The sequence below is a fragment of the Curtobacterium sp. Curtsp57 genome, from assembly GCF_047324335.1.
Lineage (GTDB): Bacteria > Actinomycetota > Actinomycetes > Actinomycetales > Microbacteriaceae > Curtobacterium.
The window spans coordinates 2,503,396-2,559,158 of sequence record NZ_CP168511.1 but is presented as its reverse complement, the minus strand read 5'-3'; the positions used below and the strand labels follow the sequence as shown (position 1 = coordinate 2,559,158).

The following is a 55,763-nucleotide window of genomic DNA, read 5'->3' as shown; positions in this document are numbered from 1 at the left end:
ACCGTCTACGAAGCCGTGACCGCACCCTTGGAGCCGGCCGTCGTCGACCTCTCGGAGTCCGTCTCCACCTGGACCAGTCAGCTCGCCCTGCTCAAGCGGGTGGCCGAAGCGCAGCCGTGACCGCTCGTCACGCGTTCCGACCGCCGGACGGGAGGCACGGGTCGGGCCCGCACCGAGCCTCCAGTCCGGCAGGTGGCGGTGCGTTCACCGCCGGTCCCGCCGGCGGATCAGGCGCGGCTGGCGCGTCTGCGGTAGCGGGCGACCACGGTGAGTGCGGCGCCGGCGGCGAGCAGCGCTCCCGCGATCCCGAGGGGGACGGTGGGGTCGCTGCCCGTGTAGGCGAGCTCACGGCCCGGTCCGTTGCCGGCGCGGACGGCTGCCGCGGTCGGCGTGGACTGGGCGGGCGTGGGCGCGGCTGCTGACGGCGTGGGGGTCGCGGCGGCGCTCGGTTGCACGGTGATGGTGACCGTCTGCGTGTCGTTCGGCGCCGTCCCGTTGGACGCGGTGATCGTCACCGTCGAGGTTCCCGGCGTCGTCGGTGTCCCACTGATGACGCCGGTCGTGCTGTCGATCGTGAGCCCCGCCGGCAGCCCGGCCGCGGTGTACGTCGGGGTCGGGGTGCCCGTCGCGGTCACGGTGTACGAGTAGGGCGTCCCGGCGGTGGCCGGAGTGGGTGCTCCGGAGGAGATCACCGGCGCGGTCGTCTCCGAGGGAGTTCCCGGGGTGGGGCAGCCGCTCGAGGCGGTGATCGTGTTCGTGTCGAGCGTCACCGCACCGGTGCGGGCGAGCAGGCGTCCGGCGACGGTGGCGCCGGTCGTCGCGGTCACGGACTGCTGGGCGAGGACGGTGCCCTGGAACTGTGCGCCGCTGCCGAGGGTCGCGGAGCTGCCCACCTGCCAGAACACGTTGCACGCGTTCGCGCCGCCCGTGATGGTGATGCGGCTCCCGGATCCGATCGTCAGCGTCGACGCGGCTTGGAAGACCCACACCGAGTTCGCACTGCCGGCCAGGGTGAGTGCGCCGGTGTCCGCGAGCTGCAGCGCTCCACCGGAGTACACGCCGGGGGAGAGCGACAACCCGTCGAGCTCGGTGATGCCGGTCCGGGTCGGGGTGAGCGACGCAGCCACGTCGTACGCCGTCGTCGTGTCCCGCTGTGCCTGCGCAGCGGCCGCGTCGGTCTGGTGAACGGTGCCGTTGACGACGCCGTTCGGTGCGGTGCCGAACCCGGTGATCGACGTGCCGGGGGAGACGCCGAGGTCACCGTTGACGACGGAGGGGCCGGTGTTGGTGACGGCGCTGGCGCCGAGGACGCCGTACGTCGACGCGGTGCCGAGGCCCACCGGACCGTCGATCACCGTGGCTGCCGATGCGGACGACGGTGCGGTCACCGCCAGGCACGCGGCGAGACCGAGGCCCGTGAGGACGAGGAGGACCGGTTGGAAGGAACGGGACGTCGCCATGGGAGGCCTCTGTCTGAGCGGGAGAGGCACAAAGCGAACGTCGACGACGCGAACATGATCTCCGGTCTCCGCAGTATGCGCGTCATCCACCCCGAATGGTGAGGATCGCCCGGATCGCAGGCGAACGGTCAGGAACGTCCGGTCCGGAACGTCGGTTCCGGCTGTGCCAGACGGGAGGTTCGGTACCCGATTCCGTACCTCCCGTCTGTCACTCGCCCGCTCGGCCATCGGCCGCGTGCGCTCCACCAGACCCGAATCCGGTGGAGGTCTCAGTGCCGGTACAGCGTGTCTCGCGTCACGATGGCGAAGTCCCGCAGGAGGTCGGTCTCCACGGTGTCCTCCCGGCGTGGCGCCGAGTCGAACACGCAGACCGCGCCGATGCGCGTTCCGTCGAGGTCCTCGAGCGGGTGGCCCCCGTAGAAGCGGATGGGTCCCCGTCGCACGACCGGCGGGCGATCGGGATCCCACGCGTCACCGACGACCATCGGTCCGGAACGCAGCACCGTCGAGCGGCAGAACGAGTCCTGCAGCGCCGCGGTGCCTCGTGGCAGCCACAGGCTCGCCGCGGACCACTGCCGTCCCGCGGGCAGCAACGTGATGGCGGCTCCTTCCGTCTCGAAGAGCACCGCCATCTGCTGCACGATCCGGTCGAGCGCAGCGTCCGCTGGTGCGTCCACGATGCCGAGGCGACGGATCGCGTCGTAGCGGTGCTCGAACGGCTGCGGCTTCGAACGGAGCCACTGCGGACTGCCGGCACGGGCACGTTGTTGCTCGAGCAGGAGGTGCGTCACCTCCAGGAACAGCGCAGGGGCCGTCGCGTCCGGTGCGGTGTCGAGCACGACCAGGTCGTGCCGTGCCTGCTGCAGCGCGGTCACGAGGCCGGTCTGGTCCCCCTTGTGCGCGAGCGCGACCACGATCTCCGCGGTCGGTGCCAGATGCGGGCGCAGTTGGTCGACCAGGACGAGGGCTTGTCGGGCAGCACCGACCACCGCGGTGTTCGTCGTGCGGTTGTGGACGACGCTGCCCGATAGGCAGACCACCACGACGTCGTAGTTGTCGAGGTGCATCCCGACCCCCGCCGAGAGCAGCGTCTTCCCGGTCCAGCTCGACCAGGGCACCGCGGTGACGTCGGCACCCCGTCCTGTCCGTGCGCCGAGCGCGTTCGCCGTCCTCAGGGCGGCGTCGTGCAGCGAGTCCTCGGCCGCGAGGACCGCATCGCCGAAGACGAGGATCCGGTCGCGGTCCAGGCCGCTCGCGGACGCGGTCACGACACGCGGCGGCTGGGCGTGACTGCGGGGCTGCGGGGTGCCCGTCATCGTCATGGTCGACCTTCCTCTCCGAGTGAGCTGCGCTTCGATGGAAGTCGACGGTAGGCAGCCCGATGACCGCGGACCATCCGTTGCGCGCAGGATCACTGTCATCGAGCGCGGGATCGTGGCCGATCGGCACGAGCGCCGCCGGGCACAACCACTCGGTCGCACTCGCCACCCCGAGAGGCAGCTCCGGGGCGCCGCCCGCTGGGGTTTCCTGCACGTCAGTCGTTTCGCCGCGGAGTACTCCGCACGCTTCGCCGAGCTGTCGTCTGCGACCCTGCGGGGAGCACCGAGAACGGGTCGCTAGTGGACCGGTCGGCGCGCCTGCTGGACTCGGTACGCGCGCGGCGGAACCGTGCGACGCAGATCACCGACGACGGAGTCGAACCGTCGGTCATCGAGGACGATGCTCACGGGCGGGCGTCCACTGCCGTCATCTGCTCGGAGATCGACCAGAGGCGTGCCGCGGTCTCTGGGTCCTGAGCCTGCTTCGACCGGCCGATGACCTCGGCTCCGCCGCGCATGTGCATCATGCGCTGCGGTCCGACGAAGGTCCCGCCGGGCAGGTCGGCGGTCGCGGCCAGGAGGGACGGCAGCGCACCGTCCTCCGGCTCCTGCCCGAGGATCGGGACGAGACGGTCCCACAGGTTGGGGCGCTGTCCGGCCGGTCGCTGGTAGATGGCCGTCTTCACCAGGCCGGGGTGGGCGGCGAACGCGCGCACGTGCGAACCCGAGGTCAGGAGGCGCCGGTCGAGTTCGGAGGTGAACAGCAGGTTGGCGAGCTTGGAATCGGCGTACGCGCGGCCGGCGTTGTAGGTGCGCCGGTACCAGTCGAGGTCGGTGAGGTCGAGCCGGGCCATGCGCTCCGCTTGGGAGGCGACGGTGACGACCCGGTCGGTGATCCGCGGCAGGAGCAGCGTCGTCAGCAGGAAGTGCCCGAGGTGGTTCGTCCCGAACTGGAGTTCGTGCCCGTCCGCCGTTCGTTGGAGGTCCTTGGACTCGACCCCGGCGTTGTTGACGAGGATCGCAACGGGCTCGTCGACGCCGCCCGCGAAGGCCTCGACCGTCTCGAGCCTGGCGAGGTCGAGGTGACGGACCCGATGGGTTCCGCGCGTGCCGGGGAGGTCGGATGCGACCGCGCGCCCCTTCTCCTCGTTGCGGACCGCGAGGATGACGCGCGCTCCTGACTCGGCCAACGCGACTGCGGTCGCTCGGCCGATGCCGCTCGTGCCGCCGGTGATGATCACGGTCTCGTCGGTCGGTGCGCGACCGGTCCTGATGTCGTCCATGTCGCCAATGTAGACAGTGCCTACTTTGTTGTCAACGTCTACACTGAGGTCATGAGTGGGCAAGCACGTCTGTACCACCACGGGTCACTCCGACAGGAGCTCGTGCGGGAAGGCCGTGCGCTCCTCATCGAAGAAGGGGAGCACGCCGTGACGGTGCGGGAGCTCGCGCGCCGCGTCGGCGTCAGTCACGGGGCACCGCTGCGGCACTTCCGCGACCGCGGCGCCGTCCTCGACGCGATCGCCGCAGACGGCTTCGACGAGCTGCGCGGTCACCTGGAAGTCGCTCGCGGCACCGGGGACCTCGAAGCTCGTCTCACCGAGTACGTCCGGGCACATGTCCGGTTCGCCCAGCAGAACGGTCCCCTCGTCCAGCTGATGTTCACGTCGACCGATGACGGCTCGCGCACCGAGCGCGACCCGGAGTCACAGGCCGCGGCTGAGCGGTTCTTCGCGTTGGGCGCCGAACTGCTCGGTGAGCGCGACCCGGGGTCGATGGGCCCGGTTCCGTTCCTGCTCGCAGCGACGACCGAGGGCATCAGCGCACTGGCAGCAGCCGGCCGGATCCCGCCGGATCGTGTGGACGAGGTGGTCGTCACGGCCGTACGGATGCTCCTCCCGCAGATCGAGGAGCAGCTCGGCGGCGCCACCACGGCGTGACGAGTGCCCGTTCCGCCGGGGCACTCGACACGCCGTCAGCAGGGAGTCAGACGCGGCCGAGCATCGCCTCGTTGAGGACGGTGCCGCCGAGCATCCAACCGCCGTCGGCGACCTCGTCGAGGATCACGAGCGTCGTCGGGCGGGCTCGCTCGCCGTACACGTCGACGATGGCGTCCGTGACCGCGTCCTGCAGCTTCTTCTTCGACTCGGCGGTCAGGGTGTCAGCGGGGACCTTGATGTTGGCGAAGGGCATGGTGTTCCTCTCGGTTGGTGTGTCCCGGACGGTCCGGGGGTCAGAGTGCGGCGTTCGAGGACATGAGGTCCTCGATGTCGACGCGGCGGTATGACTCGGCTCGGATGCGGCCCGCGACCGCCGAGCCGGACATCAGACCATCCCGCCGTTCGCACGGATCGTCTGGCCGTTGACCCAGTGGCCGTCGGGCCCGGCGAGGAACGCGACGACACCGGCGATGTCCTCCGGCGTGCCGAGGCGCTCGAGGGGCGGGACCTTCGCGAGCGTGTCGATCTGTTCCTGTGTCTTGCCGTCGAGGAAGAGCTCGGTCGCCGTCGGGCCCGGCGCGACCACGTTCGCGGTGACGTCCCGACCGCGGAGTTCCTTCGCCAGGATCATCGTCATGCCCTCGACGGCGCTCTTGCTCGCGGCGTAGGCCCCGTAGGTCGGGAACTGCGTCCCGACGACCGAGGTCGACATGGACACGAACGCGCCACCGGACCGCAGACGACGGGCGGCCTGCTGCGCGACGACGAAGGTGCCGCGGATGTTCGTCCGGTGCAGTGCGTCGAGGACATCGAGGTCCTGGTCGGCGATCGTCGACAGTGCGAGCCGTCCAGCGGAGTGGACGACGACGTCGACGCCGCCGTGGTCGGCCTCGATCCGGTCGAACATCGCGGCGACGGCGTGCTCGTCGGCCACATCGGCCTGCACGGCGACGGCGCGACCGCCAGCGGCTTCGATCTCCTCGACGGTGGCGGCGGCGGCCGCTGACCCGCTGGCGTGGTTCACGACGACGGTGAAGCCATCCGCCGCCAAGCGGGTCGCGACCGCGCGGCCGATGCCGCGGGAGCCACCCGTGACCACGGCGACGCGTTGTGGAGTGCTGCTCATTGCGGTTCCTTTCAGTGATATGCGCTCGTGATTTCAGCGCTATCCGCAGATTAGCACGGTTACGATCATTGATAGCAACTGCGCTACGATTGCTCCATGGCCCGATCTGACGAAGCACTCCGGAGCGCGCTGCTCCATGCGGCGGAGGAGCAGCTCATCGCAGCTCCCGACGGGGACATCGCCACCCGTGCCGTCTGCGAAGCGGTCGGCGTCACACAACCCGTCCTCTACCGCCTCTTCGGTGACAAGCGTGGGCTGCTCGACGCCCTCGCCGACGCTGGACTGCAGCGGTACGCGGCTCGGAAGGCCGAGCTCGAGGTGTCCGACGACCCGTCAGCGGACCTGCGCCGCGGCTGGGACGACCACCTCGCGTTCGCACGCGAGCACGCTGCGCTCTACCGACTGATGTTCGCTCCCCGGCCGTGGGCGAGCAGCTCGGCGCGCGACGGCGTGACGGCGCTGCTCGAACGGACGCTGACCCGCTGCGCGGCCGCCGGCATGCTCCGTGTCGACGTCGGAGTCGCGGCGACGATGCTGCTCGCCGCGAACGTCGGACTCGCGCTCGACCGGATGGACACGAAGGGCCGTGACGACTCCGACGACGTCGCCGACGCACTCCGGAACGCGGTCCTCGATGCGGTGCTCGTGGGCTCGTCCAACGGGGACCACCACGACGTCGACGCGGCCTCCCGACGTCAGCTCCGCGCGCGGCTCGAGGCAGGCGGATCGACCGCCCTGCTCCCGGAGGAATCCGCGCTCATGCGGCTGTGGCTCGACCGACTCGATTCCGAGGCGGACTCCCGGTGATCTCCACCTTCCTCGTCGAACACGCACCGCTCGTCCGCCCCGCGTTCTGGGTGGCGGTCGCCGTCGCGGTCGCGCTCGCATGGTTCCTCCACCGCCTGCGGCTCCGCGGCGTGCTGCTGGGACTGTCCGGGGCGTCGCTCGTCGCGGTGCTCGTGCTGACCCTGCTGCCCGACGGCGCCCGGTCGGGAGGCATCACCTGCACCGTGCAGTTCTCCGCGCCGTTCCAGGGCATCGACACGCTCGCCAACGTCGCGATGCTGCTGCCGCTCGTGCTCTTCCTCGGAACGGCGACGAACCGCCCCCTCGTCGTCCTCGTCGGTGCGCTCGTGCTCTCCGCCTCGATCGAGGTCGTGCAGGCGCTCGCGCCGGTGCTCGGTCGTCGCTGCGACACGAACGACTGGGTCATGAACGCCGTCGGAGCACTCCTCGCCGCCCTCGTCGCCCTCGTCATCTGCAGGGCCGATCGACGTCGCAGAACCGCGAGGTCCGCGCTCGGCAGCTGACCAGGGCGCCGCGACGTCCGAGTGGCTACGGCAGGAGCGCGCGGAGCCGCTCGGCGTCGACGGACCCCGCGTCCGCGTGGTGGACCACGAGCGCCAGACCGTCCGTGCCGCTGACCTCCAGACGGTCGCGGTTCAGGGTGAGCGGCCCGACGAGCGGGTGCACGATCCGCACCGTTCCGCTGCTCTGCCCCTGCACCTCGTGTCGCGCCCACAGTTCCCGGAACCGCGGGTTCCCGGCGAGCGCCGTGATCAGCTCCTCGAAGCGCCGATCCCCGTCGTTGCCGATGACCTGCCGCAAGCTCCCGACGAAGCACTCGGTCACGCTCTCCCAGTCCGGGTACATCGCCTGCTCGGCCGGGTCCTCGAACAGGGCGAGCAACTGGTTGCCACCGACGTCGAACCCGGTCGAGAGCGCCCGAGCCCACTCGTTCGACGCGACGACGTCGAAGTGCCGGTCCTCGATGAACGCCGGCTGGTCGATCGAGTCGAGGAGCTTCCGGACGCTGTCCGGCACCTCGGTCGCTCCCTGCCGCGGACGACGGTGCGCCGGGTCGTCGCCGCCGAGACCGAGCAGATGCGCACGGTGGTCGTCGTCGAGCCGGAGGACGCGGGCCAGGGAATCGAGCACCTGCACGGACGGGTTCCGGTCGCGCCCCTTCTCGAGCCGCAGGTAGTAGTCGGCACTGATGCCGGCGAGCATCGCCACCTCCTCGCGGCGGAGGCCGGGCACCCGCCGGACGCCGATCACGGAGATGCCGGCGACCTCCGGCGTGACGAGCTCCCGACGGGCCCGGAGATACTCCCCGAGGGGGTTACTCCGCCCGGCAGAAGGGCGCTGGTCGAGCGGGGGTCCCGCGGGACCCCCGTGACGAGAGGGCTCTGGGAGCAGGACGTCAGCGCGCATACCGTCGACAACGGCCGACCCCGGCACAGCATTTCGAGAGGACCCACGCATGACCGTCACCCTGATCACCGGCGCCAACAAGGGCATCGGCTTCGCGACCGCCCGCCAGCTCACCGACCTGGGGCACACCGTCTACATCGGCGCACGCGATGCCGAACGCGGTGCCAGGGCGGCCGAGTCGATCGGAGCGCGGTCGGTGCAGCTCGACGTGACCGACGACGACTCGGTCCGCGCCGCCCTCGCCACGATCGACGCCGCCGAGGGTCGCCTCGACGTGCTCGTCCACAACGCGGGCGTGCTCGACACCACGATCGACGGCCCGACCGCCCTCCGCGCGTTCGACACGAACGCCGTCGGGATCGTCCGGGTCACCGAGGCGGCGCTCCCGCTCCTGCAGCGCTCCGACGATCCGAACGTCGTCACGGTGTCGAGCAGCGCCGGCTCGTTCTGGGCGGTGACCAACCCGGAGCGCGTCGAGTCGACCCTGCCGTTGCCGCTGTACTCCGCGTCGAAGGCGGCGGCCACGATGCTGACCGTGCAGTACGCGAAGGCACACCCCGCGATCCGGTTCAACGCCGTCGAGCCGGGCCCGACCGCGACGGACATGACCGCGGGGTTCGGCATCGGCCGACCGGTCGAGGAGAGCGCACGGGTCGTCGTCCGCCTCGCGACGCTCGGCGCGGACGGTCCGACGGGCACCCTCCAGGACGAAGGCGGCCCACTCGCCTGGTGACGGAGCGACGGGACCATCACCGGACTGGAGGCTCGGTGCGGGGCCGCACCGAGCCTCCAGTCCGGTGGGCACTCGCGACCGTCAGCTCGCGGCGACCACCGAGTAGGCGGTGTCCCGTCCCGCCTCGTGCTCGGTGAGGCGCGCCTGGAGCGCCCCTCGGACGGCCTCGTAGGTGTCCGAGCCGAGCGGCACCCGGAGCACCGTCGAGCCGGAGTCCACGTGCGCGACGATCGCGGCGGCGATCTTGTCCGGGTCGTTCGGCAGAGGGAACCCGCCGTCCGCCAGCGCGCGCCGGACGTCGCCGGCAGGGGTCGCGTCGTACGCCTCCATGACGGGCGCACGGTCCAGCCCGCTCCCGAAGCCGGTCGGCGTCGCGCCGGGCTCGACGATGGTCACGGTGATGCCGAACGGGGCCACCTCGGCGGCGAGGGTCTGCGCGAAGCCCTCGATGCCCCACTTCGACGCGTGGTAGTAGCTGAAGTTCGGGTACGTGGTCTGCCCACCGGCGGTCGAGACCTGCACGATGTGCCCAGAACCCTGCGCCCGGAGATGGGGGAGTGCCGCGCGGACGACCCGGATCGAACCGAGCAGGTTCGTGTCGACGACGCGCTCGATCTGCTCGTCCGACGCCTCCTCCACCGAAGCGAAGACGCCGTAGCCGGCGTTGTTCACGACGACGTCGATCGAGCCGAGCTCGGCGAACGCACGGTCGACGACCTCGCGGACCTCGTCGGGATCCGTGACGTCCAACCGCGCGACCCAGAGGCGGTCGCCGAAGCGCTCGCGGAGGTCGTCGAGCGCTCCGGGCCGGCGGAGCGTCGCCGCGACGCGGTCGCCGCGGGCGAGGAGCTGTTCGGTGAGGAGCCGACCGAAGCCGGTCGACGTGCCGGTGATGAACCAGGTGGTCATGGTGTCCTTCCACGCCGGGAGTCTCTCGGCGACATGAGCACGGTAGGAGTTCGAGTCGACTCGAAGTCAAGTGCTTATGCTCGGGACATGACGACGACCCAGGAGCGCACCTTCACCATCGGCGAGGTCGGCGAGCGGACCGGGCTCACCACCCACACCCTCCGCTTCTACGAGAAGGAGGGGCTCTTCCCCATGCCGGTGCGCCGCGACTCGGCCGGCCGCCGTGTGTTCTCGGTCGAGGACGTCGAATGGCTGCGGGTCTGCACGAAGCTGCGTTCGTCCGGCATGCCGTTGCCGTCGATCCGGGCCTACGTGGAGCTCGTCGTCGCCGGACCCGGGAACGAGCACGAACGGCTCGCGATCCTCCAGGAGCACGAGGAGAACGTCCGGCGGCAGGTGGCCGACCTGCAGGACGCGCTCGCGGTCATCCACCACAAGGTGGACCTCTACGAGCGGCGGCTCTCCGAGGGCACGGCGGACGGGCTGTGGCGGAACGGGCCGGAGTGCGACTGAGGCGCAGGCCGATCGGTCGGTCTCCCCGATGGTGCCCGCGGCGGGTCAGGACTCCGGCATCCCCGGGGAGCCGTCGGGAGCCACCCACACGAGAGTGGACGTCACGACCCGACCGCTCGCGAGGGCGTTGCGCAAGGACGGTGTGTTGCCTGCGTGGATGTGTCCCCACAGCACGTCGGAACCGCCATCCGGCAGCCGGTCCGCCAGGCAGTGCAGCACCACGGGACCGTGACCACGGCGCCGGTGGGCGTCGTCCAGGACGATCTCCTCGACGCTGTACCCGGTGAAGCCGCGGGCGTCCTCGCGGGAAGCGGCGACGACCCCGGCGACCCGGCCCTCGATCACCACGTCGAACAGCAGGCCTTCCTCCTCGGCGTCCCGGAGCGTGGCGACGTCGGATGGTGTCGCCCATTGATCGAGTCGTGGCTCGTGCACCCGGACATCGTCGTACATCGACCGGACCCGGGCCGCGGCGGGCTCGGCGGAGGTCGCGCGGAGTTCGACGGACCCGGAGACCGGCTGGCGCGCCCGGATCGCGGCCAGCGGAGCGGCGACGACGAGTTGGTCAGGACGGGCGTCGAACGCGGACGACACCGGCGCCTGGTCTCCGCGTGCATCGCCCGGCAGCGCCACGCGGAAGCAGAGGGGTGCGAACTCGGCGTGGGCATCGAGGGTCGCACCGAGCTCGGCGAGACCCGACGCATCGGGAGCGACGCTGGTGGCGATGACGTCGACGAACGGCTTCGCGATGTCGCGTCCGCGGAACCGGATCCCCGTGACCGCCCAGCCGCCGGACGGGAGCGCGACGACGCGGTTCGCCCAGCGCAACGGGTCCTGGACCGGCAGGCCCACGGCGTCCCGCACCGCGGCTCCCCAGCCCGCGTCACCGACGAGTGCCAGCTCCGGCTCCGCCCAGCGGAACAGCAACTCGCGCCAGTCCGCGTCCCAGTCTCGGACGGCGCTCGACGACCACGATTCCAGGGCAGCGCGGAACTCCGGTTCGTCCATCCGGCCAGGCTACGGCGGTGGACGGAACTGCGGCAATGCATCAGACGACCGCCAACGGCGGCTTCGAGGGCATTGCGGACAGCCGCGCCAGCCATCCAGGGCTGGCGCGGCGACTGCGCGTCCCTGACGCGAGCCGTTGTCGGACGGGAGGCGCGGAGCGGACTCGCGCCGCGCCTCCCGTCCGTCAGGCGCCGGCCGGATCGGTCCGCAGCGGCGGCACCAGTGCTGGCTTGGCTGCCTGATCGGGTGTCGGGATCCTGCTCGTCGCTTTCGGCGTCGCTCTTCGATGTGAGCACCGTCGAACCAGCTGAACCGCAGCGCAGCGCGCGGGTTCGAATCGGGAGACGGGGCGCGCCTCCTGCGCGTCAGTCGGCGACTTCCGTCGAGCGACGGCCGTCGAGACATTCCTCCGGTGTCAACGGTGATCGCGATCGCGCACCGCCTCGAGCGTGCCGCCGAAGCGCTGCGCGCCGATCGCATCTCGGAGGAGGAGTACACGGGAATCTGGCGCCGAGAGTACGCCCACGCCGCAGCCACGCGCCCGCGGACCTGGTGATCGCCGGTCCCGATCAGCAGCGGCCAGCACTGCCGATCACTGCTCGGGTGTGAACCGGTACCCCATGCCCGACTCCGTGATGAAGTACCGCGGACTGGTCGGGTCCGGTTCGAGCTTCCGACGCAGCTGCGACATGTAGAGCCGGAGGTAACCGACGTCGGTGCCGTGGGAGGGACCCCAGATGTCGGTGAGGAGCATCTCCCGGGTGAGCAGGCGTCCGGGATGGGCGGTCAGGATCTCGAGGAGCCGCCACTCGGTCGGGGTGAGTCTGATGGCCGGACCGGTGGGCGGGAAGACCTGCTTCGCGGCGAGGTCGACGGTCAGGTCACCGATCTGGATCGTCGGCTGCGTCTCGTCAGGCGTGGCGCGTCGTCTTCCGGCTGCTCGGATACGGGCGAGGAGTTCGTCCATGTCGAACGGCTTGGTGACGTAGTCGTCTGCTCCCGCGTCGAGGGCGCCGATCTTGTCGCCCGCGTCCGTGCGCCCGGAGAGCACCAGCACGGGGACCTGCGTCCACGCGCGCAGGGCCTGCAGCACGCCGAGCCCGTCGATGCGGGGCATGCCGAGGTCGAGGAGCACGACGTCGGGGTGCGCTCCGATCACGGCGTTGATCGCTTCGCGGCCGTCGGCGGCGGTGACGACGTCGTAGCCGCGTGCGCTGAGCGTGACGGCGAGGGCGCGGGCGAGTTGGGCGTCGTCGTCGGCGATGAGGATCTTCACGTGCGGTCCGTCGTCTCGGCAGTCGCTGCCGGTAGGTGCTGGTGCTGCGTGCTGTGCTCGAGCGGGAGGTGTCCGGCGATCGGCAGTCGGACGGTCACGGTGAGGCCGCCGCCCGGGGTGTCGTCGACATCGATGGTGCCGTCCATGCCCTCGGTGAAGCCACGCGCGAGCGCGAGGCCGAGCCCGAGCCCGGTGTCGTTGTCGGTGTCGCCGAAGCGTTGGAAGGGCTGGAAGACGGTGTCGCGGAGTTCCTCCGGGATGCCGGGTCCCTGGTCGGCGATCCGGATCTCGACCTGACCAGCGAAGGCACTGACGCCGACGTGGACTTTCGTGCCGGCGGGTGCGTGCCGTTCGGCGTTGGCGAGGATGTTCACGATCACCCGCTGCAGCAGCACAGGGTCGGCGCGCACCGGCGGAACGTCCGCGGGGAGGTCGAGGTCGACGTCTTCGGGTCCGAGTTCGAGCTCGTCGAGAGCCGGCGCGACGACAGCACCCACGGGGAGCGTGACGGGGTGGACGGCGAGGGCCCCTGCTTGGACGCGGCTCACGTCGAGCAGGTCGCCGAGCAGGTTCGCCAGCGCCGTCAGGCTCTCGTTCGCGGTGTCGAGCAGAGCGTCGCGGTCCTCCGGCGAGAGGGTGATGTCGCGGGCGCGGAGGGTCTGCACGGCGGCCGAAGCGGCGGCGATCGGCCGGCGGACGTCATGGCTGACGGCTGCGAGGATCGCGCTCCGGATCCGGTCGACGGCGGCGATGCGCTCAGCGTCGTTCGCGGTGCGGGTGAGCGTCCGGTGCTCGACCGCGGCGTCGATCTGCCGCTCGACGACGGCGAGCAGGCGACGCTGCGTCGGGTCCTCGGGTGCACCGGCGTACTCGATCACCGCGCCCGATGCGAGGGTGCTGGTGGTGTCCGGGGTGTCGACGGTGCCGCTCTCGGCGAGGAGGTCTTCCTGCTGTCGGACGCGGACACCGGTGAACCCGAACGCTTCGCGGGTGCGGTCGAGGAGCGACTGCAGGGCATCGTCGCCGCGGAGGACGCTGCCGGCGAAGCCGACGAGGAGGCCCGACTCTGCGGCTGCCCGCCGTGCCGTGCGGCTCCGACGTGCGGATCGGTCGACGACGAAGCTCACCAGGACGGCGCTGACGACGTACATCACGAGGGCGACGAGGTGCCACGGTTGCTGGACCGTGACGAGGTGGATGGGTTGGACGAAGAAGTAGTCGAGGCTCAGCCCGGACAGCACCGCGGTGAACACTGCTGGCCACATGCCGCCCACCAGCGCCACCACGAGGACGAGCAATTGGTAGGAGAGCACGTCGACAGTGATCGCGTCGGGGTCGTCGCCGAAGGACAGCAGCCACGTCAGCAGCGGTCCGAGCAGCAGCGAGACCGCGAACGCCGCGATGACGCGTGAGCGGGACAGGCTCCCGCCGAGACCGGGGGCGCGGAGCTTGCCGCCGGCCCGTTCGTGCGTGACGACGTGGACGTCGATGTCGCCGGACTCCCGGATGACGGTGTTGCCGATGCCGGGTCCGGTGAGGGCGGCGACCAGGCGACTGCGGCGGCTGACCCCGATCACGATCTGGGAGGCGTCGATGGACCGGGCGAACCGGACGAGGGTGCCGGGGACGTCGTCACCCACGACCTGGTGGTAGGTCCCACCGAGCTGCTCGACCAGGGCTCGCTGCTTGCCCAGCGCGCCGGGGTGGCGTTCGCGGAGCCCGTCGTTCGTGGTGACGTGGACGGCGGCGAGCTCGCCGCCGGCACCGCGTGCCGCGATGCGGGCGCCGCGCCGCAGGAGCGTCTCCCCCTCCGGGCCGCCGGTCAGGGCGACGACCACGCGGTCGCGGGTCTCCCACCGGCCGGTGATGCCGTGTTCGGAGCGGTACGCCTTGAGGGCGTCGTCGACCTCGTCCGCGAGCCAGAGCAGTGCGATCTCACGGAGCGCGGTGAGGTTGCCGAGCCGGAAGTAGTTCGACAGGGCGGCGTCGATGCGCGCGGCGGGGTAGACCAGTCCGTTCGACAGCCGGTCGCGGAGCGCTTGCGGAGAGAGGTCGACGACCTCGATCTGGTCGGCCGCGCGGACGACGGCGTCGGGGACGGTCTCGCGCTGCACGGTGCCGGTGATCTCGCGGACGACGTCCGAGAGGGACTGCATGTGCTGGATGTTCACCGTCGAGATGACGCTGATGCCCGCGGCGAGGAGGGCTTGGACGTCCTGCCAGCGTTTCTCGTGCGCACTCCCCGGAGCGTTCGTGTGCGCGAGCTCGTCGACGAGCGCGATGTCGGGCTGCCGCGCCAGGACCGCGTCGAGGTCGAGGTCGTCGAGTTGGACGCCGCGGTGTTCGACGATGCGACGGGGGACGACGTCGAGGCCGTTCACCAGCGCGGCCGTGGCGGCGCGGCCGTGGGTCTCCACGACCGCGACCACCACGTCCTTGCCCTCGTCGCGGAGTCGGCGGCCTTCCTCGAGCATCGTGTAGGTCTTCCCGACGCCGGGTGCGGCGCCGAGCAGGACCCGGAGCTTGCCTCGATGCATGCGCGTCTTCTCCTCCGGTTGCTGCGGAACGTCTGATCGGTGCGATCAGCTGGTGTCAGGACAGCTTCGTGAGCGCCAGGTTCAGCTCGAGGACGTTCACCGTCGGGTCCCCGAGGAACCCGAGTTGCCGACCAGCAGTGTGCGCGTCGACGAGCGTGCGGACGACCTCCGCGGAGAGACCACGGGCCTTCGCGACGCGGTCCACCTGCTGCAGCGCGTACGCCGGGCTGATGTCCGGGTCGAGCCCGGACCCGGATGCGGTGACGGCGTCCGCAGGGACGTCAGCCGCGGGAACACCGTCCGCCTTCGCCAGCGCTTCCTGGCGTTCCTTGACGGCCTTCAGCAGGTCGGGGTTGTTCGGGCCGAGGTTCGATCCGGACGAGGCGTTGGCGTCGTACCCGTCACCGGCTGCTGATGGCCGGGACTGGAACCACTTGTCGATGACGGCGCCCTTCCCGGTCGTGAAGGACTGACCGAGCTGCGATGAGCCGACGACCTTGCCGTCGTCGGTGAGGGGTGAGCCGTTCGACTGGGACGGGAAGGCGACCTGTCCGACGCCCCACACCGCGACCGGGTAGACGACGCCGAGGGCGACGGTGCAGACGACCATCAGGCGGACGGCGGTGCCGAGACTGCGGAAGGTGCCGCGTGTCTGTGCCATGGGAGTTCTCCTTGGTCCTGGGCTTCTCAGAAGCCCGGGATGAGACCGACGATGAGGTCGATGATCTTGATGCCGATGAAGGGGACGATCACGCCGCCCAGCCCGTAGAGGAGCAGGTTGCGGCCGAGGATCGACGACGCCGACGCGGCGCGGTACTTCACGCCCCGCAGCGACAGCGGGATCAGGGCGATGATCACCAGGGCGTTGAAGATCACCGCGGACAGGATCGCCGACGCCGGGCTGTGCAGCCCCATGATGTTCAGCAGCCCGAGACCCGGGAACGCCGCCTGGAACATCGCCGGGATGATCGCGAAGTACTTCGCGACGTCGTTGGCGATCGAGAACGTGGTGAGCGCCCCGCGGGTGATGAGCAGCTGCTTGCCGATCCGGACGACGTCGATGAGCTTGGTCGGGTCGGAGTCGAGGTCGACCATGTTGCCCGCCTCCTTCGCCGCCGTCGTACCGGTGTTCATCGCCACGCCGACGTCCGCCTGCGCCAGGGCGGGGGCGTCGTTCGTGCCGTCACCGGTCATCGCGACGAGGTTGCCGCCCTCCTGCTCCTTGCGGATGTAGGCGAGCTTGTCCTCCGGGGTGGCCTCGGCGAGGAAGTCATCGACACCGGCCTCGGCGGCGATGGCCTTCGCGGTGCGGGGGTTGTCGCCGGTGATCATGACCGTGCGGATGCCCATGCTGCGCATCTCGGCGAACCGGGCCGCCATGCCGTCCTTCACGACGTCCTTCAGGTGCACGACGCCGAGCAGGGCGGTGGTGCCGTCAGGGGTCCGGCGGGCGACGACGAGCGGGGTGCCGCCCTCGTCCGAGATGGCGACGACCGCGTCGTCGATCTCCCGGTTCTCGGTCCCGGCCCAGGCGAGCAGGGCGCCTGCGGCGCCCTTGCGGACCTGCGTGCCGTCCGCCAGGTCGACGCCGGACATGCGGGTCTGTGCGGTGAAGGGGACCTCGGTGGCGCCGGCCGGGAGGCCCGTGGTGACTCCGGCGGTCGCGGCGAGTTCCACGATCGACCGGCCTTCAGGCGTGCCGTCGGCGGCGCTCGAGAGCGCTGCGGCCGCCAGCAGGTCGGGTTCCGTCACGCCGGTGATCGGCACGACGCGGGACGCGCGGCGGTTGCCGTACGTGATCGTGCCGGTCTTGTCGAGCAGCAGGGTCGTGATGTCGCCTGCGGCCTCGACCGCACGGCCGGACATCGCCAGGACGTTGTGCTGCACGAGGCGGTCCATGCCGGCGATGCCGATCGCGGAGAGCAGCGCGCCGATGGTGGTCGGGATGAGGCAGACGAGCAGGGCGATGAGTACCGGCACACTGACCGTTGCACCGACCAGTCCCGCGATGGGCTGCATCGTCAGGCAGACGATCACGAAGACGATCGACAGCGACGCGAGCAGGATGTTCAGCGCGATCTCGTTCGGCGTCTTCTGCCGCGCCGCACCCTCGACAAGGCGGATCATCCGGTCGATGAAGGTCTCGCCAGGGGTCGAGGTGATCCGCACGACGATCCGGTCGGACAGCACCCGGGTGCCGCCCGTCACGGCGCTGCGGTCGCCGCCGGACTCGCGGATCACGGGCGCGGACTCACCGGTGACGGCCGACTCGTCGACGCTCGCGATGCCGTCGATCACGTCGCCGTCGCCCGGGATGACTTCGTTCGCTTCGACCACGACGACGTCGCCCTTGGCGAGGTCGACGCTCGCGACGGACTCCTCGGTGGCCGATCGTCCGGCCGCATCGGCCTTCGCGTCGTAGCCGGCGAGCCGACGTGCGGTGGTGGTGGAGCGGGTCTTCCGGAGGGCGTCGGCCTGGGCCTTCCCACGGCCCTCGGCGACGGACTCGGCGAGGTTCGCGAACACGACCGTCAGCCACAGCCAGATCGCGATCGCCCAGGTGAACGAACCGGGGACGGCCGCAGCGCCCGCGTTCGAGTCCCGGGTGAGCGGTTCGACGATCGCGGTCACCGTGGTGAGTGCGGCACCGACCTCCACGATGAACATGACGGGGTTGTGCCACATCGCCCGCGGGTCGAGCTTCCGGAGTGCGCCGGGGAGCGCGGCCGTCATCTGCCGCAGGCTGAAGGCGTTGCCACCACGGGTCGGGTGTGCGATGTCGGTGTCGGGGGTGGGGGTTTCGGGAGCGATGGTGCTCATCGGACGAGTCCTTCTGCGAGCGGTCCCAGTGCCAGGACCGGGAAGTAGGTCAGCGCGGTGACGATGACCGCGATGCCGGTCAGGAGCGCCACGAACAGCGGACGGTGAGTGGGGAGGGTGCCGGCCGTGGCCGGGACCTTGTCCTGAGCCGCGAACGAGCCGGCCAGGGCGAGCACGAACACCATCGGCACGAAGCGGCCGAGGAGCATCGCGACCGCCAGGGCCGAGTTCAGCCAGGTCGTGTTGCCGGTCAGTCCGCCGAACGCCGACCCGTTGTTGTTCGCCGCCGAGGTGAACGCGTAGAGCAGCTCGGACAGGCCGTGGTTGCCGGGGTTGAAGATCGACGTGCCGAGCACCTGCTCCCGGACGCCCGGGATGATCAGTGACACGGCTGTCCCGACGAGGACCAGGGTCGGGGTGACCAGGATGTAGAGCGCCGCGAGCCGGATCTCTCGCGAGCCGATGCGCTTGCCGAGGTACTCCGGAGTGCGGCCGACCAGCAGCCCCGCGATGAACACGGTGATGACGGCGAGGATGAGCATGCCGTAGAGGCCGGAACCGGTGCCGCCGGGGGCGATCTCGCCGAGCATCATGTTCAGCATCGCCATCATGCCGCCGAGCGGCGTGTAGCTGTCCATCATCGAGTTCACGGCACCGGTCGAGGTGAGCGTCGAGGTCGTGTTGAACAGCGTGGAGCCGATGATGCCGAAGCGGACCTCCTTGCCCTCCATCGCCGCACCTGCAGCCTGCGTCGCGGTGCCGCTGGCGCTGAGCTCCGCGATCGACATCGCCGACAGCGAGACGAGGAACAGGATCCCCATCACGGCGAGGATCGCGTAGCCCTGGCGCTTGTCGCCGACCATGACACCGAACGTGCGGGGCAGGCTGAAGGGGATCGCGAGCATCAGGAAGATCTCGACGAGGTTCGTCCACGCCTGCGGGTTCTCGAACGGGTGCGCGGAGTTCGCGTTGAAGAAGCCGCCACCGTTGGTGCCGAGCTCCTTGATCGCTTCCTGCGACGCGGCAGGACCGCCGGCGATGGTCTGCGACGCCCCGGTGAGGGTGTGCACGGTCGTCGGGTCGAGGAAGTTCTGGATGACGCCGCCGGCGATCAGGATGATCGCGAAGACGAACGCGCCGGGCAGCAGCAGCCGCCAGATGGTGCGGACGGTGTCGACCCAGAAGTTGCCGATCGTGCCGGTCTTCCGCGACGCGAAGCCGCGGATGAGGGCGATGACGACGACGATGCCGACGGCGGCGGAGACGAAGTTCTGCACCGCGTACCCGGCCATCTGCACGGCGTACCCGACGGTGGCTTCCGGCGAGTAGTTCTGCCAGTTCGTGTTCGTGACGAACGACACCGCCGTGTTGAACGCGAGCGCCGGGGTCATCGCGGGGAGGCCGAGGTTGTACGGCAGCACGGCCTGCAGGCGCTCGAGGGCGTACACGAAGAACACGCTCACCAGGCTGAACAGCAGGACGCCGCGCAAGTAGGTCTGCCAGGACTGTGATGCGTCGGCGTTCACCCCGATGAGGCGGTAGGTGCCGCGTTCGACGCGCATGTGCTTCACGGACGTGTACATCCGTGCCATGCCGTCACCCAGCGGCCGGTGCACCAGCACCAGCAGCAACACGAGGGTGGCGACCTGGGCGATCCCTGCCCAGACGGTTCCCGCGTCCATCAGAACTTCTCCGGACGCACGAGCGCCCACACCAGGTAACCGACAGCAGCGACACCGAGGACGGCGGCAGCGATGGTGATCCCGATCACAGCCGCTCCACCCCCTTGGCGATCAGCGCGACCACGCCGAACAGGGCGAGTACGCCGGCGACGACGAATACGTCGAACACGAGGATCTCCTCAAACACATCAGCTCGCCCGACAGCACGCGTTGACCACGTGGCCGTCGGGCAGCACCGGAACAGGCGCCTCGGAGAGCATGACGGCGCTCCGGGGGCGTCGACGTCGTCCTGATGGATCCCTAACAGACTGGCGAGGACTTCCTACGATCCCCTAACGCGGATCGTCGCACCGACCGTCCAACGGTCGCTGCGCCGCGACCGTCAGGAGATCGTGAGAATCCGAGGCGACGCCGTCTGGAGGTCGTGAGGGCCCCTCCTCCGGATCTGCGGTGCGAGCAAGAGTGGAGCCGTGACTCTCACAGCACTGCTCCCAACGCTCCGTGCATCGCTGCCTGAACCGCTGCATTCGCTGCAGTGGCCGGCGAGGACTGAAGCGACCACGGACGACGTCATCGTCAACGCCGTCTCGATGCGACGACTCGCAGAGATCGCTGGTACGCCCTGCGTGCACACAGCTGAGCAATCGAGACCGGCGTTCACACCGCCCCACTGGCAACCCCACGACGTCACGGTCGCGGTGGCCGCGGTCCTCACGGTCCGTCGCCCGCGCACCGGGACGGTGCTCCTCGAACTGGATGCCGCGCTGCCGGCATGCGCCGTCCTGGACCAGATCCGACTGATCGGTCGCGTGAGTACCGCCCCGCTCGCACCGACGTACGTCCTCACGCCGTGCCATGACGGCACCGAGGGGCCGTTCCATCTCCTGCCGGCTCCGTTGCCGAGCGATGTACGAGACGGGGATCTGCTCTGCTTCCCGTGCGCCGCGGCACTTCGGCACCACGACGTGGTCGAGCCCGTCCGCGCCGAGCTCGGAGCACCGACCACCCCCGTAACCTCATGAGCGCCCTCGTCTCAGCACTCCGCAACAAGTCACGATGCGGGGCTCACCTGTGGGGTTCGTACTCGGTCCGACCGGTGAGCCGCACGATGTGGTCGAGCCGGACGCTCACCGTGTTCCCGCCCGGTATCACCCCCGCCGAACGCCTCTTGCTGCGGACATGGCACGGATGGTTCGTCGGCGGCGCCGTGCTGGCGATCGGCATCATGGCCGCGACCGCCTCCACGAAGCCCGGCATGGCGCTCGCCATCGCCGTCTACACAGCCGGGTTCCTCGCCCTCGGCTACGCCACCCGACGCCTCCGACCGAAGCTGCGAACGGTGACGGTCACCACCTACTACGGCAACGGACGCCCAGAAACGTACGGCGATCCCCGAGCACTGGCAGTTTCGCTCGACACGCTCTGCCTCCTCGAACACGCCGCGAGGACCGGGCAGGTCCGCCCCGTTGACTTCGAAGCGGTCTGGACAGATGTCTACAACCTCATCCCGACCTCGGGAACACGGAACCGTACCCGATGACTCGCACGTTCGGCTCCCCGGTGACTATCGGGACCGTCGAGCAGGCACACCGAATCGTCGACTGAATCGAAGTTGGACCGCAAGGGTGACGGTGCCCGCGAAGAGGCAGACACCAGCAACTGCGCAGCGGCAGGTCCAAGCTGTCAATACGGCCTCGAAAGCAGGCCGGATCGCGGTGCCGTCGACCTCGTAGCGGGTCTGCGCTACTGCGGCATGTCCACGAACCGCGAGAACATCCCGTGGAACGCCACCGTGATCGTGTCCGTCGGTCCGTTACGGTGCTTCGCCACGATGAGGTCCGCCTCGCCCTGCCGCGGGTTGTCCTTCTCGTAGGCGGACTCACGGTGGAGCAGGATCACCATGTCGGCGTCCTGCTCGATCGAGCCCGATTCACGCAGGTCGGAGATCATCGGCTTCTTGTCTGCTCGCTGCTCGGGTCCACGGTTCAGCTGCGACAGCGCGATGACGGGGACCTGGAGCTCCTTCGCCATGAGCTTCAGCGCACGCGAGAACTCGGAGACCTCTTGCTGACGTGACTCGACCTTCTTGCCGGAGGTCATCAGCTGCAGGTAGTCGATGACCACGAGCTTGAGGTTGTGCTGCTGCTTGAGCCGGCGGCACTTCGCGCGGATCTCGACGAGGGTCATGTTGGGGGAGTCGTCGATGTAGAACGGGGCGTCGTTGATGCGCCCGCGAGTCTGCGCGATGGTGGTCCAGTCGCGGGAGTCGACGGTTCCCTTGCGCATGTGCTGCAGCGGAACGCTGGTCTCGGCGGAGAGCAGACGCATCGCGATCTCGGCGCGACCCATCTCGAGCGAGAAGAACGCGGCGGTCTGGTCGTGCTTGACGGCTGCTGCGCGGCAGAGGTCGAGCGCGAGCGTGGACTTCCCGAGCGCAGGTCGGGCGGCGATGATGATGAGCTGCCCCGGGTGGAAGCCGTTCGTCAGGCCGTCGAGCTGGGCGAACCCGGTCGGGACACCGGTCATCTGCCCGTCGCGACCCTTGGCGGCTTCGATCTCGTCGATGGCGGCACCGATGGCGTCGGTGAGTGGCACGTAGTCCTCGGTCTGGACGCCGCCGGCGACGTTGTAGACCTCAGCCTGGGCGCTGTTGACGAGATCGGTGACCTCGCCTTCGGACGCGTAGCCCATCTGGACGATCCGGGTGCCCGCGTCGACGAGGCGACGGAGCACGGCCTTCTCGGCGACGATGCCGGCGTAGTACCCGGCGTTCGCGGCCGTGGGCACCATGCTCGTCACGCTGTGCAGGTACTCGGCGCCACCGGCACGGGACAGCAGACCGGTCTTGGTCAGCTCGTCGGTGACGGCGATGACGTCGGTCGGCTCGCCGTGGGAGTAGAGCGACAGGATCGCGTCGAAGATGACCTCGTGCTTGGGGATGTAGAAGTCCACACCACGCGCGGTCTCGATGACGTCGGCGACGGCGTCCTTCGACAGGAGCATGCCGCCGATGGTCGACTGCTCGGCGAGGAGGTCGTGCGGCGGCGTGCGCTCCATGCCACCGCGCTCCGCGTAGTCCTGCGGTGCGGGATCAAGATGCGCGATCGACACACGGTCTCCTCTTGTTCTGCGACCTGTTCCGGATGAAACCGGTCCAGGCAGTACTACCCCGAGCGACCGACATCCCCGAGTCGCTGGGCCAAGCTACGGGTACGAAGTTATCCCCACAAAACATGCCTGTGGATAACTCTGTGGACGAATCGCGGAACACGCCGGAAGTTCGTGTGGACAACTGTGGACAATGCTGTGCAGAACCGGCAAACCGAACACACTTTCGACGGCTTGACCTGGGGTTTTCGATTCCACACTGTGTGTGGAGAAGTGGGGTTCAACGTGCAGTTGAAGGTTGACGATTTGACGTTTCCACTGTGTAAAACGACTTGACAAACGCGAGCCTGAGGACAACTTTCCCTGCTGGCTCCCAGGCACTCCCGGCGCCGCACCGGACGTAACCGGTCAGGCCAGCGCACCCGAGCCCCCAGGCCGCCGCGCAGCGGATCGGTAACCGCCCAGCGCGACCCGCCCGCCATTCGCGACACGTCGTCGGCATCATCTGCCGACCGGTCGTGACACGCCGCCCGTGCGACGTCAATCGGTCACAGATCGTCGCTTTCGGCACCGCCAGCCGCCAGAACGCGACATCTCGAGGGAAGTGAGCGGCATGTCGTGACCACTCAAGCCGCTCGCCCGACCGACCCGACCGGACCGGCCGGACCGGCCCGACCCGACCGACCCGACCGGCCCGACCCGACCGGCCGGACCGACCCGACCGGCCCGACCGGCCCGACTCGCCCGACCCGCCCTGCCGGCCACGCCGGCAAGCCGAACCGCAAGCCGAGCTCCAAGCACCGAGCGACCCGACCCACGCCCCGCCTCAGCGCTCCGCCAACTCCCCGGCCGCACTGCCCGTCCGCGTCGACGCGGTCACCAACGGCACCTGCAACGTCGACGCCAGCCCGGTCCCCAGGTGCACGAACGCCGTCCCGGGCTCGATCCGCGTGGAGATCGACGACCGGGAGATCCGGACGCCGATCAGGTCACCGGCGAGCGTGTCCTGCGGCGAGAGCAGCGCACCACGACGGTTCTTCTTGGCGTCGACCTGCCAGCCACCGAACCCGGCGGCGAGCCCGGTCGTGTTGCCACCGAGCAGCAACCCCTGCCGGTTGTCCGCAGCGGCACGGCCCCAGTCCCGCAACCACTTCGCCGCCGAGCAGTCGATCAGGAGCTCCCCGTCGTCGACGACCAGCACGGTCGGCACCCCGGAGGGCGTCAACACGGGGGACAGCTCCTCCACAGTGACGTCGTCCCCGGTGAACACCGCGCGGACGCCGGGCAGCCCGGCCAGGTCCCGGACGGCACCCTGTCGCGGCGCGAGCACCACGAGCTGCGTCCCACTCGCGAGCAGCGACCGCGCCATCGACGCGAGCATCGTCGAACGCCCGGATCGGGACGGCCCGGCGACGATGAACGTGCCGCCACCGGTGGACAGGTCGACGGTCTGCAGCTCCATGTCGTCGCCACCGATCCCGGTCACGGCGACCATCGGCGTCAGCGCAGGCGCCGATGACAGCGCGAGCGCCCCGTCGAGGTCCAGGTCCTTCGGCAGCGCGTCGACGCGGAACGGCCGCGGGGCCGGCGCGGACGGACCCTCGAACGAAGAAGCCAGAGAGACGGCCAACGCCCGGATCGCAGCCGCCTGCCCCTGTCCGGACACGTCCGGCCCGAGCGAGGCGAACTGCAGCTCGATGCCTGACTCCGCGCGGAACCCACGGCCGGCCGGGATCGACGCCGGGAGCTTCCGGTGGTTGATGCCGCCGAGCGAGTAGTCGAGCCGGTCGGTCAGGCGCAGGACGATCTTGTCGTCGGTGAGCGTCGACATCCGCGAGGACAGCAGCGTGCGGTCACCCGAGATCACGATGTGGATGCCCGCGGCCGCTCCGTCGCGGAGGAGGGACTGCACCGAGTCGGTCAGGGCACCGCCGTCGACCTCGCCCAGCGACGTCGTGAAGTTCTCCCACCGGTCGATGAGGACGAGCACGTGCGGCAGCTGCTCTCCTGGCGCGGCGAGGAGCCGCTGCTCGGTGATGTCCGAGGCACTCGCGGCGGCGATGACGTCGTGCCGACGGGCGGTCTCGCGACTGAGCCGGTCGATGAGCCGCGTCGCACGCTCGACCTGCGTGCGCTGCACGACCGCGCCGCAGTGCGGCAGCGCCTGCAGGGACGCGAGCGCGCCGTTGCCGCAGTCGATCGCGTAGAGGTGCAGGTCGGTGGAGGGGATGGAGGACGCGGCGGACGCGGCGATCGTCCGGAGCGCCAGGGACCGCCCGGATCCGGGGGCTCCGACGATGAACAGGTGGTTGAAGCGGTCGAGGTCGATCTCCGCCGCGCGCTGCTCCTGGGTGTCCGGCAGGTCCTCGGTGCCGAACGCGAAGCGGAGCGCGTCCTCGTCGGCCGTCAGTGCCCGCCCGGCTCCGACGGCCGCCGTGCCGACGGCGTCGAGCGGCAGCAGCTCGGGCAGCGGCGGCAACCACGGACTGTGGAGTGGGCCGATCCCGAGTCGCTCACGCGCCTCGCCCATCGCACCGACGAGCACCGACAGGTCGGTCGCGGCCGACGCTCGGTCGCTCCGCACGGGTCGGGCGGGCGGTGCGGTCGCGAAGTCGCGCCAGTCGAGCACACGGACGAACGGGAGGCTCGTGGCCGGGTCCTCGTCACCGGCCCACTTCCCGCCGACGCGAGCCGATTGGAACGGCACGACCGACGAGTGACCGAGGCGCGCGAACGCGCGCCCCGGCACGCTCTTCGGGATGCGTGCGGCATCTGCGACATCGATCACGTCGGTGCTCTCACCCGAGTCCGTCATCCGGAGTGCGACACGGAGGTTCGTGTTCGCGCGGATGTCCGGGCCGACGACGCCGCCCGGGCGCTGCGTGGCGAGGATGAGGTGCACGCCGAGGGACCGGCCGCGCTGGGCGATCCCGATCAGGCCGGACACGAAGTCGGGCAGCTCGGTGACCATCGCGGCGAACTCGTCGATGACGAGCACGAGCCGCGGCATCGCCTCGCCCGTGCCACCGCGTTCCAGATGCGCCTCGTGGTCCTCGATGTCCTTGGCCCCTGACGCCGCGAGGATGTGCTCGCGACGGGTGAGCTCGGCACGGAGCGACCGGAGCGCACGCTCGACGAGGTGCTGGTCGAGGTCGGTGACGAGCCCCACGGTGTGGGGCAGGTCGGACGCCACGCTGAAGGCAGCGCCACCCTTGTAGTCCACGAGCACGAAGGTCATCTGGTCCGGACGGTTGGCGAGTGCGAGCGACGCGACGAGGGTCTGCAGGAACTCGGACTTGCCCGAACCGGTCGTGCCCGCGACGAGACCGTGCGGGCCGTCCTTCACGAGGTCGAGCGCGAACGCGCCGTCGATCCCGACGCCCACGACCGCCGAGGTCGTCGCTGCGCCGCGCTGCCACCGCTCCGCGACGATCGCCCCGGACGGCTGCGGCAGGTCGACCACGTCGAGCAGTCGTGCCGCGTCGGGCACCAGGCCGTCGCCGTCGGAACCGCTCGTGTCCCGCAGCGGGGACACGGCACGGGCGACGTCGTCGTACCAGTCCTCCTCGACGCGGTCGGCGAGCACGAGCTCCACGGGCGCGGAGAGCTGCCGCCGCAGGACCAGCTCGGTCTCGGTGCGGTGGGTCACCGTGGCGACGCACTCCTCGGGGAGCTGCCACTCCTCCTCGTCGATGCACACCAGCCGGATGCCGCACGCCGGTCCGTCGCGGAGGAGTCCCACGACACCGGGCATCGCACGCAGCCGACGGGCGCCGTCGAGCACGACGACGATCTCCGGGGAGAACCGCGCGCGCATCGAGCCGTTCTTGGTCCGCTCGGCTCGGCGCTCGGCGAGCACCTGGGTCAGCTCGGCCAGCCGACGACCGATCGTCTCGCCGTCGGCACCGATCAGGGCGAGCGCGTCCTGGCCACCGGTCGGCCGCAGATGGGGGAGCCACATCGTCCATGCCCAGTCCGGCATGTGCTGCTGGGCGGTGAGCACGACGAACTGCACCTCGCGCGGGCTCTGCGTCACGGCGAGCTGTCCGAGCACCCACCGGCCGAGCTCGCGCGGCGACGACCCGGCCCCGGCGATCCCGAGCACGCCGACCTCGGCGAGCGGCACGGTGACCGGGACGCCCCTGGTGATCCGGTCCTCGTGCGTGAGGCCGTCGAGGTCGCGGTCGTCCTGCACGGTGACCGTCGAGGGCAGGTCGCCGATGCCGATCCGGACGTGCAGGTGGTCGGCATCAGAGGGTCGCCGCTCCCAGAGTCGACGCCCGGGGGTCGTCGCGACGACCCGCAGCGATCCGGCGTCGGACGACGACGACCTGCGCTCGTCCCGCTCGGCGAGTACCGCGGCGTCGATCGCCCGCTCGAGCGCCGCGACCCGCTCCCGGTGCTCTGCGGTCTGCTTGCGGTGGCTCTTCTTGCCAGTCCGTCTGGCGGTGACGGTCTGCCCGACGACCATGATCGGCGTCATCGCGGCGAACAGCAGGTAGAACGGCGAGTGGAACACCGTCGCCATGACGATGCCGAACATCGCCGGGACGAACACCATGATCCACGGGATCGCGGACCGCTGCGGCGGCACGGGGGGCTTCGGGATCCGGAACTGCGTCGTCAGGAACGGGGGCAGTAACCGGGGAGGCCGGTTGAAGTCCAGCTGTCCCGAGTCCGGCGGACGGAGCAGCATGCGGTCCACGACCTCGACCGGGCGCACCGTGAGCACGGTCGATCCGAGGCGCACGAGCGCATCGGGGACCCAGTCCACCCACTCGTCGCCGATCTCGTCCTGCTCGATCGTGACCGAACCTGATGAACCGGTTACCGGCTCGTCCACCGGTGCCTGGCGGACCGTCACGGTCCCGTCGAAGGCGATCCGAGCCTCCAGTCCGGGGTGGTCCGCAGCGTCCGCGCCGACCGTCGGCGACCCGTCGTCAGCGACGGCGATCCGGAACGTGCCCGGCGAGAGCCGGCGCGTCCGGCCGGCGTCGACCCCACCCACGACCAGCAGGTGGACGATGCCTCGTTCGACTTCGGGGCGGTGCGCGCCGCCGACGTGCAGCACAGCGCCGTCGACCAAGCCGCTCCTGGCGAAGGGGACGTCGCCGTCCGGTGCGTCCTGCGGCATCGCCGCGCCACCGGTGCGGCGAGCGAGCGCGTCGACCACACTGCGCATCGGGGTCTGGCCGGGCGCGTCGACGAGGACGTCGGAGGACTCGCCGGAGACGTCGTCGACGACGGTGACGACGACGCGCATCAGGCGTCCGCCTCCACGGCGTCCGGGAGCGCTGCGGGATCGGTCTGCGTGGTAGCCGACTGCGTTGATGCCGCAAGGGGCATGGACAGACCGACGTCCATCCACCGGATCGTCCCGAGGACGTCCGAGACGTGTGTTCCGTCGCGGCGGGCCTCGATCGTCCACCGGGCGAGCGGGTGCGGCGCGGCCGCGACACAGGCCCACCGGCCGGCGGGCCGCTCGAGGAGCCGGGCGAGTTCGCGTCCGTCCTCCCCGGACGGCACCTTCGCCACGACCAGGAGGCCCGGGGTCGCGTCCGCCGCGACGGCCGCGATCGCGTCGCGCACCGACACGGCCACACCGAGCGTCGACCCGGTGCCCACGCTGAGCACCGCGGTCCCCGTCGCCCACGGATCGGTGCGGACCTGGTCGACCACGCGGCGGAGCACCGCCTCGCGTGCGGCCTGCTCACCCCGGAGCGCGACGATCCCGCGCACGCGACGCAGGTCGACGAGGACGTTCTCGTCACCATCGGTGCCGAGGGAGACCACCGTGGCGAACTCGTTCGGCGCCGGTGCGGTCAGCGGCACGGCCTGCAGCGCCCACATCGGGGCCGACCAGGAACGACCATCGGGGGTCGCGGTCCACGGCTGCGGTGGCGCGATGGTCGGGGAGGCGAGATCGAGCCGCACGGTCGTGCCGACCAGGATGCGGACCGCGCCGGGGAAGACGACCCCGGCGGCCGCGCACGAGGCGTCCACCGCGCGGAGGACCCGGTCGATGCCCCACGGCGCCGCCGGGTCACGGCGCACCTGGTCGGCCCACGCGAGCGCGTCGGTCGCGGTGCGCCGACGGACGGCGACGATCGTCGGGATCACGAAGGCCAGGGTCCCGAGGAACAGCACGACCGACATCGTCAGGAGCAGGTGCGACTCGGGGTGGGCGAAGGACCAGGTCACGCGGCTCCTCCGAGCTCGGCCAGACGGCGTTCGAGGGTGGTCGGTTCGGCTCCGGGGACGTCGGTCCAGCGGAACGTGGTCATGATCGCGTCGAAGAGCGAGACGAGCGCGTCGGTGAGCTGACCGTCGGCGTCGGGCAGGCTGATCGCGGAGAAGGACATCACGACCCACCGGCCGGGCCGGTGCGGCACCGGGATCGTGTACACGACCTGGCGGTCGTCGACGACGGGGAGGTCCTGGCCGAGACCCGGGAGTTCCGTACCGGGGTCCGCGCGCCGGATGGTGGTGTCGGTCCGGGCCGCGATGCCGCCGTCCACCTCGCGGATGCCGGGGTCGTCCTGGTCCCGACGGTCGGGCAGGGCGTCGGCGAGGATCTGCGCGATCACCTGCTCAGGGGCCTCGTCGGACTCGTCGTCCACCTCGGTCTCGATGACGGACACCGGGGGCGTGAAGCCGTCGACGGGCTGCACGGGCAGGTACACCGCCGTCGCGCCGTTGTCGCCGGCCTCGACCACGGTCGCGGTCAGGCGCTTCCGCATCTCCTGTCGCAGCGGTTCGGCACGGTCGCGGGGCAGGTCGTCCGGGAGCGCGTTGGCGATCACCTGCCGGACGATCGTCCCGAGTTCCTCGCGGTGGGCCACGTCCGCGGGGAGTCGCGCCCACCCAGGCGGGACGACCATGAAGAAGGAGGCGGTCGGTTCGGTCATGCGGCCACCTCGTTGCGGATCGCGGCGAGCAGGTCGACGACCTCGGGTCCGAACACCGGCACGACGTCGAGGTCCCTGGTGCGCCAGAGGACGCGGGTGTCGACGGCGGGGCCGTCCCCGCCGCCTTCCCGCCGGACCGCGCACACCGTCGCCCAGATCGCGCCGTCGTCGTCGAGGTCGTACCGGGTGACGACCGGCCCCTCACCCCCGACGTGCTCGGGGAGTTCGTCGACCGCGGGCTGCTCCACTGGCAGGCCGCCCTCCGCACCGGCGAGTTGGAGGAGGCCACGGGTGTCCTGCAGGTCCTCGGTGTCGGCGATCCCGACCGAGACCACGACGGGGAGCGGCCACCGGTTCGGGACACCGAGGCCCGCGACGAGCCGGTCCCCGCCGTCGAGCGAGGCGCGGAACTCGAGCAGGGTGTCGAGCGCCGTCTGCGGGTCGACCTCCCGGCCGTCGTCGAAGATCCGCTGCTCGCCCTCGGCCTCGCGGTCCACGTGCACGATCGCCGCGAACAGCCGGAGCACCTCGGCGCGCCACTTCGGGGTGACGTCGGCGACGTCCGGTATGACGAGCCACTGCGGGGACTCGACATCGATGCTCGACGTGACGGCCGGTGCTGCTGTGGTCATGGCGCTGCTCTCAGACGGCGATCGGGTGCTTGATCGCGTTCCAGTCGTCGGTCCACGGGCGCTTCTTGTCCGCGCCGTCGCCGATCGGGTTGATGACGAGCCCGGCGATGGAGTAGTTCTTGCCCCACACGGCCATCCCGCCGTTGACGTAGGTGTGCCACTTCGGGGCGTTCCCGACCAGCGTGCCGAGTCCGTTGGCGCCGCCGAACTTGCCGAGGTCGTTCCGCAGTAGCTGGAAGTCGACGCCGCCGATCCGTTCCGCCCAGCTCGTGAACCCCTGCCGGGTGAACCGATCGGCACCGAACTGTTTCGAGATCGTGGCCCAGTCGTTCTTGATCGTCGTACCGACCTTCGGGATGTTCCACCAGTTCGGGTTGTCCTTGAACTTGCCGGCGAAGTCGTCCAGCCTGTTCAGCCCGTTCGTCCGGACCTCGTTGCCCAGCTGGTTGGCGTACCGCACCTTCGTCGCCGACCCGGCGCTCGTCCAGTCCTTGATGGCGGCGTCCCGGATCTTCGAGATCTTCCCGAGGTCGACCTTCGTGGCGTTCTGGATCGCGGTCTTGCCGGCGGTGACGCCCTTGCCGACCGCGATGGAGGTGGCCTTCGTGATGCCGGCACCGACCCCGAGCGTGACCACGCCGACGACCGCCATGACGAGGTCGAAGACGTTCCCCTCGCCGAGCGCGGTCAACCCGATCTGCGCGACGAGGCTGACCCCGGCCGCGACGGCGCCCATGATGGCCAGCACACCGACGCCGGGGATCAGGATCGCCAGAGCGGCCAGGGCGATGCCGATGTACGTGAAGATCTTGACGATCAACTTCAGCAGCTTCGAGAAGAACGCCTTGATCTTGTCGCCGAGGGTGTCGTGCAGGCCGTCGTCCCATGCCGCGCGGATCGTCGACGCCGCCGCCTTGCCCGCACCGTCGAGTGCCGACAACGCGTTCCGCAGCTTGGTCTTCGCCGCGTCCATCGCGTCGTTCGCCCTGGTCGTCGCCGCGTGCTTCGCGTCGACCTGCCCCTGCTCGTCGTCGGTGAGCGGGGGAGCATCGTCGGCGCGGTTCTCGGAGGGGTCCGGCATCGCCGACGCACTCGCACCCGACTGCTGCGCGGTCTCCGCGTCACGCAGTGCGGCTGCCGACTCGCTGAGCCCCTGCTCGAGCGACGGCAGGTACCCCGTCAGGGCATCCCGGATCGCGTCGTACCGGCCGGACATCTTCTGCAGGGACTCGGCGACCTCCTTGCTCTTCTTCCGGACGGCGTCGGCGGTCTCGCCCTTGAACTTGCTGTCGTCGCCGTCGCCGATGCTCTTGAGGACCGCCGCCTCGGAGGTGATCTCCGACGCCATGTCCTTGTAGTACGTGATGAGCTGCTGCATCACACCGGTGTCCGCGATCACCGGGTCGGTGGACTCGCCGAGCAGGCCCCAGTTGCCCTCGCGCACCGGCATCAGGCGTTCCCTGCGTCCGTCGTCTCGGTGGTGAGCTTCTCGCTGAGGTCGTGCTCGAGGTCGGTCCAGTTCTGGGTGACCTTCTGCATCTTGTCCCGCAGGTCGGCGATGGCGCCCTTCATCTTGTTGCGGTGGATCTTCCAGTCGCCGGAGAAGTCGTTCATGGCCTTGTACACGTCGTGCTGGCCGTAGACCTGGTCGAGCGCGCGGTCGTCGGACTTCTGGTGCTCCAGCTCGTCCGAGATGTGCTGCAGCTTGGTGGTCGAGTCCTCGAGGACTTCCTTCGTGATGATGAGGTCTGCCATGACTGCTCCTGGTCGGTGAACGGGATCGGAACCGGATCGGCCCCGGTGCTCGTCGTCGTGACGAGGACCGGGACCGATTCGCGGTCGCTACTTGATGGCGTTCGCGAGTTCCTGGTCGGTCTGCTGCAGCGCCTCGGCCGCCTTGTTCAGGTACATCGACATGCCCTCGAGGCCCTCGATCGTCTTCGTCGCACCGTCGTTGAACTCCTGGTACGAGCTCCCGAAGGCAACCGACGACTGGTCCGTGACGTAGCCACCCGAGATCAACGAGTCCACCAACGACTTCAGCTCACGCAGCTTCGAGGTGATGTCCTGCTCACCGTTCACGAGTCGGGTCGCGGCGTCCTGCATCTCGCCGTAGGTCACGTTCAAGTTGGGCATTGCCTGCTCCTGTCGTTCGTCTGCACCCCCGATCGAGGGACAGGTGAGAGGTTATTTCACGATGAAACCGGTTGTCGGGGTACGTTTCCCGACGTGTTGCGGAATGCACTTCTTCACACGATTGTGCAGATTTCAGTACATCGGCGGCGTCGCACGGTCGATGCCGAGCGGTATTCGTATGTCACCCGTTATGAAATTCCGGGCTGTTCGGCGTGTCGGGACGCGCCGAGCGGACGTCCAGTCCTCCGAAAGGAGGACTCAGAAGCCGTGCACCAGCGCGCCGGACGCCTCCTTGTAGCCGGGGACCCGCTCCTGGTCGGAGCCCCACCCGGTCGGTTTGATGCCCTGGCCGTAGATGAACGTGTTCGTCCAGCTGGCGACGACACGGCCGCCGGCGACGTACTTGTGCCACGCGGGGAGCGCGGCGATGTCCACGCCGTAGTCGCGCTGCAGAGCGACCTTCATCGCGTCCATCTCGATCTGCCGGTCGACGCTGAAGAGCCGGTCCGCGCGCCAGTTGCCCTTCGACAGGACGTCGGCGATCTTGCCCTTGTCCTCGGCCCACAGGGTCTTGTTCGGGTGCCACCAGTTCGGCTTCTCCTTGAAGCCGCCGAGGACGTTCTTCATCGTCGTGTCGACGCGCAGGTCGGTCAGGCGGTTGATCTGCCGGTCGATGGTGCCCACGGTGCGCGCGGCGTTGGGGTCGTTCAGCGCGTTCTTGACGTTGTACGACCGGACGTCCTGGAGCTTCTTGATCTTGTCGAGGTTCATCTTCTCGAACCCCTTCATGCCCTTCGCGAGCCCGGCGGTCTTCGCCACGGAGGCCGCCTTCGTGACGATGCCACCGACCCCGACGAGCACGAGTCCCACGGCCGAGGTGATCACGTCGAGCCATGAGCCCTCGCCCATGCCGGCGAGGGCGATGTTCGCCACCAGGGTCACCGACGCTGCGACGGCGGCCATGAAGGTGAGCATGCCGACGCCCGGGATGAGGATCGCGAGCGCGGCGAGGGCGATGCCGATGTACGTGAAGATCTTGACGATCAGCTTCAGCAGCTTCGAGAAGAACGCCTTGCTCTTGTCGCCGAGGGTGTCGTGCAGGCCGTCGTCCCACGCAGCCCGGATCGTCGACGCCGCCGCCTTGCCCGCGGCGTTGATCCCGTCAACCGCCCGACGCAGCCGGGCGACAGCGGCATCAGCGCCCTCCTGTGCACGGCTCGATGCGGCGTGCTTCGCGTCGATCGCCCCCTGCTCGTCGGCCGTCAGCGGGGGAGCGTTCTCCGCGCGCCCCTGCGAGGGGTCCGGCATCGCTCCAGCCCGAGTCCCGGCCGCGGAGGCGTCCTCGGCGTCGCGGAGTGCGGCCGCCGACTCCGTGAGTGCTTCCTCCAGCGACGGCACGTACCCGGTCAGGGCGTCGCGGATCGCCTCGTAGCGTCCGGCCATCTTGTGCAGGGACGCGGCGACCTCCTTGCTCTTCGAGCGCACCGCGTCAGCGGACTCGCCCTTGAACCGGGTCGTGTCGCCGTCGCCGATACGCTGCAGCACCGCGGCCTCCGAGGTGATCTCCTCGGCCATCGTCGTGTAGTACGCGACGAGCTCGTGGACCACGGGCACATCGGCCACGACCGGGTCCGACGACTCGTGCAGCAGTTCCCAGTTGCCGGCGCGGGCGGGCATCAGGCGTCGCTCGCGTCGGTCGACTCGGTGGTGCGCTCGTCGTGCAGGTCCTGCTCGAGGACGGCGCTGGAGATGATGAGGTCAGCCATGGGGTGCTCCCGATCGGTGAGGTGGACGCGAACGGCGCTCGGGGCCCGACCGGTTCGGCAGGGCCCCGGGCGATCCGACTACTTGATGGCGTTCGCGAGTTCCTGGTCGGTCTGCTGCAGCGCCTCGGCCGCCTTGTTCAGGTACATCGACATGCCCTCGAGGCCCTCGATCGTCTTCGTCGCACCGTCGTTGAACTCCTGGTACGAGCTCCCGAAGGCAACCGACGACTGGTCCGTGACGTAGCCACCCGAGATCAACGAGTCCACCAGCGACTTCAGCTCACGCAGCTTCGAGGTGATGTCCTGCTCACCGTTCACGAGTCGGGTCGCGGCGTCCTGCATCTCGCCGTACGTGACGTTCAAGTTGGGCATTGCGTGCTCCTTGTTCGCGGTTTCCGGTCGCCCCCGGATCGGAGGCCGCAATGACGCTAACCGGCCGCGCACCCCCGAACGGGGGTGTTGGTGAGTTGTTCACCGCAATTTCGACGGGGTGACCAGCGGGAACGACGAAAGGCGGGCCTCCCGGAGGAGACCCGCCTTTCAACGGAACAGACGCTGCCTTACTTGGCGGCGACGACCTTCAGCGAGATCGTCGCGACGATGTCCTCGCGCAGACGGACGGTGGCCTCGTGGTCACCGGTGGTCTTGATGGTCGCGGGGACCTCGACCTTGCGCTTGTCGAGCGAGCCGACGCCCTGGGCCTCGACGGCCGCGGCGACGTCCGCCGGACGCACGGAGCCGAAGAGACGGCCGTCCTGGCCGGCCTTGACGGTCAGCTGGATGGTGGCGTTCTCGAGCTTCATCTTGAGGTCCTGGGCCTCTTCGATGGTGGCGAGCTCGCGAGCGGCACGGCCGGCGCGGATCGACTCGACCTGCTTCTCGCCGCCCTTGGACCACGCGACGGCGAAGCCCTGGGGGATGAGGTAGTTGCGGGCGTAGCCGTTCTTGACGTCGACGACGTCACCGGCGGAACCGAGGCCGGAGACCTCGTGGGTGAGGATGAGCTTCGACATGTGTCGACCTCCGATCAGCGGCCGGAGCCGGCGTAGGGGAGGAGCGCCATCTCACGGGCGTTCTTCACGGCACGGGCAATGAGGCGCTGCTCCTGGACGGAGACGCCGGTGATGCGACGGGCGCGGATCTTCCCACGCTCCGAGATGAACTTGCGAAGGGTCGCAACGTCCTTGTAGTCGATGACACCGACCTTGATGGACTTCGCGGGAGCGGCGTTCTTGCCGCCCTTGCCGCGAGGCTTGCGGCGGTCGCCGCTGCTCTTTCCAGCCATTGTGTTTTTCCTTAGGGAGAAGTTTGTCTACCGTGTGATCGCGAGGATCAGAACGGGGTCTCGTCGTCGTAGGTGCCACCGGGGGTCGACCAGACGTCGTTCCCCTGCTGACCACCCTGCTGGCCGCCCTGCGGGGACCACGGTGCGTCGGACTGGCCACCACCGGAAGCGTTGCCGCCGCCGTTGTTGTTCCAGTTCCCGCCGTTGCCACCGGCCGGGGCACCGCCGCCGACCTGTCCACGGCCGCCGCCGCCACCCGTTGCACGGGTGACCTGCGCGGTCGCGTAGCGGAGCGACGGGCCGATCTCGTCGACCTCGAGTTCGATGCTCGTACGCTGCTGGCCCTCTCGGTCCTGGTACGAGCGCTGACGGAGACGACCCTGCGCGATGACGCGCGAGCCCTTCGTCAGCGACCCCGCGACGTGCTCGGCGAATTCGCGCCACACGCTCGCACGGAGGAACAGCGCTTCGCCGTCCTTCCACTCGTTCGCCTGACGGTCGAACGTGCGAGGGGTGGATGCGATGGTGAAGTTCGCCACAGCGAGCCCGTTCTGCGTGTAGCGCAGCTCGGGGTCAGCAGTGAGGTTCCCCACCACCGTGATGACGGTTTCGCCGGCCATCGGTTACTCGGCGCTCGCGGTCGCGGCGGCCGGGGCGGCGGCAGCGTTCGCTGCCTTGCGGGCGGCACGGGCCTCGTCGCGCTGCTTCTGCGCGGCGACCTGTGCGATGCCCTCTTCGGCGCGGAGGACCTTCGTGCGGAGCACGGCCTCGGAGAGACCGAGCTGGCGGTCCAGCTCCTTGGCGGCCTCGGGCGAGGACGTGAAGTTGACGACGGCGTAGATGCCCTCGGTCTTCTTGGCGATCTCGTAGGCCAGGCGACGACGGCCCCAGACGTCCACGTTGTCGACGGTTCCACCGTCGTTGCGGATCACGGCGAGGAACTTGTCCAGGCTGGGAGCGACGGTGCGCTCATCGATCTCGGGGTCGAGGATCGCCATCAGTTCGTACTGGTGCATGCGGAACCCACCTCCTTTGGTCTCGAACGGCTCCGGGCGGTTCCCGGAACAGGAGGGTTGATGCATGTGCGCCGGATCCGCAGGTGCGGTCGGCACAACCCCGCAAGCTTAGCGGACGGCCTGGAGGCGCGCCACCGTTCCGCCGGATCGGTGCGAGCCGATCAGGCGGTGGCGTCCCGGGCGGCCCACCAGTCGCGCAGGCGCGCTTCGGCTGCCTCGGCGCCGAGGGGACCCTCGTCCATCCGCGCCTCGAGCAGGAAGCGGTACGCCTCACCGACGGCACGCCCCGGCGGGATGTCGAGGATGCGCATGATGTCGTCGCCGGTCAGGTCGGGACGGATCGAGTCGAGTTCCTCCTGCTTGGAGAGGACCTCGATGCGGTCCTCGAGGTCGTCGTACGCGAACGCCAGGCGATCGGCCTTCCGCCGGTTCCTCGTGGTGACGTCGGAGCGGGTGAGTTCGTGCAGCCGCTCGAGCTGGGGTCCGGCGTCGCGGACGTAGCGGCGCACGGCGGAGTCCGTCCACGCGCCGTCGGTGTACCCGAAGAAGCGCAGGTGCAGCTCGATCAGGCGGGCGACGGCGGCGATGGTGTCGTTGTCGAACCGGAGCGCACGGAGTCGTTTCTTCGCGAGCTTCGACCCGACCAGGTCGTGGTGGTGGAAGCTCACGGCGCCGCCGGGTTCGAGCTTCCGCGTCGCGGGCTTGCCGATGTCGTGCAGGAGCGCCGCCAGCCGCAGGACCGTGTCCGGTGCTTCCCCCGCGTGCCGCTCGGCCTCGTACCCGATCGCCTGGGTCAGGACGGTGAGCGAGTGCTCGTAGACGTCCTTGTGGTGGTGGTGCTCGTCGATCTCCAAGCGCATCGCCGGCAGCTCCGGCAGGAACCGCTCGGCGAGCCCGGTGTCGACGAGGAGCCGGATGCCCGGGACGGGGTCGTCCGTGTTCAGCAGCTTGACGAGCTCGTCCCGGACGCGTTCGGCGGAGACGATCTCGATCGAGTCGGCGAGGGACTCCATCGCGTCCCGGACGTCGTCCGACACCGTGAACCCGAGCTGCGAGGTGAAGCGTGCGGCGCGCATCATCCGCAGCGGGTCGTCCCGGAACGAGGTCTCGGCCATCTGGGGCGTGCGGAGCCGCTCGGCGAGCAGGTCCTCGACACCGCCGTGCACGTCGACGAGCTCCCGCGCCGGCAGCCGGAGCGCCATCGCGTTCACCGTGAAGTCGCGACGGAGCAGGTCGTCCTCGATGGTGTCGCCGAACGCCACCTCCGGCTTCCGGGTCTCACCGTCGTAGACGTCGCTGCGGTAGGTCGTGATCTCGACCTGTTCGCCCTCGACCCTGGCCGCGATCGTGCCGAACTGGCGCCCGACGTCCCACGTCGCACCCGCGATGGGTTCGACGATCGCCAGGACCTGGTCGGGGAGGGCGTCCGTCGTGAAGTCCAGGTCGGTCACCGGGCGACCGAGGAAGGCGTCGCGGACCGGCCCGCCGACGAGCGCGAGTTCGTGCCCGGCGTCCGCGAAGGCGCGGGCGAGGACGGCGACGGGCGCGGTGGCGGCGAGTGCGTCGAGTCGTTCGACGGCCTGGGCTACGGACTGCATGACGTCCTCGATCATCCCAGATCGTCGCTGCCGGTTGTCCACCACCCTGGCGCGCACGCGAGGCTCTCATGGTCGCGCCTCATACACTCGTCCGAGGTCCGAACCGATCCCGGGCCATCTCGCATGCACATTCTCCGCACCTCGCTCGCCGCCGCCGCGTCCGCCCTGGTCGCCCTCGGCCTCGTCGTCACGCCCACCGCCGTGACCGCCGCACAGGCGACGACCGCCCCCACGGCGAAGACCCACCTGGCGCACCCGGCCGCCACCGACGCGGGCAAGGCGACGATCGACATCGTCCCCGCCGACCGGGGCGTGCTGCAGCCCGACCAGGACCTCAGGCTCTCGCTGACGGTGACCAACGACACCGACTCCGACCTGCCGGCCGGCAGTGCAGAACTCGACATCTTCCGGCAGTACGCGGGCACGCGGGACGTGCTCAGCGACTGGCTCGCTGACACCAGCACGACCGGTTACCTCGGGGCCCCGATGGACTCCGTCGACGTGCCGGAGGTCCCCGCGCACCGCTCGGTCACCCTGGACGACGTCACGATCGTCTCCGGCAACGTCGCGCTCGGCGGGTACTCCTCCTTCGGCGCCAGGCGCATCGCGGCCGACTACACGGCGGGTTCCACGAGCGCCGTCGCCCGCTCCGCGATCACCTGGTACCCGGACTACGAACAGACCCCGGTCGGTGTCTCGGTCGCGATGCCGATCACGATGCCCGCGAACCCCGACGGCCTGATCTCCGGCAAGGACCTCGCGAGCGCCACCAGCGTCGACGGCACGCTCACCCAGCAGCTGAACGCCGCGCAGGACCACAACGTCGCGCTCGGCATCGACCCGAGGATCATCGCGTCGATCCGGATCCTCGGCGAGAACGCCCCGTCGTCCGCGACGGCGTGGCTGCAGCGACTCGAGCGGATGCGCAACGAGACCTTCGCGCTCTCCTACGCGGACGCCGACGTCACGGGCCTCCGTCAGGCGGGCTCCTCCGGCATCCTCGCCCCGATCTCGCTCGACCAGTCGATCGACCCCGACGACTTCCCCGGTGCCAGCACCCCGACCCCGACGCCGAGCGCGACGCCGGGCAGCACCGGGACCCCGACCCCGAGCGCCACCCCCGACTCGAACCCCACGAACGACCCCGCCGCCGGCGAAGCGGACGCCGGGACGACCCTGCCGACCACCGCGTCCCTCCTCGACTTCCCGTACTCGATGTCGGCGATCTCGTGGCCGGCGGAGGGCACCGTCGCAACCGACGACATCGACGCGCTCGCGGACGCCGGTACCAAGTCGACGATCGTCTCGAGCGGGAACACCTCCGCCGGCGCGAACACGTCACTGAGCGCCTCCGAGAAGATCGGCGACGACCAGGTCCTCGTGTCCGACGGCGGCATGTCGAAGCTGCTCCGCGACGCCGCCACCGCGACCACGCAGCGCGAGTGGTCGAGTGCCATGAGCAAGCTCACCGCGACACTCGCCACCGTGTCACGCCAGGGCGGCACGAACGGACCGGTCCTGCTCACGCTCGGCCGCGACTGGCCGACGGACTCCAGCCGCCTGAGCCAGGCACTCGACGCCCTCGAGCGCACCGCGTGGGTCTCGCCCGCCGACCTGTCCACGGCCGCCGCGACGACTCCCGGGTCCCTGACGCTCACGAGTTCCCCGAACAGCGACGCCCGTCTCGACCAGCTCCGCCGGCTCGTGCAGTCCGAACGGAACCTCACCGACTTCGCGTCCGCGATCGAGAACCCCGCAGACCTGACCGCTCCGGCGCGACTCGAGACCCTCGCAGCGGCGTCCAACGCCTTCCGCGCGGACGACGAGGCGTTCACCAAAGCCGTCGACACCCGCGTGACGCAGTCCGCCAAGACGGTCTCCAGCGTCGGGATCCTCGACGGCAGCAGCATCACCCTGCTCGGCGACCGGTCGTCCCTGCCCATCTCCATCCGGAACCGTTCCGAGTTCCCGGTCACGGTGTTCCTCACCGTCCAGCCCTCGAACTCGTTCCTGCGCATCGAGAAGAACGCGGTCAAGGTCACCGTGCAGCCGGACTCCTCCAGCCGCGTGACGTTCCCCGTCCAGTCCGTCGCCAACGGCAAGGTCGAGCTCACGATGTCGCTCACCAGCGCCACCGGCGTCCGCATCGCCGATCCCGCCACCGTCGAGATCAACGTGCAGGCGCAGTGGGAGACGTTCATCACGGCGGCAGCGGCCATCGCCGTCATCGCGATCTTCGGCCTGGGGATCTACCGCAACGTCCGTCGCCGGCTGCGCCGACGCCGGAACGGGGAGCCGGAAGAGGTCGAGGAGGACCCGAACCGTCCGCTCGAGGTGCAGCCGCCGGCACCGGGGGAGACCCAGCCAGGAGGCCCGTCCGCCGCCACCGGGTCCGCTGCGGCCGTGCCCATGGCCGGTTCCACCGCCACGCTCACCGACCGCGACCCCGAGGAGCCGACCATCAGCGCCACCCAACCCCAGCCCGCCGTCGACGCCGAGCCCGTCGCGGAGCGGAGCCTCGGGCGGGCGAGCGCCATGCTCGCGGCGGGGACGATGGCGTCGCGCATCCTGGGGTTCGCGAAGACGTTCGTGCTCGCGTTCGCCATCGGGCAGACCCACTCGCCTGCTGCTGACGCGTTCGCGGTCTCCAACCAGATCCCGAACAACATCTACGCCCTCGTCGCTGGCGGCCTGCTCTCGGCCGTGCTCATCCCGCAGATCGTGCGGGCGATGAAGCAGAACACCGACGGCGGCGCCGCGTACGTCAACAAGATCGTGACGCTCGGCGCGTCCGTCTTCCTCGTGATCACGGTCGTCGCCACGGTGCTCGCCCCGCTGCTCGTCCGGCTGTACGCGGCACAGGCGACCGACGGCAAGGGGTTCTCCGCTGCCCAGACCGATCTGGCCGTCGCGCTCGCGTTCTGGTGCCTCCCGCAGATCCTCTTCTACGCGCTGTACTCGCTGCTCGGTGAGGTGCTCAACGCGAAGCAGTTCTTCGGTCCGTTCACGTGGGCGCCGCTCATCAACAACGTCATCGCGATCGCCGGACTCATCGTGTTCATCGCGCTCTTCGGTGGCCGCGCCGAGAACTCCGGCGTCGACACGTGGACCCCGCTGAAGATCGCCGTCCTGGCCGGCAGCGCGTCCCTCGGGGTGCTGGCGCAGGCCGCGTTCCTGCCGCTGTTCTGGCGCCGCGCCGGTCTCCGCTTCCGGCCGGACTTCAAGTGGCGGGGCGTCGGCCTCAAGTCCACCGGGACCGCTGCGGGATGGCTCTTCGCGATGATCCTCGTGACGCAACTCGCCGGCATCGTGCAGTCGCGGGTCGGATCGTTGGGCACCGGGAGCGCCGGCAACGCCGTGCTCCAGAACGCGTGGCTCCTCTTCATGCTCCCGCACTCGATCATCACCGTGTCGATCGCGACCGCCTACTTCACCAGGATGAGCCACGACGCTGAACGCGGCGACCTCGCGGCCGTCCGTCGGAACCTCTCGCTGTCGCTCCGGATCGTCGGACTCTTCACCGTGTTCGCGACCGTCGCACTGATCGTCGTCGCCGTCCCGTTCGGCCGGATGTTCGCGCCCGACTTCGAAGGCGCGCTGTCCGTCGGAGCGGTGCTCGTCGCCTACATGCCGGGACTCGTCCTCTTCAGCATGCTCTTCATCATCCAGCGGGTCTTCTGGGCGATGCACGACCACCGGACGCCGTTCCTCATGCAGCTCGTGCAGTCGGGGCTGTTCGTGATCGGTGCCCTCGCCGTGACCACCCTGCCGAACACCGCGATCGGCGTGGGTGTCGCGGCGTGCACGACGCTCGCCGGGACCGCCCAGACCATCGTCGCGCTGGTGCTCGTGCGCCGACGCCTGCACGGCATCGAGGGTGCGAACGTCACCCGGTCGCACGTGCAGTTCGTCATCGCCGCACTCATCGCCGGGGTCGCAGGACTCCTCGTCGCGAACTTCTTCGGCACGTTCTCGGCCGACGGGTTCGCGATGGCCGACTTCACGAGCGCACTCATCACCGTGGCGCTCAGTGGTGCGGTGATGGTGATCGTGTACTTCGTCGCACTCGTCGTCGCGAAGAACGGCGAGATCCGCGGCGCCGTGGACATCCTGAGGGCCCGCCTGGGCCGCTGACCGTTCCCGGGTGCTGCGGAATGCCGCGCCGGTACCATGTGTTGACCCGGTCAGACGCAACGGAAGGGCATTCAGGCATGCGCCAGCTCATCATCATCGGTTCCGGCCCGGCCGGGTTCACCGCCGGCATCTACGCCGCACGCGCCCAGCTCAAGCCACTCATCGTCGCCTCGAGCGTCGAGACGGGCGGCGAGCTCACGAAGACGACCGAGGTCGAGAACTTCCCGGGCTTCCCCGAGGGCATCCAGGGTCCCGACCTCATGATCAAGATGCAGGAACAGGCCGAGAAGTTCGGCGCAGAGGTCCTGTACGACGACGCCGTCTCCGTCGAGCTCACGGGCGACGTCAAGAAGGTCACCGTCGGCTCCGGCGAGACGTACGAGGCCCTCGCGGTCATCTACGCGACCGGCTCGGCGTACCGTCAGCTCGGCCTCGCCGACGAGGAGCGTCTGTCCGGTCACGGTGTCTCGTGGTGCGCGACCTGCGACGGCTTCTTCTTCCGACAGAAGAACATCGCCGTCGTCGGCGGTGGCGACTCCGCGATGGAAGAAGCGACGTTCCTGACGCGCTTCGCCGACAAGGTCACGGTCATCCACCGCAAGGACACCCTGCGCGCGTCGAAGATCATGCAGGACCGCGCGATGAACGACCCGAAGATCGAGTTCGCGTGGAACAAGGAGGTCGTCGGGATCACCGGTGCCTCCTCGGTCGAGGGCGTCACGCTGAAGGACACCGTCGACGGCACCGAGAGCGAACTCGCGCTCGACGGCCTGTTCATCGCGATCGGCAACGACCCACGCGTGCACCTCGTCCACAAGCAGCTCGAACTGGCGCCGGAGGGCACCATCGCCGTCGAGGGTCGCACCTCGAAGGCCGTGGGCGTCCCCGGGGTGTTCGTGGCCGGCGACGTGCTCGACCACACCTACCGGCAGGCCATCACCGCCGCCGGCTCGGGTGCCGTCGCAGCGCTCGACGCCGAGAAGTACCTCGCCGACCTCGAGGACACGCTGACGGACCAGGCCGAGGGTGAGACCCCGGTCGAGCCCGTGACCGTCTCCGCCTAGGGAATTGCACGGCGGTCTCCGCCGTTCACCTCACTGACCGACCACTCCGAAGGAGTACACATGTCCAACGCCAAGGCAGTCACCGACGCCACCTTCTCGGACGAGGTCCTCAAGTCCGACAAGACGATCCTCGTCGACTTCTGGGCCGAGTGGTGTGGCCCGTGCCGCGCCGTCTCGCCGATCCTCGACCAGATCGCCGAGGAGCACGCCGGCAAGATCGAGATCGTCAAGCTCAACGTCGACGACAACCCCCAGTCGGCCATGAACTACCAGATCACGTCGATCCCGGCGATGAAGGTGTTCAAGGGCGGCGAGGTCGTGAAGACCGTCATCGGCGCCAAGCCGAAGCCGGCGCTCGAGGCCGACCTCGCGGAGTTCCTCGCGTAGGCACCTGCACACAGACCCGAACGCCCCGTCCTCCATTCCATCGGAGGGCGGGGCGTTCGCTTTGCCCCAGAAGAGCCACGGGACTCCGATCGGCCTGCGCCCGGGACCCCGGGTTTCCGGGTTGCATGTCGTACTGTGGCTGGAATGCCGAGTGAACGGAGAACTCGATGACGAACGGCAACAGTCTCGACCCCTGGTACGACTCCTACGCCCAGCGCACCGCCGGGCTGAGCGCATCCGAGGTACGAGCGCTGTTCGCCGTCGCGTCGAGGCCCGAGGTGGTCTCGCTCGCCGGCGGCATGCCGTTCGTCTCCGCGCTCCCGCGTGAGCTCGTCACGGGCTCCCTGGACCGCGTGATGGCCGAGGACGCCGCCATGGCCCTGCAGTACGGCGGCGGGCAGGGCCTGCGCTCCCTGCGCGAGCACATCGTGGACATCATGTCGCTCGAGGGCATCCGCGCGAGCGCCGAGGACGTCGTGGTGACGACCGGCTCGCAGCACGCGCTCGACCTCGTCACGCGGCTGTTCATCGACCCGGGCGACGTCGTCCTCGCCGAGTCCCCGTCGTACGTCGGCGCGATCGGCGTGTTCCGCTCGTACCAGGCCGAGACGGTCCACGTGGCGACGGACGAGCACGGTCTCGTACCGGAGGCGCTCCGCGAGACGATCGCGAACCTCCGTGCAGTAGGCAAGCGGATGAAGTTCCTGTACACGATCCCGAACTTCCACAACCCCGCCGGCGTCACCATGAGCCGCGAGCGCCGCATCGAGGTGCTCGACATCTGCCGCTCGAACAACATCCTGGTGCTCGAGGACAACCCGTACGGACTCCTCTGGTTCGACGAGCCCGCGCCGCAGGCGATCCGGTCGATCGACGACGAGGGCGTGGTGTACCTCGGGTCGTTCTCGAAGACGCTCGCACCCGGCTTCCGCGTCGGCTGGGCCCTCGCGCCGCACGCGATCCGCGAGAAGCTCGTCCTCGCCAACGAATCAGCGGTCCTCGCGCCGAACTCCTTCGGCCAGTACGTCGTGAACGCCTACCTCGACGCAGCCGACTGGAAGGGCCAGGTCGACACCTTCCGCGGCATCTACACGGAGCGCCGCGACGCGATGTTCTCCGCGCTGGGGGAGTTCCTCCCGGACCTGACGTGGACCAAGCCGAACGGTGGGTTCTTCGTCTGGCTGACCCTGCCGGAATCGCTCGACTCCAAGGCGATGCTGCCGCGTGCCGTCAAGGAGCTCGTGGCCTACACGCCCGGTACCGCGTTCTACGCGGACGGTCGGGGTCAGCAGCACATCCGTCTGTCGTTCTGCTACCCGACAGCCGAGCAGATCCGCGTCGGCGTGAAGCGGCTCGCGAACGTCGTCAACGACGAGCTCGAACTCATCGAGACGTTCGGGCCCGCGACGCGTCCGAACACCGTGGTGCGTCAGGGCTCCTCGGTGAGCGCTCCGCCGCCCAACATCTCCTGATCAGCACTTTTCACGCGCATCACGCAGTACCCGGAGGTCCCCTCGCATGGCCGAGCTCACCCGTCGCCACGTCGTCGTCGTCGCTGGGGGCATCTCGCACGAGCGTGATGTCTCCCTGCGGTCGGGCCGTCGGGTCGCTGACTCGCTGACGGGGTACGGCTGGCAGGTCGACCTCCGGGACGCTGACGCGTCCCTGCTGCCGGCCCTCACCGAATCCCGCCCGGACGTCGTGTGGCCGGCCCTGCACGGCGCGTCCGGCGAGGACGGTGCGCTCCGCGGCATCCTGGAGGCCCTGGACATCCCGTTCGTCGGCTCTCGTTCCACGTCGGCCCGGCTGGCATGGGACAAGCCCACGGCGTCCGCATTGGTCGCCAGGACCGGCGTGCACACCCCGCGCTCGGTGACGCTGTCCCACGACGTCTTCCGCGAGCTCGGTGCTGTCGGGGTCCTCGAGAGCATCGCGGCAGAGCACCCGGTCCCGCTCGCGGTCAAGCCGGCACGGGGCGGGAGCGCGCAGGGCGTCACGCTCGTCGAGGACACGAACGACCTCCCGCGAGCGATGGTGACCGCGTACACGTACTGCGACGACGTCGTCGTGGAGCAGCTCATCCGTGGCACCGAGGTGGCCGTGGGGATCATCGACACGGGCGACGGTCCCGTCGCCCTGGCTCCGGTCGAGATCGTGCCCAGGAACGGCTTCTACGGCTTCGAGGCGCGCTACAACGCGGGGGAGACGACGTTCTACACCCCGGCCCGTCTCTCGGACGAGCACGCGGCGGCAGCAGCGTCGGCGGCCGTCGCCGCCCACAGTGCGCTCGGTCTCCGGCACATCTCCCGCGTCGACCTGATCATCGACGGCGCGGGGACTCCCTGGTTCCTGGAGGCGAACGTGCTCCCGGGTCTCACCGAGACCTCCCTGGTGCCGCAGGCACTGTCCGCGTCGGGGTTCGACCTCGGTTGGACCTACGCCGAACTCGCCGAGCAGGCGATGCGCGACCACAACGCGTAGTCGCGAATGCCCCGTGCGAGCGTTCTGCGCATGCGTGTTCCACGTGAAACGTCCATCGCGGCCGCGGTGATCGGCGCAGCGCTCGGGGCAGTCGTCTGGTCCGAGTGGGTGCACGCCCGTGCGTCCACTCGTCGTCTCGGTACCGCCCGGATCGGGCGGAAGAACCACGGCGTCGTCGTGGTGCTCGGGTTCGCCGACTCGGGGCCCACCGCGAACAGCATCAACCGATGGCGCGCGCGGATGGCCGTTCGGTCGGCCGTACCGGGAACCTCGACGATCGTCACCAGTGGGGGATCGGTCCGTGGATCCGTCGCCGAAGCGACCCTCCTCGCCCGGTACATCCGCTCCGAGCTCGGCTGGGACGGCCCGCTGATCGAGGAGACGGCGAGTACCAGCACCTGGGAGAACGTCCGCAATGTGATCCCCGATCTCGAGTCCGCGGACTGGATCGTCTTCGCGTCGAACGCGCTGCACGCCGAGAAGGCGCGGGAGTACCTGCGGCGTCAGCGCCCCGACCTCGCTGCGCGCCTCGTGCGCGGCCGGGAACAACGCTTCGGGGAGATGTCCCACGTGAAGCCGTTGTTCGCCGTGGTGGGGCTCCTGAAGCTGCGCGCACTGCGCTGACGGACCGTCGGGTGTTCCACGTGGAACACTCGCGCTGCTGTCGGCAGCGCTGCTCTCAGCAGCATGCCGTGCGCGCGGTCCCGCACGGGGAGACGCTGAGCACATGGCTGATTCACCCTCCATCCCGATGTTCGACACGCATGCACGTCGAGAACTGCTCGAGCGACGGGTCCTCGTGCTCGACGGGGCACTCGACGACGACAACGGCACGCTGCTCATGACGCAACTGCTCACGCTGAGCGCTGACGACCCCGCCACAGACATCCAGCTCTGGATCCACTCACCCGGTGGCTCCGTCCCCGCGATGCTCGCGATCCGCGACCTCATGCGGGCAATCCCGAACGACGTGAGCACGCTCGTCCTCGGCATGGCGTGCAGTGCCGGACAGTTCCTGCTCTCCGCCGGGACGCCGGGGAAGCGCCGCGCCTTTCGACACTCCCGCGTCCTGATGCACCAGGGGTCAGCGGGCATCGGCGGTTCGGCCGTGGACATCGAGCTGCAAGCAGACGCCCTGCGTTCCACCCGCGACACCGTGCTTGGACTCATCGCGAGCGACACCGGGCAGCCACTCGAGCGCGTCTTCGAGGACTCCCTCCACGACCACTGGTACTCCGCCCAGGAAGCACTGGACTACGGGTTCGTCGACGTCATCCTCACGAGCACTGAGGACATCGTTCCCACGCCACGGGCCGGACGATCGCGGACCGGCTTCGTCGGTACCGGCTCCGACGGTGTCGGAGTGGGGGTGGCGCGATGAGCAGCTACACGATCCCCAACGTCGTCGCGCGTGATCCGCGCGGCGAACGCATCATGGATGTCTACTCCCACCTGCTCACCGAGCGCATCGTCTACCTCGGTACCGCTGTCGACGCCGGCGTCGCGAACACCCTCATCGCACAGCTCCTCTACCTGGAGTCCGACAACCCGGACTCGGACGTCCAGCTGTACGTCAACTGCGACGGGGGAGACCCCAGCGCGATGCTCGGCATCTACGACACCATGCGCTTCATCAAGCCGGACGTCGCGACGACCTGCGTCGGACAGGCCGTGGGAGTCGGAGCTGCTCTCCTCGCTGCCGGCGCTGCAGGCAAGCGTGCGGCCTTGCCACATGCCCGAGTGGTCCTCCATCAACCGGCGTCACAGGGGCAGGGGACGATCCCGGACCTCATCCTGCAGGCGGACGAGCTCGTGCGCATCCGGAGCGATATGGAAGCGATCGTGGCGGAGCACTCCGGACAGACGGCCGCACGCCTCCGCGCCGACACGGATCACGACCGCGTGTTCTCGGCCATCCACGCCCGTGAGTACGGACTGATCGACCACGTCCTCGCGGCTCGCTGAGGTCAGGCCGCCAGCGCGAACTCCGTCCGGACCTGCGAGCCAGCGCTGGTGTCGTTGTGCGCGCGCGCTCTGAGTCCTTCGGCGACAGCACTGGTGAGGTCGAGGAGGGAGGTGTCCAGCGCACCAGCCACGGCGGCGATCATCTCGCTGGACGGCTCCTTGCGACCGCGTTCCATCTCCGACAGGTACTGCGGTGACACTCCCGCACGCCGAGCGACGTCGTTGATGGTGGCGGCCCGATCACGCCGGAGGTCGCGGAGTCGTGCGCCCACCAGGTGTCGCCACAGGGGTTCGGTGGCATCAGTGTCGGACATCAGCGTCTCCTCAAGTCGGCTGCAGGTCCAGCTTGGCCGCTCGACGGCGGTCTCGATGTTCCACGTGGAACGCCGACAGCGAACAAGCACTCGCGGCCCGGCTCCAGACGCGCTCCGCTCCTCAAGTCGCGTTCCCGACCTGTCGCACGCACGGCGACCCGTTCGGCCCGCAATCGGCCCCACAAGGCCGTTCAGCACAGCTCTTGATCCGGATGGGGCTCCGTTCCACGTGGAACATGCGCCGTTCGAGCCTGTCTGTCAGCCGTTGACATCCTCGGCGCCGAGTTCGCCGAGGATTCGGTTCAGGTCAGCGGCGTTGGCGAAGTCGATCGTCACGCGACCCTTGCGGGCGCCGACGGCGATCCGGACGCGCGTGTTCAACCGATCACCCAGACGCTCGGCAACGTCCGCGAAGTGCGCGTGCCGCTTGCTCGGCTGCGTCGGCGTCTTCTTCGGGCTGCCCTGCGCCAGTTGCTGCGCCGCCGCCTCAGCCTGGCGGACGGAGAGGTCCTCGTTGACGATCTTCTCGGCGAGGTACTCCATCGCCTCAGCATCCGGCGCCGCCAAGATCGCGCGAGCGTGTCCGGCCGACAGCACACCAGCCGCGACGCGTCGCTGCACGGGGGAGGGGAGCCGGAGCAGCCGGATCGTGTTCGTGATCTGCGGGCGCGAACGACCGATGCGTTGCGCGAGCTGCTCCTGCGTGATCCCGAAGTCCGCGAGGAGCTGCTGGTAAGCGGACGCCTCTTCCAGCGGGTTGAGGTTCGCGCGGTGGAGGTTCTCGAGCAGCGCGTCCCGGAGCATCGCGTCGTCCGGCGTGTCCTTGACGATCGCCGGGATCGTTGCGAGACCGAGCTCCTTCGTCGCACGCAGCCGGCGCTCGCCCATGATCAGCTCGTACTGCGGCTGCGTCCCGGTGGCGCCCGCGAGTGGTCGGACCACGATGGGCTGCAGCACGCCGATCTCGCGGATGGAGTGCACGAGTTCCTGGAGCTCCTCCTCGCGGAACTCCACACGGGGCTGCTGCGCGTTCGGAACGATGTCGAGCGGGTTGAGGTTCGCGAGACGTGCACCGGGGACCGCGACGAGATCCTCCGCAGTGCCACCGTCCACGGCCGGCGCCGACGAGGGCGATCCGCCGGTCGGGAAGAACACGTCGACCGGGCGTTCCTGCTGGTCAGCCGCCGTGGGGATGAGTGCGCCGATTCCCCGGCCGAGTCCGGTCCGCTTGGGTGCCATCAGTGCTTCGCTCCTCGTGCTGCGATCTCGGCGGCCGCCTCCAGGTAGGAGAGCGAACCAGTGGAGTTGACGTCGTACGCCACGACGCTCTGACCGTAGCTCGGCGCCTCGCTCACCCGGACTGACCGGGGAATCATCGCCTTGAGCACCTGGTCGCCGAAGTGCTCGCGAACGTCCGCGGCCACCTGGTTCGCGAGGTTCGTGCGGCTGTCGTACATCGTGAGCAGGATCGTCGACACCCGTAGGTTCGGGTTCAGGTGCCGCTCGATGAGCTCGATGTTCCGGAGCAACTGGCTCAGCCCTTCGAGCGCGTAGTACTCGCACTGGATGGGGATCAGGACCTCTTGCGCAGCGACGAACGCGTTGATCGTCAGCAGCCCGAGGGACGGCGGGCAGTCGATGAAGACGTAGTGGTACGGCTCGTCGAGCGACGAGAGGTACTGATCGAGGGCTGTCCGGAGCCGCTGCTCGCGCGCGACGAGCGACACGAGCTCGATCTCCGCACCGGCCAGGTGGATCGTCGCGGGGACACACCAGAGCGTCTCGGACTCTGGGGAGCGCTGCACCGTGTCCGCGATGGGAGCCTCGTCGACGATCACGTCGTAGATGCTCGCGACCTCCGCCTGGTGGTTCACACCGAGCGCCGTCGACGCATTGCCCTGCGGATCGAGGTCGATCACGAGCACTCGTGCACCGCCGTGCGCAAGAGCAGCCGCCAGGTTCACGGTCGTCGTGGTCTTGCCGACGCCGCCCTTCTGGTTCGAGACCGTCATGATGCGGGTCTTGTCCGGCAGCGGGAACTGCTCGGTGGCGATGGCCCGCCGGCGCCGGTTCAGATCAGCGATCTCACGCGCGAGTGGCGTCGACGCGTCGTAGTCGGTCGATGAACTCAACGAGTGCCTCTTCCCCGGTTCGATGTTTCACGTGGAACGCGGGGCGCTGGGCCCGATCCGCGATCGATCTCAGCGCCGCACGGCGTCAGTCAACTGTAGCCCGGAACACCCGCGTGGTCTCCTCGACCACACCGACTCCGAGTTCGAGCACCTCGACATCCGAGAGACGCTTCCGCAGGATGACCTTGCGTGCCGCGGCTACCTCGTCATCGACCCGCGCGCCCTTCATCAGGATGAGCTGCCCGCCGGACCGGACGAGCGGCACCGTGATCGGGATCAGCTTCGAGAGAGCGCTGACGGCGCGCGCTGTGACCTGGTCGAGCACCAGGTCGTCCGACACGTCTTCGGCCCGCGCGCGCAGCACCGTCACGTTGTCGAGGCCGAGCCGGTCTGCCTCGGACTGCAACCAGTCCACCCGACGCTCCATCGGCTCGATGAGCGTCATGGACACGTCAGGACGGGCGATCGCGAGCACGAGACCCGGCAACCCGGCACCGGAGCCGACGTCGCCCACGCGACCATCAGCCTCCAGGAGCGGCGCCAACAACGCGGAGTTGAGGATGTGTCGCGTCCACAACCGTGGGAGCTCCAGCGGGCCGATGAGGCCCAGCTCCTCGCCCCGCCGGGCGAGCTCGTTCGTGAACGACCGAGCCACTTCGAGCCGGTCACCGAACAGCGTGGCGGCGACCGCCGGTTCTGCTTCGAGGACCGGAGCGTCCGTCATCGGGTGATGACCGTGTGACGGTCGCGACCCTCGCCCTCGGACTCCGAACGGAAGCCCTTCTCGGCGACGAGGTCGTGGACGAGCTTGCGCTCGTAGGACGACATCGGGGGGAGTGCAGCGGATGCCGACCCGGCTTCGATGCGCTCGACCGCGGTGTCGACGAGCCGCTGGAGCTCCGACGCGCGGGCGTCACGCGAGCCGCCGACGTCGAGGATGAGACGGCTGAACTCGCCGGTCTCCGCCTGCACGGCGATGCGCGTGAGCTCCTGGAGCGCCGACACCGTGTCCGGCTTGGCGAGGACCCGTAGCGCGTTGCCCTCGTCGGTCACCGAGAGGTAGACGCGACCAGCGCGCTCCTCGATCTCGATGTCACCGTCGAGGTCGCAGATGTCGAGGAGTTCCTCGATGTAGTCGGCCGCGATGTCCGCCTCGTCGCGGGTGTCGTCGTCGACCTCGGTGGGCTCGACGGTGGCGGCGATGTCCTGCTCGGTCACTTACTTCTTCCCGTTCTTCTTCGAGCGCTGCTTGCCGACCGGCTGCTGACGCTGGGTCGTGACGCGCACGGCCTCGATCTCCGCCGCACCCGCGCCGGCGCCGGCCTCGGCCAGCACACCAGCGGGCGTCCCGCGACGCTGGGCCTTCTTGGCCAGGCGGGCTTCACGGGCGAGGGCAGCCTCGGAGCCGGGCGTCGGCATGCTGCGGATGACGAAGTACTGCTGCGCCATCGTCCAGATGTTGGAGGCGAGCCAGTAGAACATGACGCCGAGGGGGAACGAGAGACCCGAGATCACGAAGATCAGGGGGAGCACGTACAGCATCATCTTCTGCTGGCGGTACATCGGAGACTCCTTGGTCTCCGGGGACATGTTCTTCGCGACGAGCTGCAGCTGGGTGACGAACTGCGATGCCGTCATCACGACGATCATGAAGCCCGCGATGACCCGGACTTCCCAGCCGGACGCGTTCGTGAAGGTCTCGTGCAGCGGAGCGCCGAAGAGCGAGGCGTTGCCGAACGACGCAGCGAGGTCGTTCGTCAGCAGGCCGATGCCCGTCTTGTTGATCTGCGCTTCGTGCAGCACCGAGTACAGCGAGAAGAAGATCGGCATCTGCAGCAGCAGCGGCAGGCAGGAGCTCAGCGGGTTCGTCCCGGTCTCCTTGTAGAGCGCCATGGTCTCGCGGCTCATGGCCTCACGCGAGAACTGGTCCTTCTTGCCCTTGTACTTGTCCTGGATCTTCTTGAGCTGCGGCGCGACCTCGAGCATGCGGCGCTGCGACTTGATCTGCCGCACGAAGATCGGGATGAGCGCGGCGCGGACCACGAAGGTCAGGAAGATGATCGACAGCACCCAGGTGATGCCGGCGCCCGGGTCCATGCCGAGGGACTCGAAGACCCAGTGGAAGCCGACCAGGATGGCGGAGACCACCCACTTGAGCGGCCAGAGGATCGTACCGATGAGGTCCATGAGGACGGTCACGCCTTTCGAGTGCGCTGGGGGAGCAGCACCGGGCGGACCATGCCGACCGAGGACTGCGATTGCTGCTGGACCGGCGCGAGCACGAAGCCGAACCGGTTCACGATGAAGGGCTTGCGCCGCTCGGGGACGTCGTCGATGCCGCCGGCGGCCCAGGGGTTGCACCGACCGATCCGCCACGCGCCCATCGCGGTCCCGCGGACGACGCCGTACTGCTGGATCGCCTCCAGCGCGTAGCGGGAGCACGAGGGGTGGTACCGGCAGACGTTGCCGTACAGCGGGGAGATCACGGCACGGTAGGCGCGGAGCACGACGACGCAGGCGTTGCGAGGGAGCAACGCTGCCACCCACAGGGCCCGCATCAGGAGCGTCCGGTTCATGCTGCCTTCTCCACACCGCGCGCGAACGATCGCGAGACGTCTTCGAGCAGGGTAGGCCATCCGGCCTGCGCAGCGGCTGGCAGTGCGCGCACCACCACGTCGTGCCCGACGGGCACCGACCCGAGCAGCTCGTGCGCGATCGCCTTGAGCCGACGGCGGACGAGGTTGCGGGTCACCGCGTTCCCGACCGTCTTCGCGACGATGAAGCCGAACCGTGTGGGCGCCGACGTGTCCGACGTACGACGGACCACCGAGACGACGACGTTCGCCGTGGCGCTCCTGCGACCACGACGCACGGTGTTCCGGTAGTCGTCCCCACGGACGATGCGGTTCCCACGGGCCAGCACGGCGTCACCGACCGATCGCAGAGCACACCGAAGCGCCGCCCGGTCGGACACGGGGTCCGACCGACGCGGCGCGGGGTGCAGCTGCGACCAGGTTCGTCTTACGCGCTGAGCTCGGTGCGGCCCTTGGCACGGCGTGCGGCCAGGATGGCGCGGCCGGCGCGGGTGCGCATACGGAGACGGAAGCCGTGCTTCTTGGCGCGGCGACGGTTGTTCGGCTGGAAGGTGCGCTTGCTCATGATCTTCTCCACACGGCTGCTCGAGGCGAGCCGTCACGAATACGTTGGTTGACGCAGGTGGGCGCGACCAAGGGGGCCGCAGTCAACTGGTTAACGGTACGTGACAGCGGCGAGGAGGTCAAACGCCGATCACCCCGTTCACGACGACTGCCAGGACGGAGCCCGTTGTCCACATTGGGGACAACTTCCGTTCGGTGCGACCCGCCTCGGTCCTTTACAGTGGTCGGAACGATCCGCCTGCAGGCCCGGTACGACGGGGGAGCACTCCGACCTCGCGGCCCAGGGCGATCGTGGACAACACTGTGGACAACCCTGTGGGAAGCCCGCGGCACGACGGCGTCGACGAAGCCACCCGAAGCCACGGACGACTCGCCGGAAACCGACCGCCGCCGCGCCCGCCCGTGCGCCCTGGCACGTCCGCAGCACCGACCACACGAGACCCCCTGGAGACGAGCGCGACATGACGATGCCGGCCGACCCCGTCGAGGACCTCTGGTCGTCGGTCCTCGGACTCCTCGCGGAGGACGACCGGATCACCCCGCAGTTGCACGGGTTCCTCAACCTCGTCGAGCCGAAGGGCGTCCTCGCCGGCACCCTCTACCTCGAGGTCCCGAACGACCTCACCCGCGGCATGCTCGAGCAGCGCATCCGCGTCCCCATCACCGAGGCGGTCTCGCGGATCGGCGACGACACCGTGGCGAACTTCGCGATCACCGTGAACCCGGACATGGCCTCGGAGCCCCGTGTCGAGCCGACCGTGCCGACCTACGCCGAACCGGTCGCCGCCGACCAGGTCGTCGAGCAGAGCGCGGCACCCCGCCAGTACATCGAGGCACCGTTCGTCCCGAGCCAGATCGACGCACCGGGGACGAGCGGTCGCCCGGAGTCACGGCTGAACCCGAAGTACAACTTCGACAACTTCGTCATCGGCGCCTCGAACCGGTTCGCCCACGCCGCCGCGGTCGCCGTGGCGGAAGCGCCGGCGAAGGCCTACAACCCGCTCTTCATCTACGGCGACTCCGGGCTCGGCAAGACACACCTGCTGCACGCGATCGGCCACTACGCCGAGAGCCTCTACCCGGGGATCCGGGTGCGGTACGTGTCGAGCGAGGAGTTCACGAACGACTTCATCAACTCGATCGCGAACAACCGCTCGAACCAGTTCCAGCAGCGGTACCGCGACATCGACATCCTCCTGATCGACGACATCCAGTTCCTCCAGGGCAAGGACTCGACGCAGGAAGCCTTCTTCCACACGTTCAACACGCTGCACGACCACAACAAGCAGGTCGTCATCACGTCCGACGTCGCGCCGAAGCACCTCACCGGCTTCGAGGACCGGATGCGCAGCCGGTTCGAGTGGGGCCTGATCACCGACGTGCAGGCGCCGGACCTCGAGACCCGCATCGCGATCCTCCGCAAGAAGGCGCAGTCCGACCACCTGCAGGTGCCGGACGACATCCTCGAGTTCATGGCGTCGAAGGTGTCGAGCAACATCCGTGAGCTCGAGGGGACGCTCATCCGCGTCACCGCGTTCGCGAGCCTGAACCGGACGGCCGTCGACATGGCGCTCGTGCAGACGGTCCTCAAGGACCTGATCACGCTCGACGAGGACAACGTCATCGCGCCGACGGACATCATCAACCACACCGCGGAGTACTTCAAGCTCTCGGTCGACGACCTCTACGGGTCGTCCCGCTCACAGGCGATCGCCACCGCACGACAGATCGCGATGTACCTCTGCCGGGAGCTGACGAGCCTGTCGCTGCCGAAGATCGGGCAGCTGTTCGGCAACCGGGACCACACGACGGTGATGTACGCGAACAAGAAGATCGCGGAGCTCATGAAGGAACGCCGGTCCATCTACAACCAGGTGACCGAGCTGACCAGCCGCATCAAGCAGGACCGCCGGTACCGCTGAGCGCATCGCTCGCGACCGTCGGAACATCTGTTCACGCCGACGGGAGGCCGGCCTCGGGTCCCCGAGATCGGCGCGCGTCGGCGCGCGTCCACCATCTGAGACGGTTCCATGCGGCGGAGTTCTCACAGTGTGGAAAGCCTGTGGATAACTGTGGATGACACGCCGGATGGTTGTTCACAGTGGATGGGGCATCTGTGGAGACTGGGGATGGAAGTGGATA

General features: G+C 69.5%; 55 protein-coding genes (1 of these 55 running past the window's edge). 17 read left to right on the top strand and 38 right to left on the bottom strand.

Annotated elements, in window-relative coordinates:
* Positions 1-120 carry the end of an ArsR/SmtB family transcription factor gene (locus ACEN9V_RS12055; protein WP_413600502.1) on the top strand. 204 nt of this gene lie to the left of the window's left edge, so 120 of the gene's 324 nt are visible here — the last part of the coding sequence; the start codon falls outside the window, past its left edge; the stop codon is at positions 118-120.
* Between the two features lie 107 nt (positions 121-227).
* Here ACEN9V_RS12055 and ACEN9V_RS12050 read toward each other — a convergent pair whose 3' ends face one another.
* The 3 genes from ACEN9V_RS12050 to ACEN9V_RS12040 all read right to left on the bottom strand — a co-directional run bounded on the left by ACEN9V_RS12050 (position 228) and on the right by ACEN9V_RS12040 (position 4,062).
* A complete protein-coding gene (locus ACEN9V_RS12050; protein WP_413600501.1) occupies positions 228-1,460 on the bottom strand; it encodes an ice-binding family protein in 1,233 nt (410 codons plus the stop codon).
* A 269-nt stretch (positions 1,461-1,729) separates the two neighbouring features.
* Positions 1,730-2,782 (bottom strand): hypothetical protein, encoded by a 1,053-nt coding sequence (locus ACEN9V_RS12045; protein WP_413600500.1) that lies wholly within the window; start codon positions 2,780-2,782, stop codon positions 1,730-1,732.
* A 401-nt stretch (positions 2,783-3,183) separates the two neighbouring features.
* A complete protein-coding gene (locus ACEN9V_RS12040; protein ID WP_281266253.1) occupies positions 3,184-4,062 on the bottom strand; it encodes an SDR family NAD(P)-dependent oxidoreductase in 879 nt (292 codons plus the stop codon).
* A 51-nt stretch (positions 4,063-4,113) separates the two neighbouring features.
* On the opposite strand from ACEN9V_RS12040, the gene ACEN9V_RS12035 reads away from it, so the two are divergent.
* Positions 4,114-4,719 (top strand): TetR/AcrR family transcriptional regulator, encoded by a 606-nt coding sequence (locus ACEN9V_RS12035; protein WP_413600499.1) that lies wholly within the window; start codon positions 4,114-4,116, stop codon positions 4,717-4,719.
* A gap of 46 nt (positions 4,720-4,765) precedes the next feature.
* Here ACEN9V_RS12035 and ACEN9V_RS12030 read toward each other — a convergent pair whose 3' ends face one another.
* Complete coding sequence (locus ACEN9V_RS12030; protein ID WP_413600498.1) at positions 4,766-4,972, bottom strand: tautomerase family protein; 207 nt, start codon at positions 4,970-4,972, stop codon at positions 4,766-4,768.
* 132 nt (positions 4,973-5,104) lie between these two features.
* Positions 5,105-5,845 carry an SDR family oxidoreductase gene (locus ACEN9V_RS12025; RefSeq protein WP_413600497.1) on the bottom strand — a complete coding sequence of 247 codons (741 nt, stop codon included), beginning with the start codon at positions 5,843-5,845 and terminating at the stop codon, positions 5,105-5,107.
* A 96-nt stretch (positions 5,846-5,941) separates the two neighbouring features.
* On the opposite strand from ACEN9V_RS12025, the gene ACEN9V_RS12020 reads away from it, so the two are divergent.
* Both ACEN9V_RS12020 and ACEN9V_RS12015 read left to right on the top strand, forming a co-directional pair.
* Positions 5,942-6,652, top strand: a complete 711-nt coding sequence (locus tag ACEN9V_RS12020) for a TetR/AcrR family transcriptional regulator (RefSeq protein WP_413600496.1) — start codon at positions 5,942-5,944, stop codon at positions 6,650-6,652.
* Positions 6,649-7,155 carry a VanZ family protein gene (locus ACEN9V_RS12015; protein ID WP_413600495.1) on the top strand — a complete coding sequence of 169 codons (507 nt, stop codon included), beginning with the start codon at positions 6,649-6,651 and terminating at the stop codon, positions 7,153-7,155. The genes ACEN9V_RS12020 and ACEN9V_RS12015 overlap by 4 nt, the downstream gene beginning before the upstream one ends.
* Positions 7,156-7,180: 25 nt before the next feature.
* Here the strand turns inward: ACEN9V_RS12015 and ACEN9V_RS12010 are convergent, their stop codons facing one another.
* On the bottom strand, positions 7,181-8,059 hold the full coding sequence (locus ACEN9V_RS12010; protein WP_413600494.1) for a helix-turn-helix transcriptional regulator: 879 nt from the start codon (positions 8,057-8,059) through the stop codon (positions 7,181-7,183).
* Between the two features lie 49 nt (positions 8,060-8,108).
* Between ACEN9V_RS12010 and ACEN9V_RS12005 the strand changes: the two genes are divergently transcribed.
* Complete coding sequence (locus ACEN9V_RS12005; protein ID WP_413600493.1) at positions 8,109-8,792, top strand: SDR family NAD(P)-dependent oxidoreductase; 684 nt, start codon at positions 8,109-8,111, stop codon at positions 8,790-8,792.
* Positions 8,793-8,873: 81 nt separating this feature from the next.
* Here ACEN9V_RS12005 and ACEN9V_RS12000 read toward each other — a convergent pair whose 3' ends face one another.
* The gene (locus tag ACEN9V_RS12000; protein WP_413600492.1) at positions 8,874-9,701 is read right to left on the bottom strand and encodes an SDR family oxidoreductase; all 828 of its coding nucleotides are present in this window, start codon (positions 9,699-9,701) and stop codon (positions 8,874-8,876) included.
* Positions 9,702-9,788: 87 nt separating this feature from the next.
* On the opposite strand from ACEN9V_RS12000, the gene ACEN9V_RS11995 reads away from it, so the two are divergent.
* Positions 9,789-10,214, top strand: coding sequence for a MerR family transcriptional regulator (locus ACEN9V_RS11995; RefSeq protein WP_413600491.1), 426 nt, complete (start codon positions 9,789-9,791; stop codon positions 10,212-10,214).
* Between the two features lie 45 nt (positions 10,215-10,259).
* Here ACEN9V_RS11995 and ACEN9V_RS11990 read toward each other — a convergent pair whose 3' ends face one another.
* From ACEN9V_RS11990 to kdpF, 7 genes are all read right to left on the bottom strand, one after another.
* Positions 10,260-11,222, bottom strand: coding sequence for an N-acetyltransferase family protein (locus ACEN9V_RS11990; RefSeq protein ID WP_413600490.1), 963 nt, complete (start codon positions 11,220-11,222; stop codon positions 10,260-10,262).
* Positions 11,223-11,814: 592 nt separating this feature from the next.
* Entirely contained in the window at positions 11,815-12,498 is a 684-nt protein-coding gene (locus ACEN9V_RS11985; protein WP_413600489.1) for a response regulator, read from the bottom strand.
* Positions 12,495-15,035: an ATP-binding protein gene (locus tag ACEN9V_RS11980; protein ID WP_413600488.1), complete on the bottom strand. Its 2,541-nt coding sequence runs from the start codon at positions 15,033-15,035 to the stop codon at positions 12,495-12,497. Before ACEN9V_RS11980 ends, ACEN9V_RS11985 begins: the two co-directional genes overlap by 4 nt.
* A gap of 55 nt (positions 15,036-15,090) precedes the next feature.
* Complete coding sequence (kdpC, locus tag ACEN9V_RS11975) at positions 15,091-15,696, bottom strand: K(+)-transporting ATPase subunit C (RefSeq protein ID WP_413600487.1); 606 nt, start codon at positions 15,694-15,696, stop codon at positions 15,091-15,093.
* A gap of 26 nt (positions 15,697-15,722) precedes the next feature.
* Positions 15,723-17,855 carry a potassium-transporting ATPase subunit KdpB gene (gene kdpB, locus ACEN9V_RS11970; protein WP_413600486.1) on the bottom strand — a complete coding sequence of 711 codons (2,133 nt, stop codon included), beginning with the start codon at positions 17,853-17,855 and terminating at the stop codon, positions 15,723-15,725.
* Positions 17,852-19,537, bottom strand: coding sequence for a potassium-transporting ATPase subunit KdpA (gene kdpA / locus ACEN9V_RS11965; protein ID WP_413600485.1), 1,686 nt, complete (start codon positions 19,535-19,537; stop codon positions 17,852-17,854). Before kdpA ends, kdpB begins: the two co-directional genes overlap by 4 nt.
* Positions 19,537-19,626 carry a K(+)-transporting ATPase subunit F gene (gene kdpF / locus ACEN9V_RS11960; protein WP_413600484.1) on the bottom strand — a complete coding sequence of 30 codons (90 nt, stop codon included), beginning with the start codon at positions 19,624-19,626 and terminating at the stop codon, positions 19,537-19,539. The genes kdpA and kdpF overlap by 1 nt, the downstream gene beginning before the upstream one ends.
* A 381-nt stretch (positions 19,627-20,007) precedes the next feature.
* On the opposite strand from kdpF, the gene ACEN9V_RS11955 reads away from it, so the two are divergent.
* Positions 20,008-20,559, top strand: coding sequence for a hypothetical protein (locus ACEN9V_RS11955; protein WP_413600483.1), 552 nt, complete (start codon positions 20,008-20,010; stop codon positions 20,557-20,559).
* Positions 20,556-21,077 carry a DUF6611 family protein gene (locus ACEN9V_RS11950; protein ID WP_413600482.1) on the top strand — a complete coding sequence of 174 codons (522 nt, stop codon included), beginning with the start codon at positions 20,556-20,558 and terminating at the stop codon, positions 21,075-21,077. Before ACEN9V_RS11955 ends, ACEN9V_RS11950 begins: the two co-directional genes overlap by 4 nt.
* Before the next feature lie 203 nt (positions 21,078-21,280).
* On the opposite strand, the gene dnaB is transcribed toward ACEN9V_RS11950, so the two are convergent.
* From dnaB to ACEN9V_RS11875, 15 genes are all read right to left on the bottom strand, one after another.
* A complete protein-coding gene (dnaB, locus tag ACEN9V_RS11945) occupies positions 21,281-22,648 on the bottom strand; it encodes a replicative DNA helicase (RefSeq protein ID WP_281266276.1) in 1,368 nt (455 codons plus the stop codon).
* A gap of 823 nt (positions 22,649-23,471) precedes the next feature.
* Positions 23,472-27,908, bottom strand: coding sequence for an FtsK/SpoIIIE domain-containing protein (locus tag ACEN9V_RS11940; protein WP_413600481.1), 4,437 nt, complete (start codon positions 27,906-27,908; stop codon positions 23,472-23,474).
* Positions 27,908-28,846 (bottom strand): hypothetical protein, encoded by a 939-nt coding sequence (locus ACEN9V_RS11935; RefSeq protein ID WP_413600480.1) that lies wholly within the window; start codon positions 28,844-28,846, stop codon positions 27,908-27,910. The genes ACEN9V_RS11940 and ACEN9V_RS11935 overlap by 1 nt, the downstream gene beginning before the upstream one ends.
* On the bottom strand, positions 28,843-29,553 hold the full coding sequence (locus ACEN9V_RS11930; RefSeq protein WP_413600479.1) for a hypothetical protein: 711 nt from the start codon (positions 29,551-29,553) through the stop codon (positions 28,843-28,845). Before ACEN9V_RS11930 ends, ACEN9V_RS11935 begins: the two co-directional genes overlap by 4 nt.
* Positions 29,550-30,185 carry a hypothetical protein gene (locus ACEN9V_RS11925; RefSeq protein ID WP_413600478.1) on the bottom strand — a complete coding sequence of 212 codons (636 nt, stop codon included), beginning with the start codon at positions 30,183-30,185 and terminating at the stop codon, positions 29,550-29,552. The genes ACEN9V_RS11930 and ACEN9V_RS11925 overlap by 4 nt, the downstream gene beginning before the upstream one ends.
* Positions 30,186-30,195: 10 nt before the next feature.
* Positions 30,196-31,635, bottom strand: a complete 1,440-nt coding sequence (locus ACEN9V_RS11920; RefSeq protein ID WP_413600477.1) for a hypothetical protein — start codon at positions 31,633-31,635, stop codon at positions 30,196-30,198.
* Positions 31,635-31,940, bottom strand: coding sequence for a hypothetical protein (locus ACEN9V_RS11915; protein WP_402727534.1), 306 nt, complete (start codon positions 31,938-31,940; stop codon positions 31,635-31,637). The genes ACEN9V_RS11920 and ACEN9V_RS11915 overlap by 1 nt, the downstream gene beginning before the upstream one ends.
* Positions 31,941-32,027: 87 nt before the next feature.
* Positions 32,028-32,321 (bottom strand): WXG100 family type VII secretion target, encoded by a 294-nt coding sequence (locus ACEN9V_RS11910; protein WP_126889958.1) that lies wholly within the window; start codon positions 32,319-32,321, stop codon positions 32,028-32,030.
* 258 nt (positions 32,322-32,579) lie between these two features.
* Complete coding sequence (locus ACEN9V_RS11905) at positions 32,580-33,998, bottom strand: hypothetical protein (RefSeq protein ID WP_413600476.1); 1,419 nt, start codon at positions 33,996-33,998, stop codon at positions 32,580-32,582.
* 167 nt (positions 33,999-34,165) lie between these two features.
* Complete coding sequence (locus tag ACEN9V_RS11900) at positions 34,166-34,459, bottom strand: WXG100 family type VII secretion target (RefSeq protein ID WP_126889958.1); 294 nt, start codon at positions 34,457-34,459, stop codon at positions 34,166-34,168.
* A 188-nt stretch (positions 34,460-34,647) separates the two neighbouring features.
* Positions 34,648-35,100 (bottom strand): 50S ribosomal protein L9, encoded by a 453-nt coding sequence (gene rplI, locus ACEN9V_RS11895; protein ID WP_281266284.1) that lies wholly within the window; start codon positions 35,098-35,100, stop codon positions 34,648-34,650.
* A gap of 14 nt (positions 35,101-35,114) precedes the next feature.
* Positions 35,115-35,372, bottom strand: coding sequence for a 30S ribosomal protein S18 (gene rpsR / locus ACEN9V_RS11890; protein ID WP_071278496.1), 258 nt, complete (start codon positions 35,370-35,372; stop codon positions 35,115-35,117).
* Between the two features lie 47 nt (positions 35,373-35,419).
* Entirely contained in the window at positions 35,420-35,992 is a 573-nt protein-coding gene (locus ACEN9V_RS11885) for a single-stranded DNA-binding protein (RefSeq protein ID WP_402727536.1), read from the bottom strand.
* A 3-nt stretch (positions 35,993-35,995) separates the two neighbouring features.
* Positions 35,996-36,388, bottom strand: coding sequence for a 30S ribosomal protein S6 (gene rpsF / locus ACEN9V_RS11880; protein ID WP_281266286.1), 393 nt, complete (start codon positions 36,386-36,388; stop codon positions 35,996-35,998).
* 161 nt (positions 36,389-36,549) lie between these two features.
* A complete protein-coding gene (locus ACEN9V_RS11875; protein WP_413603057.1) occupies positions 36,550-37,986 on the bottom strand; it encodes a CCA tRNA nucleotidyltransferase in 1,437 nt (478 codons plus the stop codon).
* A gap of 123 nt (positions 37,987-38,109) precedes the next feature.
* On the opposite strand from ACEN9V_RS11875, the gene ACEN9V_RS11870 reads away from it, so the two are divergent.
* The 8 genes from ACEN9V_RS11870 (at position 38,110) to ACEN9V_RS11835 (ending at position 48,017) form a co-directional block, all read left to right on the top strand.
* A complete protein-coding gene (locus ACEN9V_RS11870; protein ID WP_413600475.1) occupies positions 38,110-42,120 on the top strand; it encodes a DUF6049 family protein in 4,011 nt (1,336 codons plus the stop codon).
* Between the two features lie 77 nt (positions 42,121-42,197).
* Positions 42,198-43,184: a thioredoxin-disulfide reductase gene (trxB, locus tag ACEN9V_RS11865; RefSeq protein ID WP_413600474.1), complete on the top strand. Its 987-nt coding sequence runs from the start codon at positions 42,198-42,200 to the stop codon at positions 43,182-43,184.
* A gap of 60 nt (positions 43,185-43,244) precedes the next feature.
* A complete protein-coding gene (gene trxA / locus ACEN9V_RS11860) occupies positions 43,245-43,571 on the top strand; it encodes a thioredoxin (RefSeq protein ID WP_017887828.1) in 327 nt (108 codons plus the stop codon).
* A gap of 167 nt (positions 43,572-43,738) precedes the next feature.
* A complete protein-coding gene (locus ACEN9V_RS11855) occupies positions 43,739-45,043 on the top strand; it encodes a PLP-dependent aminotransferase family protein (protein ID WP_413600473.1) in 1,305 nt (434 codons plus the stop codon).
* Positions 45,044-45,089: 46 nt separating this feature from the next.
* The gene (locus ACEN9V_RS11850; RefSeq protein ID WP_281266292.1) at positions 45,090-46,052 is read left to right on the top strand and encodes a D-alanine--D-alanine ligase; all 963 of its coding nucleotides are present in this window, start codon (positions 45,090-45,092) and stop codon (positions 46,050-46,052) included.
* Between the two features lie 30 nt (positions 46,053-46,082).
* The gene (locus ACEN9V_RS11845; RefSeq protein ID WP_413600472.1) at positions 46,083-46,676 is read left to right on the top strand and encodes a YdcF family protein; all 594 of its coding nucleotides are present in this window, start codon (positions 46,083-46,085) and stop codon (positions 46,674-46,676) included.
* Between the two features lie 103 nt (positions 46,677-46,779).
* Positions 46,780-47,433, top strand: a complete 654-nt coding sequence (locus ACEN9V_RS11840; protein ID WP_413600471.1) for a ClpP family protease — start codon at positions 46,780-46,782, stop codon at positions 47,431-47,433.
* The gene (locus ACEN9V_RS11835; protein WP_413600470.1) at positions 47,430-48,017 is read left to right on the top strand and encodes a ClpP family protease; all 588 of its coding nucleotides are present in this window, start codon (positions 47,430-47,432) and stop codon (positions 48,015-48,017) included. Before ACEN9V_RS11840 ends, ACEN9V_RS11835 begins: the two co-directional genes overlap by 4 nt.
* A gap of 2 nt (positions 48,018-48,019) precedes the next feature.
* On the opposite strand, the gene ACEN9V_RS11830 is transcribed toward ACEN9V_RS11835, so the two are convergent.
* The 9 genes from ACEN9V_RS11830 to rpmH form a co-directional block, all read right to left on the bottom strand.
* Positions 48,020-48,331 carry a helix-turn-helix domain-containing protein gene (locus ACEN9V_RS11830; protein ID WP_413600469.1) on the bottom strand — a complete coding sequence of 104 codons (312 nt, stop codon included), beginning with the start codon at positions 48,329-48,331 and terminating at the stop codon, positions 48,020-48,022.
* Between the two features lie 258 nt (positions 48,332-48,589).
* Positions 48,590-49,570 (bottom strand): ParB/RepB/Spo0J family partition protein, encoded by a 981-nt coding sequence (locus ACEN9V_RS11825; RefSeq protein ID WP_413600468.1) that lies wholly within the window; start codon positions 49,568-49,570, stop codon positions 48,590-48,592.
* Positions 49,570-50,463: a ParA family protein gene (locus ACEN9V_RS11820; RefSeq protein ID WP_281266297.1), complete on the bottom strand. Its 894-nt coding sequence runs from the start codon at positions 50,461-50,463 to the stop codon at positions 49,570-49,572. Before ACEN9V_RS11820 ends, ACEN9V_RS11825 begins: the two co-directional genes overlap by 1 nt.
* Before the next feature lie 85 nt (positions 50,464-50,548).
* Positions 50,549-51,187 carry a 16S rRNA (guanine(527)-N(7))-methyltransferase RsmG gene (rsmG, locus tag ACEN9V_RS11815; RefSeq protein ID WP_413600467.1) on the bottom strand — a complete coding sequence of 213 codons (639 nt, stop codon included), beginning with the start codon at positions 51,185-51,187 and terminating at the stop codon, positions 50,549-50,551.
* Positions 51,184-51,681: a protein jag gene (locus tag ACEN9V_RS11810; RefSeq protein ID WP_402727547.1), complete on the bottom strand. Its 498-nt coding sequence runs from the start codon at positions 51,679-51,681 to the stop codon at positions 51,184-51,186. Before ACEN9V_RS11810 ends, rsmG begins: the two co-directional genes overlap by 4 nt.
* Positions 51,682-52,650, bottom strand: a complete 969-nt coding sequence (gene yidC, locus ACEN9V_RS11805; protein ID WP_402728309.1) for a membrane protein insertase YidC — start codon at positions 52,648-52,650, stop codon at positions 51,682-51,684. It lies immediately after the preceding gene.
* 8 nt (positions 52,651-52,658) lie between these two features.
* Positions 52,659-53,039, bottom strand: a complete 381-nt coding sequence (gene yidD / locus ACEN9V_RS11800; protein ID WP_348639034.1) for a membrane protein insertion efficiency factor YidD — start codon at positions 53,037-53,039, stop codon at positions 52,659-52,661.
* A complete protein-coding gene (gene rnpA / locus ACEN9V_RS11795; RefSeq protein ID WP_281266300.1) occupies positions 53,036-53,386 on the bottom strand; it encodes a ribonuclease P protein component in 351 nt (116 codons plus the stop codon). Before rnpA ends, yidD begins: the two co-directional genes overlap by 4 nt.
* 98 nt (positions 53,387-53,484) lie before the next feature.
* Positions 53,485-53,622 carry a 50S ribosomal protein L34 gene (gene rpmH, locus ACEN9V_RS11790; protein WP_071299798.1) on the bottom strand — a complete coding sequence of 46 codons (138 nt, stop codon included), beginning with the start codon at positions 53,620-53,622 and terminating at the stop codon, positions 53,485-53,487.
* Between the two features lie 460 nt (positions 53,623-54,082).
* Between rpmH and dnaA the strand changes: the two genes are divergently transcribed.
* Positions 54,083-55,543, top strand: a complete 1,461-nt coding sequence (gene dnaA, locus ACEN9V_RS11785) for a chromosomal replication initiator protein DnaA (protein WP_402727549.1) — start codon at positions 54,083-54,085, stop codon at positions 55,541-55,543.
* Positions 55,544-55,763 lie beyond the last annotated feature (220 nt).

Excerpts from the sequence above, each read along its gene's own strand:
- ACEN9V_RS12050 (WP_413600501.1), bottom strand. The coding sequence starts at position 1,460 with ATGGCGACGTCCCGTTCCTTCCAACCGGTCCTCCTCGTCCTCACGGGC.
- ACEN9V_RS12045 (WP_413600500.1), bottom strand. The coding sequence starts at position 2,782 with ATGACGATGACGGGCACCCCGCAGCCCCGCAGTCACGCCCAGCCGCCG.
- ACEN9V_RS12040 (WP_281266253.1), bottom strand. The coding sequence starts at position 4,062 with ATGGACGACATCAGGACCGGTCGCGCACCGACCGACGAGACCGTGATC.
- ACEN9V_RS12035 (WP_413600499.1), top strand. The coding sequence starts at position 4,114 with ATGAGTGGGCAAGCACGTCTGTACCACCACGGGTCACTCCGACAGGAG.
- ACEN9V_RS12030 (WP_413600498.1), bottom strand. The coding sequence starts at position 4,972 with ATGCCCTTCGCCAACATCAAGGTCCCCGCTGACACCCTGACCGCCGAG.
- ACEN9V_RS12025 (WP_413600497.1), bottom strand. The coding sequence starts at position 5,845 with ATGAGCAGCACTCCACAACGCGTCGCCGTGGTCACGGGTGGCTCCCGC.
- ACEN9V_RS12020 (WP_413600496.1), top strand. The coding sequence starts at position 5,942 with ATGGCCCGATCTGACGAAGCACTCCGGAGCGCGCTGCTCCATGCGGCG.
- ACEN9V_RS12010 (WP_413600494.1), bottom strand. The coding sequence starts at position 8,059 with ATGCGCGCTGACGTCCTGCTCCCAGAGCCCTCTCGTCACGGGGGTCCC.
- ACEN9V_RS12005 (WP_413600493.1), top strand. The coding sequence starts at position 8,109 with ATGACCGTCACCCTGATCACCGGCGCCAACAAGGGCATCGGCTTCGCG.
- ACEN9V_RS12000 (WP_413600492.1), bottom strand. The coding sequence starts at position 9,701 with ATGACCACCTGGTTCATCACCGGCACGTCGACCGGCTTCGGTCGGCTC.
- ACEN9V_RS11995 (WP_413600491.1), top strand. The coding sequence starts at position 9,789 with ATGACGACGACCCAGGAGCGCACCTTCACCATCGGCGAGGTCGGCGAG.
- ACEN9V_RS11990 (WP_413600490.1), bottom strand. The coding sequence starts at position 11,222 with ATGGACGAACCGGAGTTCCGCGCTGCCCTGGAATCGTGGTCGTCGAGC.
- ACEN9V_RS11980 (WP_413600488.1), bottom strand. The coding sequence starts at position 15,035 with ATGCATCGAGGCAAGCTCCGGGTCCTGCTCGGCGCCGCACCCGGCGTC.
- kdpC (WP_413600487.1), bottom strand. The coding sequence starts at position 15,696 with ATGGCACAGACACGCGGCACCTTCCGCAGTCTCGGCACCGCCGTCCGC.
- kdpB (WP_413600486.1), bottom strand. The coding sequence starts at position 17,855 with ATGAGCACCATCGCTCCCGAAACCCCCACCCCCGACACCGACATCGCA.
- kdpA (WP_413600485.1), bottom strand. The coding sequence starts at position 19,537 with ATGGACGCGGGAACCGTCTGGGCAGGGATCGCCCAGGTCGCCACCCTC.
- ACEN9V_RS11950 (WP_413600482.1), top strand. The coding sequence starts at position 20,556 with ATGAGCGCCCTCGTCTCAGCACTCCGCAACAAGTCACGATGCGGGGCT.
- ACEN9V_RS11940 (WP_413600481.1), bottom strand. The coding sequence starts at position 27,908 with ATGCGCGTCGTCGTCACCGTCGTCGACGACGTCTCCGGCGAGTCCTCC.
- ACEN9V_RS11930 (WP_413600479.1), bottom strand. The coding sequence starts at position 29,553 with ATGACCGAACCGACCGCCTCCTTCTTCATGGTCGTCCCGCCTGGGTGG.
- ACEN9V_RS11925 (WP_413600478.1), bottom strand. The coding sequence starts at position 30,185 with ATGACCACAGCAGCACCGGCCGTCACGTCGAGCATCGATGTCGAGTCC.
- ACEN9V_RS11920 (WP_413600477.1), bottom strand. The coding sequence starts at position 31,635 with ATGCCGGTGCGCGAGGGCAACTGGGGCCTGCTCGGCGAGTCCACCGAC.
- ACEN9V_RS11915 (WP_402727534.1), bottom strand. The coding sequence starts at position 31,940 with ATGGCAGACCTCATCATCACGAAGGAAGTCCTCGAGGACTCGACCACC.
- ACEN9V_RS11910 (WP_126889958.1), bottom strand. The coding sequence starts at position 32,321 with ATGCCCAACTTGAACGTGACCTACGGCGAGATGCAGGACGCCGCGACC.
- ACEN9V_RS11905 (WP_413600476.1), bottom strand. The coding sequence starts at position 33,998 with ATGCCCGCCCGCGCCGGCAACTGGGAACTGCTGCACGAGTCGTCGGAC.
- ACEN9V_RS11900 (WP_126889958.1), bottom strand. The coding sequence starts at position 34,459 with ATGCCCAACTTGAACGTCACGTACGGCGAGATGCAGGACGCCGCGACC.
- rplI (WP_281266284.1), bottom strand. The coding sequence starts at position 35,100 with ATGTCGAAGCTCATCCTCACCCACGAGGTCTCCGGCCTCGGTTCCGCC.
- rpsR (WP_071278496.1), bottom strand. The coding sequence starts at position 35,372 with ATGGCTGGAAAGAGCAGCGGCGACCGCCGCAAGCCTCGCGGCAAGGGC.
- ACEN9V_RS11885 (WP_402727536.1), bottom strand. The coding sequence starts at position 35,992 with ATGGCCGGCGAAACCGTCATCACGGTGGTGGGGAACCTCACTGCTGAC.
- rpsF (WP_281266286.1), bottom strand. The coding sequence starts at position 36,388 with ATGCACCAGTACGAACTGATGGCGATCCTCGACCCCGAGATCGATGAG.
- ACEN9V_RS11875 (WP_413603057.1), bottom strand. The coding sequence starts at position 37,986 with ATGCAGTCCGTAGCCCAGGCCGTCGAACGACTCGACGCACTCGCCGCC.
- ACEN9V_RS11870 (WP_413600475.1), top strand. The coding sequence starts at position 38,110 with ATGCACATTCTCCGCACCTCGCTCGCCGCCGCCGCGTCCGCCCTGGTC.
- trxB (WP_413600474.1), top strand. The coding sequence starts at position 42,198 with ATGCGCCAGCTCATCATCATCGGTTCCGGCCCGGCCGGGTTCACCGCC.
- trxA (WP_017887828.1), top strand. The coding sequence starts at position 43,245 with ATGTCCAACGCCAAGGCAGTCACCGACGCCACCTTCTCGGACGAGGTC.
- ACEN9V_RS11855 (WP_413600473.1), top strand. The coding sequence starts at position 43,739 with ATGACGAACGGCAACAGTCTCGACCCCTGGTACGACTCCTACGCCCAG.
- ACEN9V_RS11850 (WP_281266292.1), top strand. The coding sequence starts at position 45,090 with ATGGCCGAGCTCACCCGTCGCCACGTCGTCGTCGTCGCTGGGGGCATC.
- ACEN9V_RS11845 (WP_413600472.1), top strand. The coding sequence starts at position 46,083 with ATGCGTGTTCCACGTGAAACGTCCATCGCGGCCGCGGTGATCGGCGCA.
- ACEN9V_RS11840 (WP_413600471.1), top strand. The coding sequence starts at position 46,780 with ATGGCTGATTCACCCTCCATCCCGATGTTCGACACGCATGCACGTCGA.
- ACEN9V_RS11835 (WP_413600470.1), top strand. The coding sequence starts at position 47,430 with ATGAGCAGCTACACGATCCCCAACGTCGTCGCGCGTGATCCGCGCGGC.
- ACEN9V_RS11830 (WP_413600469.1), bottom strand. The coding sequence starts at position 48,331 with ATGTCCGACACTGATGCCACCGAACCCCTGTGGCGACACCTGGTGGGC.
- ACEN9V_RS11825 (WP_413600468.1), bottom strand. The coding sequence starts at position 49,570 with ATGGCACCCAAGCGGACCGGACTCGGCCGGGGAATCGGCGCACTCATC.
- rsmG (WP_413600467.1), bottom strand. The coding sequence starts at position 51,187 with ATGACGGACGCTCCGGTCCTCGAAGCAGAACCGGCGGTCGCCGCCACG.
- yidC (WP_402728309.1), bottom strand. The coding sequence starts at position 52,650 with ATGGACCTCATCGGTACGATCCTCTGGCCGCTCAAGTGGGTGGTCTCC.
- yidD (WP_348639034.1), bottom strand. The coding sequence starts at position 53,039 with ATGAACCGGACGCTCCTGATGCGGGCCCTGTGGGTGGCAGCGTTGCTC.
- rpmH (WP_071299798.1), bottom strand. The coding sequence starts at position 53,622 with ATGAGCAAGCGCACCTTCCAGCCGAACAACCGTCGCCGCGCCAAGAAG.
- dnaA (WP_402727549.1), top strand. The coding sequence starts at position 54,083 with ATGACGATGCCGGCCGACCCCGTCGAGGACCTCTGGTCGTCGGTCCTC.